Origin of the sequence: Cellulomonas hominis, from assembly GCF_014201095.1 — a bacterium.
Classification (GTDB): Bacteria; Actinomycetota; Actinomycetes; order Actinomycetales; family Cellulomonadaceae; genus Cellulomonas; species Cellulomonas hominis.
This window is the reverse complement of sequence record NZ_JACHDN010000001.1, coordinates 3,127,317-3,184,987: the sequence shown is the minus strand read 5'-3', so window position 1 is coordinate 3,184,987 and position 57,671 is coordinate 3,127,317. Positions and strand designations below refer to the sequence as shown.

The window sequence follows — 57,671 nt, the reverse complement described above, 5'->3', positions numbered from 1 at the left end:
GCGGGTCGGTGAAGACGCCGACGTGGCCGGAGGCGACCCACACCTGGCGCGGCAGGATCACCGCGGAGTCGAGGCCGACGACGTCGTCGCGGCCCTGCACGACGGTGCGCCACCACTGCTTCTTGATGTTCTCCTTGAGCTCGACGCCGAGCGGCCCGTAGTCCCACGCGGAGCGGGAACCGCCGTAGATCTCCCCGCTCTGGAAGACGAAGCCGCGCCGCTTGGCGAGGGAGACGACGGAGTCGAGACGGGAGGGTGCTGCCACGGTGAGTGCTCCTGGTGCGGGGGTGGGCACGCGCCTGGGTGGCGCGCGCGGAGACGGATCGCCGCCCAGGCTACCGGGCGTCGCGCGGCTCCGGCCCGCCGCCCGACCCCCGGTTTTGACTCTCGTTCTCAACAGGTCGAGAATGGCTCTCATGTCCCCCCGCCGTCGCGCCCTCGCGCTCCCCGCCGTCCCCGCGGTCCTCGTCGCCGCGCTCGCCCTGTCCGCCTGCTCCCCCGACGGGTCCGGCGGCTCCGGGGGGTCCGGCGACGGCGGCGGCGTGAGCGTGCTGGCCTCGTTCTACCCGCTGCAGTACGTGGCGGAGCAGGTCGGCGGCGACCTGGTCGACGTCGGGACGCTGACCCCGCCCGGGGCCGAGCCGCACGACCTCGAGCTCTCCCCCGCGCAGGTGGACGAGGTGGGCCGCGCCGACCTGGTGGTGTACCTGTCCGACTTCCAGCCGTCCGTGGACGACGCGGTCGACGCGAACCCGCCGGCGCACGTCGTGGACGCCGCGGACGCGACGACGCTGCACGAGGCGGCCCATGACGACGACGGGGAGGAGCACGCCGAGGAGGACGGGCACGGGCACGGCTCCCTCGACCCGCACTTCTGGCTCGACCCCACCCTGCTGCCCCCGGTCGCCGAGGAGGTGGCGGCGCAGCTGTCCGCCATCGACCCCGACCACGCCGACGACTACGCGGCCGGTGCCGCGGCGTTCGCCCAGCAGATGGCCGACCTGGACGAGGAGTACACGACCGGGCTCGCGACCTGCGGGTCGCGCACCATCGTCACGACGCACGAGGCGTTCTCCTACCTCGCCGAGCGCTACGACCTCGAGCAGGTCGGCATCTCCGGCATCGACCCCGAGGGCGAGCCCTCCCCCGCCCGGCTCGCCGAGGTCGGCCGGATCGTGCAGGACGAGGGCGTGGGCACCCTCTTCTTCGAGACGCTCGCCAGCCCGAAGGTCGCCGAGACCCTCGCGGACGAGCTGGGCGTCGACACCGCCGTCCTGGACCCGCTCGAGGGGCTCACCGACGACACGCAGGACTACGTCTCCGTCGCCCGGGCCAACCTGGAGACGCTGCGCACGGCCCTGGGGTGCGCATGAGCGACACCCGGCCCGCCGTGCTCGCCGCGGGCGTCGACGTGACGCTCGGCGGCCACCAGATCCTGTCCGGCGTCGACCTGCGGGTGGAGCGCGGCGAGGTCGTGGCCCTGCTCGGGGCGAACGGCTCCGGCAAGTCCACGCTGGTCCGGGCCCTGCTCGGCATCGTCCCGCGCACCGCCGGCGAGGTGCACCTGCTCGGCGGGGCGCTCGGCAACGGCGTGCCGTGGGAGCGCATCGGCTACGTGCCGCAGCGGCTCCCGGTCGGCGGCGGGGTCCCGGCGACCGCCCTCGAGGTGGTGGTGTCCGGCCTCGTGCACGGCCGCCGGATCCGCCCGCCGCGCGACGCCCGGCACCGCGCGCTGGCCGCGCTGGAGGAGGTCGGCATGGCGGCGCACGCCCGCCGGTCCGTGCTGCAGATGTCCGGCGGGCAGCAGCAGCGGGTGCTCATCGCCCGGGCGCTCGTCCGGGACCCCGACCTGCTCGTGCTGGACGAGCCGACCTCCGGCATCGACCTGCCGACGCAGGAGACGTTCGTCGCCACCGTCCGCCGGCTGCAGGAGGCCGGCGGGACCGTCCTGGTGATCCTGCACGAGCTCGGCTCGTTCGCGGGCCTGATCGACCGGGCCGTCGCCCTGCGGCACGGCCGCGTCGTGTACGACGGCCCGCCACCCTCCGCGCGCGGCGAGCACGCCGGCCCGGAGCACGAGCACACCCACCCGCACGCCGACCCGCCGCCGCCCGAGACGGGCTCCACCGGGCTGTCGATGGAGGTCCTCCCGTGACCTGGTTCGAGACCCTCGGGGCCATGCTGTCCTCGCCGCTGATGCAGCGCGCGCTGCTCGCCGCCGTCCTGGTCGGCGCGGCCGCGCCCGTCGTCGGCACGTTCCTCGTGCAGCGCCGGCTCGCGCTCATGGGCGACGGCATCGGGCACGTCGCCCTCACCGGCGTCGCGCTCGGCTGGCTCGTCGGCACCTGGGCCGGGCTGGTCCCGCAGGACACGCTGGCCGTCCCCGGCGCGGTCGTCGCCGCCGTCATCGGCTCCGTCGTCATCGAGTGGGTGCGGGCCCGCGGGCGCACGTCCGGCGACCTCGCGCTCGCGCTGATGTTCTACGGCGGCATCGCCGGCGGCGTGCTGCTCATCAAGCTCGCCGGCGGCACCAACGCCAACCTCGTGTCGTACCTGTTCGGCTCGATCTCAACGGTCTCCACCGGCGACCTGTGGTGGACCGTCGGCCTGGCCGTCGGCGTGCTCGCGGTCGGCATCGGGCTGCGGCACGTGCTGTTCGCGGTGAGCCACGACGAGGAGTTCGCCCGCGGGTCCGGCCTGCCGGTGACCGCGCTGAACATGGTCGTCGCCACGATGTCCGCCCTGACGGTGACCATCGCGATGCGCGTCGTCGGGCTGCTGCTCGTGTCGGCGCTGATGATCGTGCCCGTCGCGGTCGCCCAGCTGCTGGCCGGGTCGTTCGCCCGCACGATGGCGGTGGCCAGCGGGATCGGCGTCGGCGTCAGCGTCGTCGGGCTGTCCATCACCTACTGGGAGGACATCCCGCCGGGCGCGACGATCGTGCTGCTGGCGATCGCCCTGTACGCGCTGGCCGCGGTCACCCGTCCCCTGTTCGCCCACCGCCGCGCCGGCCAAGCCCCGCACGACCCGCACCCGGAGCTCCCGGACGACGTGGACCTGGCGGGCACCCGCGGGGCCTGACCCCGCCCCCGCCCCTGCGCGCGCGTCAGGCCGGGTCGTCGGCCTGCGCGTCCTGCACGATGCGCGCCACGTGCATCGCGAGGTACGACACCTCGTCCGGCGTCAGCTCCGCCTGCAGCCGGAGCGCGACCAGCCGGGCGAGCCGGTCGGCCGTCCCCGACGCCTCGGGGTAGGTCCGCCGGACCGCCTCGCCGACCGCGGAGTGCCGCTGGTCGTCGAGCTGCCGGCGCTGGGAGATCCGCACGAACAGGTAGCGCAGGTGGGTGATGAACCGCCCCACGCTGACGCTCCCGGGCTCGAGCACGACCCCGTGCGCCCCGGCGACCACGTCGAGGAACTGCTGGATCAGGCCCGTCATCGTGTAGCTGGCCGACAGGTCGCCGGTCGCGAACCCGGCGTTCACCAGGTGCAGCGCCAGGGCGACCGCCTCCTCGGGCGGCAGCGGCGCCGGGACGCGCGCGTTCACCGCCGCGAGCAGGGCCGTCGCCTGGGCGTACTCCTCGGCGTAGAGGTTCGTCACCTCTCCCAGCAGCGGGTACTCGACCGTCTGCCCCTCGGCGGCGCGCCGCAGGGCGAACCCGAGGTGGTCGGCCATCGCCACGACCAGCGCCGGCTTGGCGGCGAGCCGCTCGAGCCCGACCTCGGCCAGCGCGTCGCCGACCAGCTGCACGTGCTCCGGCGGGATCCCCGCGAGCAGTCCCGCAAGGTGGTCGGGGTCCCGGCCGTCGTCGGGCCGGAACACGCGCACGATCCGGTCCCGCGCCACCAGGTCGCCCGGCTTCGCCTGGAAGCCGAGCCCCCGGCCCGTGAGGATCACCTCGACGCCCGACTCGTCGCGCGCGAGGACCAGGTTGTTGTTGAACACGCGCAGGACGTCCACGGCGTCCCTCCTCCTCAGGCCCGGGCGGGTGCGGCCGGGCGGACGACGCGGCGGGACGCGCCCCGCAGGGCCCGCCTCGCCGCGTCGTCCGCCGGCGGCTGCGCCGCGACGGTCAGGGCTCGACGTCGATGACGGCGTCGCCCGGCACGACGGTACCCGCCGGACGCGGGGTGACCCCCGTCAGGGTCCGGGAGTTGAGCACGGTGACGACCGTCGTGGTGTCGAAGCCGGCCGCGCGCACGGCGTCGAGGTCCACGGTCCCGAGCCGGTCGCCCGCGGCGACGTGCTGGCCCTTCGCGACGGCGACGGTGAAGCCGTCCCCCGCCATGCGGACCGTGTCGATGCCGACGTGCACCAGCACCTCGACCCCGTCGGCCGTCCGGATGCCGAACGCGTGACCCGTGTCGGCCACCGTGACGAGCTCGCCCGCGACCGGGGCCACGACCTCGCCCGCGGACGGGACGACACCGACGCCCTCGCCGAGGGCCAGCGACGAGAACACCGGGTCCGCGACCTCGGCCAGGGGCACGAGCCGGCCGGCGACCGGGGCGGCGACGACCGAGGTCGGGGTGGCGGGAGCCGGGGCCGGGCCGGGCTCGGCCGGCTCCACCGGGGCGGCGGACGCCTCGAGCGCGAGGTCGGCCTCCGTCTGCGCGCGCTCGGCGAGCGCCTCGGCCCGCTGCTCCGGCGTGCGGTAGTCCGACACGATGACCAGCACCATCGACACGACGAACGCCGCCGCCACCGCGATCACGTACACGGGGATCGGGTCGAACACCGGGATGGTCAGCAGCGACGTGAAGGCGAACGCCTGCGTGTCGACGCCGCCGAGCAGCCCGATGATGAGCCCGCCCACGAGGCAGCCGACGAGCATCCGCGGGTAGATCCGCTTGAACCGCAGGTGGATGCCGTACAGCGACGGCTCGGAGATGCCGCCCAGCAGGCCCGCCGCGAGCGCGCCGGTCGCCGTCTGCCGCATCTGGTTGTCCTTGTCGCGCACCGCCAGCACGAGGACGCCCGCGGTCGCGCCGAAGCACGCGAAGTTCCACGCGCCCATCGGGCCCTGGATGAAGTCGTACCCGAGGGTGTTGAGGTTGACGAGCATCAGCGCGTTCAGCGGCCAGTGCAGGCCGAGCGGCACCAGGAACGGGTAGATGAGCGGGATGACGATCGCGAACACGATCGGGGCGTTGCCGTTCAGCCACGCCAGGCCGTCGCCCAGACCGGTGCCGAGCCAGATCCCCAGCGGGCCGAGCAGGAACGCGGTCACCGGGATCATGACGACCATCGACAGGAACGGCACGAAGACCATCTGGATGTTCTCCGGGAACACCCGCTTCAGCGCCCGGTACAGCGGCGCCAGCACCGCGACCATGATCAGCGGCACGAACACCTGGCCGCCGTAGTCGTTGAGCTGCATCGGGAGATTGAACACGTCCGCGACGCAGGCGGTGGTGCCGAGGGTGTCGTTCGTCGTGCACACCGTCGAGGCCGCCGACGTCAGGCTGAGGAAGTCCGGCGTCATGACCGCGGCCATCACCGTGGCGCCGAGCCAGGGGTCGACCTGCAGCTTCTTCGCCGCGTTGTACGCGACCATGATCGGCAGGAAGTAGAACACCGCCCGCCACATCGCGTCGACGAACACCCAGGTCGCCGGCTTGTCCGCCGCCCGGAAGTCCACGACCCCGAGCGCGTCGAGCACGGCGGCGAACGCGATGATCAGCGACGCGCCGAGCAGCACGCCGAGCAGCGGCCGGAACGAGTCCGACAGGTACTCGAACACCGCGTCCAGCCACGCGACCCGCCCGCGGCCCTTCGCGCGAGCCGCCGCCTTGACGTCCGCGTCGGACTGCCGGCCGGCGCCGACCGACGCCATCGCGGGAAGGTGCATGATCTGGGTGAACACGGTCTGCACCGCGCCCCCGATGACGACCTGGTAGCGGTCGCCGGACTGCGGCACCGCGCCCATCACGCCGGGGATCTGCTCCACGGCCTTCTGGTCGACCACGGAGGCGTCGCGCAGCTCGAAACGCAGCCGGGTGGCGCAGTGGGTGAGGCTGAGGACGTTCGACGGTCCTCCGACCGCCGCGATGATCTCCTCGGCCCTGTCGCGCGTCGTCGCGGACGTCATCCGGTACTCCCTCGTAGGAAACGGTCCACCGGCGTCCGGGCACAAAAAAAGACCCGAGTCGCATCTCTGCGGCTCAGGTCTTGCCCCGCGACGACGGCGGGTAACAACCCTGGTGAACAACTCAGGTTCGGCGAGGACACTAGCACGCGCTCCCCCGTGCCCCGACCGGGACCGAGGTCCCATCCGCGCGCCGGGGCGCCCGCCGGGCGGGCCGTAGACTCGTCCGATGACCGACGTGGCGGCGGCGTACGGCATGGCCGGGCGTCCGATGTGGTTCGTGTTCGCCGCGCTCTTCGTCATCGTCATGGCCCGGTCGCACCTGTTCTACTGGCTCGGCCGGGGCGTGCACCAGGGCGCCGCGCACCTCGCGGACCTCGGGCTGCCCCCCGGGGCGACGGAGCCGGCCGCCGCCGCGCCCCGGGCGCCCGACGACCCCGGGCGCGCCGCCGCCCTGCGCGCGCGGGCCCGGCGCCTGCTGCGCACCCCGGCCGCGCGCCGGGGTCTCGCGCTCGTGCACCGCTGGGGTCCGCTCGGCGTGACCTTCGCCTACGTGACCGTCGGCGTGCAGACCGCCGTGTTCGTCGGTGCCGGGCTGCTGCGGATGCCGTACCTGCGGTTCACCGCCGCGTCCGTCCCCGGCAGCGTGGCGTGGGCCGCGATCTGGGGCACCGTCGGGCTGGGCGTCGTGTGGGGCGCCGTCGGGCTGGCGGCCACGTCGCCCTGGGCGCTGGCGGGCGCGGTCGTGCTGCTCGCGGCGGTCGGGGTGGTCGTGCTGCGCCGCCGCCGTGCGCGCCCCGGTGCCGGCCCCGGTCCCGGCACCGCCGCCGGAGGCACCGCGCCGTCCGGGCGCGCGCCGGTGCTCACCGACCGCGCGCCCGGGGCCTGACGCCTGCTCAGGCGCCGTCCTGCTGCGCCACGCAGAACTGGTTCCCGTCCGGGTCGGCCAGCACCGTCCACGCGAACCCGTGCTCGGCGCGCTCGGCCACCAGCGTCGCCCCGTCCGCGACGAGCTCCGCCGCCGTGGCGTGCCGGTCCGGGACGTGCACGTCCAGGTGCACCCGGTTCTTGCCCGGCGTCGGGTCCGGCACCCGCTGGAACGCCAGCGTGGGCCCGGCCGGCTGCGTCACCATGACGAACCAGCCGCCCGAGTCGTCCCGCACCGTGCCGCCGGTGTGCCGGGCCCACCAGTCCGCCAGGCCGGCCGCGTCCGTCGTGTCGAAGGTGATCATGCCCACGGTCATCGCGCTCATGCCGCCAACCTAGGCCCGCGCACCGCCTCGGGTGCCCGGAATCCACCGGACATCTCGCGGAGGTCAGGACCGAGCGGGCTGGTCCACCGCACCGCCGTAGCGGCGGTCGCGACGGGCGTAGGTCTCGATCGCGCGCCACAGGTGCCGGCGGTCCACGTCGGGCCAGGGCTCGTCGAGGAACACCAGCTCGGCGTACGCCGCCTGCCAGATCATGAAGTTCGAGGTCCGCTGCTCCCCCGACGACCGCAGGAACAGGTCGACGTCCGGCAGGTCCGGCTCGTCCAGGTAGCGCTGGACGGTCTTCTCGGTGACCTTGTCGGCGCGGAGCCGGCCCGCCGCGACGTCCTGCGCGATCGCCCGCGCCGCGTCGGCGATCTCCGCCCGGCCGCCGTAGTTCACGCACATCGTCAGCGTGCAGGTGGTGTTGCCGCGCGTCTGCCGCTCGGCCTCCTCGAGCTCCGAGATCACCGACCGCCACAGCCGCGGCCGCCGCCCGGCCCAGCGCACCCGCACGCCCCAGGAGTCCATGAGGTCCCGCCGCCGGCGCAGCACGTCCCGGTTGAACCCCATGAGGAACCGCACCTCCTCGGGCGAGCGCGTCCAGTTCTCGGTCGAGAACGCGTACGCGGAGACGTGCTGGACGCCGACCTCGATCGCGCCGGCCACGACGTCGAGGAGCGACGCCTCACCCGCGGCGTGCCCGGCGGTCCGGGGCAGGCCCCGCGCGTTCGCCCAGCGGCCGTTGCCGTCCATGACGATCGCGACGTGCTTCGGGACGAGCTCCTTCGGCAGCACGGGCGGGCGGGCCCCGCTCGGGTGCGGGGGCGGCGGAACCGGCATCAGATCCTCTCGACCATCGGCAGCGAGCGCAGCGTGCGCTCGAGGTGGAACTGCGAGTACGCGGACACCAGCCCGTTGCCCTCCCGGCGGTGCCGCTCCGCGGAGGCGTCCGCGACGGCCCAGTCCCCCACGAGCAGCGCGGCCAGCAGGCCCAGCGTCTCGGGCGCGGGTGCGGTCGCGCCCGGCGGGCGGCAGGACAGGCACACCGCGCCGCCCTGCGCGACGGCGAACGAGTGGTGCGGCCCGGGGCGCCCGCAGCGGGCGCAGTCGGTGAACGACGGCGCCCAGCCCGCGATCGCGAGCGCGCGCAGCAGGTAGGAGTCGAGCACCAGCCCCGGCGCGTGCTCCCGGGTCGCCAGCGACCGGACGGCCCCGACCAGCAGCCAGTACTGCTGCAGCGCGGGCTCGTGCTCCGCCTCGACCAGCCGCTCGGCGGTCTCGAGCATGACGGTGCCCGCGGTGTACAGGGCGTAGTCCTCGCAGACCGGGCGGCCGTACGCGCCGAGCGTCTCGACCTGGGTCACGACGTCGAGGTTCCGGCCGGTGCTCAGCTGCAGGTCGATGTGCATGAACGGCTCGAGCCGGGACCCGAACCGGGACGTGGTGCGCCGGACGCCCTTCGCGACCGCGCGCACCTTGCCGTGGGTGCGGCTCAGCAGGGTGACGATCCGGTCCGCCTCCCCGAGCTTGTGGGTGCGCAGCACGATCGCCTCGTCGCGGTAGAGGCTCACGTCGCCCATTGTCCCCCGTCGCGCGCGGCGACGCCGCACCGTTCACCGTCAGCGAGCCGGGCCTCCCCTCCGCACGCACGGGAACGCCCGGCCCCGGCGCCGCGCCAGGGGTGTGCGCGGGCGCGCCGGGGCCGGTCGCGGGGGCCGGCGGGGGTGGTGCCGGCCCGGTCCGGGGGCGCGGGCGCTCCGGGCGCCCGCGCGGTGCGGTCAGCGCTCGGCGCGGTTCACCGCGGAGATGATCGCCTTGAGCGAGGCGGTCGTGATCGACGGGTCGATGCCGACGCCCCAGAGGGTCTGGTCGCCCACCGCGCACTCGACGTACGCGGCGGCCGTGGCGTCCCCGCCGGCGGACAGCGCGTGCTCGGCGTAGTCGAGGACCTGCACCCGGACGCCGACCTGGCCGAGCGCCGCGACGAACGCCGCGATCGGCCCGTTGCCCGCGGCCTCGACGGTGCGCTCGGTGCCGCCGTCGACGAGGTCCACCGTGAGGGTGTCCGGGCCGTCCTCGCCGCTGGTCGCCCGCGTGCCGCGCAGGGAGAACCGCCCCCACGGCGCGAGGTCCGACCCCGGCTCGACGGGCAGGTACTCGTCGGTGAAGATCCGCCACAGCTCGTCCGCGGTGACCTCGGCGCCGTTCGCGTCGGTGTACCGCTGCACGACCTGGGAGAACTCGATCTGCAGCCGGCGCGGCAGGTCCAGGTCGCGCTCGGACTTCATCAGGTAGCTGATGCCGCCCTTCCCGGACTGCGAGTTGACCCGGATGATCGCCTCGTACGAGCGGCCCAGGTCCTTCGGGTCGATCGGCAGGTACGGCACGGCCCAGACGATGTCGTCGACCCCGACGCCCTCGGCCTCGGCGTGCACGGCCATCGCGTCCAGGCCCTTCTTGATGGCGTCCTGGTGCGACCCGGAGAACGCCGTGAACACCAGGTCGCCGCCGTACGGGTGCCGCTCGGGGACCGGCATCTGGTTGCAGTGCTCGACGGTGCGCCGGATGTGGTCGATGTCGCTGAAGTCGATCTGCGGGTCGATGCCCTGGCTGAACAGGTTCATGCCCAGCGTCACCAGGCAGACGTTCCCGGTGCGCTCGCCGTTGCCGAACAGGCAGCCCTCGATGCGGTCCGCGCCGGCCAGGTAGCCGAGCTCGGCGGCGGCGACGGCGGTGCCGCGGTCGTTGTGCGGGTGCAGCGACAGCACGACGTGCTCGCGGAACCGCAGGTGACGGCCCATCCACTCGATGGAGTCGGCGTAGACGTTCGGGGTGGCCATCTCGACGGTCGCGGGCAGGTTGATGATCACGGGGCGGTCCGCGGTGGGCTCGAACACGTCCAGCACCGCGTTGCAGATCCGGACCGCGAACTCCAGCTCGGTCCCGGTGTACGACTCGGGGCTGTACTCGTAGAACACCTCGGTGTCGGGGACGCTCTCCTCGTACTTCTTGCACAGCCGGGCGCCGGAGACGGCGATGTCGACGATGCCGTCCTCGTCGGAGCGGAACACGACCTCGCGCTGCAGCACCGACGTCGAGTTGTACAGGTGCACGATGGCCTGCTTCGCGCCGGCGATGGCCTCGTACGTCCGCTCGATCAGGTGCTCGCGGGACTGCGTCAGGACCTGGATGACGACGTCGTCGGGGATGCGGTCCTCCTCGATCAGCATCCGGACGAAGTCGAAGTCGGTCTGCGAGGCGGACGGGAAGCCGACCTCGATCTCCTTGTAGCCCATCTGGACCAGCAGCTCGAACATCGCCAGCTTGCGGGCGGCGTTCATCGGCTCGATCAGGGCCTGGTTGCCGTCGCGCAGGTCGACCGCGCACCAGCGCGGGGCCGTCGTGATCTGCTTCGTCGGCCACGTGCGGTCGGGCAGGTCGACGCGGATCTGCTCGGCGAACGGGCGGTACTTGTGCACCGGCATGCCGGAGGGCTGCTGGGCGGTGCGGTCGTGGTAGCTCATCGGGGTCCTTCGCTCGCGGGTGGCTGTGTCAGTCGACCGGCACACCGAACTCCGCGACGAGGATCCGGCCTAGAAGGCCTCGTCGCGGCGGCGAAGAAGGACGTTCCGCTGCAGGAGCACCCGATCACTGTACTCCGCACCGTCCGGCGGACCGCAACCGCTCAGCATGCGGACGCCTCAGCCGTAGAGGATCAGCTCGTCCCGCGTCCGCAGCACCAGGTGCCCGCCGACCGAGGTCACCGACCGGACGCCGTCCGGCAGCGGCAGGGCCCACTCCAGCGCACCGTCCGACAGCCGCCGCGCCTCGACCGTCGGGGCGCCGTCGCCGGTCCGCCCCGCGCCGAGCACGACCGTGCCGTCCGTGAGCGGGGCCCACCACATCAGCACCCGCCCCGGGGTCTCCCACGCGAGCTCGCCGCTGCGCACGTCCACCACCTGGTAGCCGTCCACCCCCAGCAGCACCAGCCGTCCCCCGGCCTGCAGGCGTGCGGCCCGGTACGTCTCGACCCGCCACAGCTCGCCGCCGCCGGGCAGCAGCCGGCCGACCAGCTCCCCGCCCTCGTCCATCACGAGCACGTCGGACGGCTCGCGGTCGGTCGCCGTGAGCGCCGGGAACAGGGCGTCCGTCCGGAACAGCTCGCGGCCGTGGCGGTCTCGGACCGCCCCGCCCTCGCCGCTGGACCACGTCCCGAACAGCTCGTCCTGCAGCGCGCCGATGACGAACCAGGACGGCGGCGAGCCGGCGATCTCCGTGCCGTCGTCCGCATCGAGCACCGTCGCGGACCAGCCCTGCACCAGCACGAACGCGTCGTTCACCCGCAGCTCCGAGCCGGAGACGATGCCCTCGCGCAGCCGGATCCGGTCGCCGCCCCGGTGCCACCAGCGCAGGTGCCCGCCGTCCGCCGAGTACCGGGCGACGCGCGCGTGCCCGTCCGGGCCGACGGTCAGCACCACGACGTCGTCGCCGATCCGCTCGACCGCGGCGAGCCGCCCGACGAGCGTCCAGGTGCCGCGCTCCTCCCCCGTCGTCGCGTCGATCGCGGACACCCGGGCCCACCGCTCGTCCGGCGCGGGGAACGGCACCGTGCTCGGGTTCGCCGGGTCGGTCGGCACCACGGGCGGCTCCACCACGCACACGACCAGGTCCCCGACGCCGTCGTCGTCGTGCGGGCAGCCCGTCAGCGGGCGGGTCCCGGCGACCGGGCCGAGGTCGCGCTGCCACCGGCGCTCCCCGGTGTCGACGTCCCAGGCGGTGACCTGGAACCGGCCCTGCCGGACCGCCGAGGTCACCAGCACGCCGGTCGCGGCGAGCACGTCGTCGCCGCGCGGCACCTCGGCGCTCCAGCGCGACCAGGGCGGGCCGGCCAGGGGCGCGAGCATCCCGGCGGCGACCTGCGGCCGGGCGACGTCCCGCGACGCGGCACGGCCGACGGTCACGACGCCCGCGAGGACGAGCGCGACCGTGACGAGGACGATCGTCCAGCGGCGGCGGTGCGGGTGCGGTGCGGGGCGGTGCGACGCCGGCGGCGCGACGGCGGCGGGCGCGCTCGACCGGTCAGCGACGTCGACCAGCTCGACGTCCTGCATCGTCGCACGAGACCGCGAACGGCCCATGCGTCACTTTATGCGCGGACCCCCACGGACAGCGAGAGGTCGCCGAACGCGACGAGCGACCCGTCGGTCAGGCGCACCCGCCGGTCGGGCAGGCAGACGATGCGCTGGCCGTCCGCGAGCGTGACGAGCGTGCCGTTGGTGGACCCGCGGTCCACGACCCAGGCGCCGTGCTCGTCCACCCCGACCATGAGGTGCGTCTTGGACACCGACCGGCCCGGGTCGGCGACCGGCACGGGCCGCACGCCCGGCAGCGGGTCGGGGTTCCGGCCGACGAGCAGCGGGACGTCGAGGGGCAGCACGGACCCGTCGGGCAGCCGCACGGCCCACGACGGGTCCCCCGCCGGGAGGGGGTCGGGCGCCGGGAACATCGCCGGGGGCAGGGGCGGGAGGTCGTCGGGCGGGGACGGCACGGGCGGCGACGCGGCCGGAGGCGACCACACGGGCAGGGGCGCGGGTGCCGGGGCCGCCGGGGGCAGCGGCGGCTCCGGGCTCACCGCGTGCCGGCCGCGGCCCGGCGCGCCGGGGGTCCCGCCGTCGAGGACGGGGGCGACGGGCCACACCTGCCCCGCGGGCGGCTGCGGCACGACGGGCCCCGGCACGGCGCCCGGCGGCGGGGCGGCCGAGGCCACCCGCGGCAGCTGCCGGGTGTCGAGATCCGGCCCGAGCCCGGGCGCGGCGAGCGGAGGCAGGACCAGGCCGGGGCCGTCCAGCTGCCGCTCCGCGGCGAGCGCGGTCCAGCGGGTCCGGTGCGGCTCGGCCGGGTCGGCCCGGTCGGCCCGGGCGGCCCGGGCGGCCTCGGCCGCGTCGGCCTCCGCCGGCGCGGGCGGCGCGGGGTGCGGCACAGCGGCGGCGAGCCGGTCCGGCGGGACGGGGACCGCGCCCGCGGCCGCGACCACCCGGCGCGCGGCGGGCCGGCCGCGGACGTCGACGACGATCGCCTCGGCGACCCGGTCGTGCCAGCCGCGACGCCGGCCGGTGCCGTCGAACAGCGGGGACAGCAGCACGAGGAGCTGCCCGACGCCGCAGGCCAGCGCGCCGGCCGCGACGACGAGCGCCCGCACCAGCGCCCGCCCGAGGCCGATCGGCCGGCCGGTGCGCACGTCGAGGGTGCGCAGGCCGAGCACCCGCCGCCCGACGGTCCAGCCGCGCGTGCCCTGGCACACCCACTGCACGCCGGCCCACGCCAGCAGCAGCACCGCCCCGGCCGCGAGCAGCACCGGCGACGGCGTCGCGGCGACCGCGCCCGGGTCGCGGAGCGCGGCGAGCCGGGCGGGGACGGTCGCCAGCAGCAGCGGCGCCGCGCACAGCCCCGTGAGCAGGCCGTCGAGCAGCCAGGCGCCGACGCGTCGTCCCACCGGTGCCGGGGGCGCCCCGTACGTGCCTCCGGTCGTGCTGCTCATCGCCGTGCTCCTCGTCGTGCTGCTCGTTCTCGTCGGGCCGCGCGCCGGGTGCGGCGCAGCGACCGGGTGGTGATCCGGCCCCGCCAGCGCTGCTTGCGGGGGGTGGCCGCGCGCATCCGGGCCAGCGCCCGGTCGACCTGCGCCCAGTAGTCGCGGGCCTCGCTCGCCGTGGGCGCCGCGGGCCCGAACACGGCGGCGTCCGCCCGCTCGGCCAGCGCCACGACGGCGGCGCCGGCCTCGACCGCGGCCGGCGCCGGGCCGGACGCCCCCGCCGGGACCGCGCCGGCGAACGCGAGGTCGAGCGCGCGGGCACCCTCGCGCCGGGTCGCCACGGGGTCGACGTCGCGGCGCAGGTCGGTCGCGAGGTCGAGCACCTCCTGCCAGCCGCCCACCACGCGGCGCAGCGGCTCCGGGTCGCGGCGGCGGCGCCGGCGCCGGCGGGCCTTGAGCGCCGCGATCACCAGGAACGGGGCGAGCAGGACCAGCAGGATGCCGGACCCGGCCGCGGCGCCCAGGGCGACCGTCAGCCACAGCGGACGGGCCGCCTCGTCGGCGGAGTCCTGCGTCTGCGGCTGCTCGGTGTCGTCCTCCGGCGGGTCCACCGGGTCGGCGGGCGGCGGCGGGGGCTGGGCCACCTGCGGCTCGGGGTCGGCCGTGCTGGTCTCGGTCTCGTCCTGCGGGGTCTGGCTCTCCGGCGGCGTCGGGTCGAACGGGACCCAGCCGTAGCCGGTGAACGCGATCTCCACCCAGGCCCGCACGTCGGCGCCCGTGACCGTCCGGGGCGCGGCGGGGTCGGCGGGGTCGTCGGCGTCGGCGGCGTCGCCCGCGCCCTCGGCGTCCTCGTCGTCGTCCGGCACGAACCCCAGGACCACCCGCGCGGGCAGCCCCAGGTCGCGGGCCATCAGCGCCATCGCGGAGGCGTACTGCTCGTCGTCGCCCACCATGAGCTCCCCGCCGAGCAGCGCCGCGACCCGGTCCGCGCCGTGCCCGGAGAGCGACGGGTAGTCCCCCTGCTCGGTCAGGCCGTGCGAGAAGAACCCCTGCTCGGCCAGCACCTGCTCCAGCGCCCGGGCGACCTGCACGGGGGTCTCGGCGTCGCGGACCGCGTCGGCGGCGACCGACGCGACGGCGTCCGGCACGGCCTGCGGCTCGGGCAGGTCGAGGGAGCTCGCCGCGGCCCCGCCGATGGTGGTGTCGTCGGGCTCGGCCGGGAGCACCGCGTCGAGCGTGTACGTCAGCCCGGGCGCGAGGCCCCCGGTGAGCACCGCGGCGCCGGTCGCGTCGTTGAACCGCAGCCGCGCCTGGTCGGCCGCGTCCGCGAACCGGACGGCGACCGCGTCGCCGACCGTCGGCAGCCAGACGCCGGACAGGTCCTCGACCCGGACCTCGACCTCGACGGGGGTGCCGTCGCCGGCCGGGTCCGTCGGGGTGCCGATGGTCTCGCCGACCCGGCGGAACTCCCCGGACGCCCGGGACGACCCGTCGCCCGCCACGTTCCACACGACGCCGTCGAACCGGTCGAAGGTCGCGAGCCGGACCCGGGCGCCCTCGGGCAGGCCGGCGACGGTGAACAGCTCGACCGTGTCGTCGTCCTTCACGTACGCGCGGAACGCGGACAGCGGGCTGGCGTAGTCGCGCGGGTCGAACGGCGGCACCAGCGCGTCGCGCAGCACGTACCGGTCGCGGTGGTCCGCCACGACGGCCCCGGCGCCCACGCCGGCCGCGCCCGCGACCCCGACGAGCGCCACCAGGGCCACCGTCCGGCGCGCGCGCAGCCGCCCGGCGCGCCACGAGGCCCAGACGAGCAGCACGACCGCCAGGGCGGTGCCGACCGCGACGGGTGCGACGGTCTCGTGCGTGCCGAGCAGCACCGCGGCGGTCAGGCAGACCGGCGGCACCAGCGCGGCCGCGGGCGCCGCCCGGCCGGAGCCGAGCGCGAGCCGCACGGCGACCGCCGTGCCGACGAGGGCCAGCAGGTACGGCGGCACGAGCAGCCACCCGGAGCCGCCGAGCGGCGGCTGCAGGGTCAGGGCGTCCTTCCAGCCGAGCACCGACCCACGCAGCACGGCGAGCACCGACGCGGGCGTGGGCAGCGCGCCGGAGGCGTCGGGCGTCGCCAGCGGTCCGCCGGCGACCAGCCCGACGACCACCAGCACCGCCGTGACGACGAGCGGCGACCACCGGGCGCCGAGCACCCCGACGGCCGCGCCCAGCACCACGCCCCCCAGCACCGGCGCGAGCAGCACGCCGCCGCCGTACACCGGCAGCAGCGGGGTCAGGGCGGCGGCGACGGCGGCCGCGAGCACCAGCACGTCCACCACCGCGCGGCCGCCGCGGGGCAGCCCGCGCGGCGCGCTGCGGGCGGGGGCCGGGCGGCCGGAGCCGCCGGTCCGGCGCGCGCGGCGGCCGGGTGGCGGCGGGCCCGGGGGCGCCGGGGCGTCCGGGGGCGCGGGGACGGTCGTCGTGGTCATCCGGCGGCCGCCAGACGCAGGGCGCGGGGCAGGTCGTCGAGCGCGCCCACGACGGCCAGGGTGAGCGTGCGCTGCGTGCGGACCTGCACCTCCGCGCCGGGGCGGCAGGACAGGACGACGGTGCGGGTGCCCTCGGGCACGTGCCGGGCCGCGGCGCGCAGGTCCGCGTCGGCGACCACCGAGCCGGTGACCAGGAAGGCGAGCGTCACGTCCGGGGCCTCGCGGGCGACGCGGCGGCCGAGCAGCACGGAGGCGGTGCCGTCCGGGCCGACGGCGATGCCGGAGCAGTCGTCGAGGAACGGGCGGCGCGCGGTGGTCCGCACCCGCCCGGCCCCGGCGAGCACGACGAGCGGGTGCTCCTCGGCCAGCACCCGCACGCCGACCGACGCCACGACGCTCACCGCGAGCTCGAGCTCCGCGTCGTCGTGGCCGCGCACGTAGTCGCGCGGGTCGGTGGCCAGGGCGATCGCCGTCTGGGTGCGCCGGGTGTCCTCGTACTGCTTGACGGTGAGCTGGCCGCGGCGCGCGGTCGTCCGCCAGTGGATCGAGCGGCGGTCGTCGCCCACGACGTAGTCGCGCAGCGCGTGGAACGCCAGGTCCATGTCCGACAGGTCGCGGGTCGAGCCGCCCTCCAGGTCGCGCAGCAGCCCGGCGTCCGCGCCGGACAGCACGACGACCCGCGGGTGCACGTAGAGGTCCTCGGCGCCGGTGGTGACGGCGTGCCGCACCGCGAGCCCGAGCGGGTCGCCCCGCACCGCGCGCACCGGGCCGACCGTGACGACGGCGCGCCGCTCGGTCGGGACCGCGAACAGCTCCTCGTGCTCATCGCCCGGCGCGAGCGCCGGCACGTCCAGCTCGGCCCGGCCCTCGCCGACCTGGAGCTCGAGGCGCACCGCCCGGGTGCGCCGGCCCTCGGGCGCGGTGACGACCACGCCGCCGAACGCGCGCTCCCCCACCCGCACCCGCCGGTCCGCGAGGTCGAGCCGCACGGCGTGCGGCAGCCGGCCCCACGTCATCGCGACGGCGACCAGCAGCGCCACGACCCCCGCGGCGCCGGCCGCGGCGAGCTCGAGCCAGCCGAGCACCGCCCCCGCGGCGAGCCCGGCCGCGCCCAGCAGCCCCGTGCCCCAGCCCACGCCGGACAGCCGGGTGCGGGACCGTCGGACGGTCCGCCCCGGCTGCCGCGCCGTGGTGCTGGTCACGCGCGCGCCACCGGCGGCGGGGTCGCGGACAGGACGCGCTCGACCACCTGGGTGGTCGTGGCGCCGAGGAAGTCGGCCTCGGGGTCCAGCACGAGGCGGTGCGCGAGGACGGGGACGGCGAGGTCCTTCACGTCGTCCGGGATGACGTACGCGCGCCCCGCCGCGGCGGCCTGCACGCGGGCGCACCGCACCAGCGCGAGCCCGCCGCGGACGCTCGCGCCGAGCGCGGTCTGCGGGTCCTCGCGGGTGCCCTCGACGAGCCGCGCGACGTAGTCGAGCACCGACCCGTCGACGTGCACCGTCTGCGCGAGCTCGGCCATCTCGACCATGCCCGCGGTGGTGACGACCGCGCCGAGCTCCCGGGTGCGGTCGCGCGCCCCCGACAGGATCTCCACCGTGGACGTGCGGTCCGGGTAGCCGAGGGAGGTCCGGACCAGGAACCGGTCGAGCTGCGCCTCCGGCAGCCGGTACGTGCCGGCCTGCTCGATCGGGTTCTGCGTCGCGATCACCACGAACGGCCGCCCCACCGGGTGCGTGACCCGGTCGACCGTGACGTGGCCCTCCTCCATGACCTCGAGCAGCGCGGACTGCGTCTTCGGCGAGGCGCGGTTGATCTCGTCCGCCAGCAGCACCGACGTGAAGACCGGGCCGGGGTGGAACTGGAACGTGCGCGCGCCCTGGTCCCAGATCGTCACGCCCGTGACGTCGCTGGGCAGCAGGTCCGGGGTGAACTGGATCCGCTGGTGGGTGCCCTGCACCGACGCCGCGATGGCCTTCGCCAGCGACGTCTTGCCGGTGCCCGGGGCGTCCTCGAGCAGCACGTGGCCCTCGGCGACCATCGCGGTCAGCACCAGCCGCACGGGGCGGTCGGCGCCGAGCACGGCGCGGGAGACGTTCGCGACCAGGGCGGTGAACGTCTCGGAGAACCAGGCGGACTGCTCGGGGGTCATCGGGGGGTGTCTCCTGTCGGTACGGCGGACATCTGTCGGATCGGCAGCGCGGGCGTCATCCGGAGGAGCCGGGGTCGGTGCCCGTGCCCGGGTCCTGCGGATCGGGCTGCTGCGGCTCGGTCCAGATCACCTGGACCTGCACCGACGCCCACGGGCTCCATCCGGTCCCGTTGCGCGCCCGGACCTGCAGGGTGACCCACTCGCGGTTGTCGCCCTCGTACGCCTGCGCCACCGAGGCGTTGGTCGCGGCCATCGAGCCGCCCGGCGACGGGCGGGACCAGCCGGACAGGTCGTACTGGTACTCCTCGACGGGGGTCCCGCCGCCGTCCCCCGGCGCGGTCCACGACAGGGTGGCCTTCGCGGGCCGCCCGGTCGCGTCCGGCTCGGTGGGCTGGACCTGGAGGCCGGTCGGCGCGGCGGGTGCGGTGCGGACGTGCTGCGCGTCGGTGGTCGTGCCGGGACCGAACGCGCCGCAGCCGCGCAGGTTGCAGGCGCGCACCGCCACGGTCACCCGGGCCCCCGCCTGCAGGCCCGAGATCCGCGCGGACGTCCCGTTCACGCTGACCGACCCCGCCGACGTGCTCACCTCGTAGTTCACGACCGGCGAGCCGTTGCCCCCGGCGCGCGACCACTCGATGTCGAACCAGCCCTGCCCGGCCGCCGCGTCCGTGGACCCGCGCACGACCCGCGGCGCCTCGGGGGTGTCGGGGACGCCGAACGCGATCGCCTTGCCCTCCCCCTCCGGGCCCCAGCCGGCCTTGTTGCGCGCGCTGACCCGGAACACGTACTCGGCCCCGTTCTGCGCGCCCGTGAGCGAGTACCGCGTCTGGGACGCGTCCATCTCGAAGGTCCCCGCGCCGGGGCCGCCCGTGACGACCAGGCGGTACCGGTTCACCGGGTCGCCGTTGTCGGCCGTCGGCGTCCACGTCACGTCGATCTGCCGACCCTCGTCCGAGGCGACCGGCTGGGCGACGACGTCCGGCGCCGACGGGGCGGCCGCGGGCACCGACGTCGCCGACGTCGGGCTCCACCCGCTCGGGTCGGGCGCACGGTTGTGCGCCCGCACCTGCAGCGCGTACGCGGTCCCGTTGGCCAGGCCGCGGAACGTGTACGAGGTGCCCGAGGTCGTCACCGTCGCGGGCCCGCCCGGCGGCGCGGGCGAGATCATCAGCGTGTACGACGTCACCGGCGACCCCTTGCTCGCCGGGGCGTCCCACGCCGCGGTGAGCGTGCCGTCGCCGAACGCCGTCCAGCGGGGCGCCGCCGGGGCGTCCGGCACCGCGTCCGGCCGGGCCGGCGCGGAGGACGGGCTGGGGTCGGACCAGTCGACCGCGTTCCGCGCGGCGACGGTGAACGTGTACTCGGTGTCGTTGGTCAGCCCGGCGATCGTGCACGTGGTGCTCGCGCAGCGCGTGACGGTCCCGCCGGGGGTCGCGGTGACCCGGTACTCGGTGATGGGCTCGCCGCGGTGGTCGGGCGCGTCCCAGGAGAGCACCACCGTGCTGTCGCGGACCTCGCCCACCCGCGGGGCGTTCGGGGTCGCGGGCTTGCCGCGCACCCGCAGCGAGATGCCCGCGGACACCTCCCGCGCGGGGTCGTCGGTGGCGTCCCGGACGCGCACCCGGACCACCATCTGCCCCACGAGGTCGTCCGCGGGCCGCAGCACGACGTTCCCGCCGGAGACCGACGCCGTCCCGGTGCCGGGGGTCTCCACGGTGACGCCGACGATCCGCAGCGCCTCCTCGGGGAACGGGTTGTAGGCGCCGGCCAGGACGTCCACGACGCGGTCGCGCCCCTGCACGCCGTCGCCGAGCTCCAGGCTCGACACCTGGGCCACGCGCCGGGTGCTGGCGATCGCGCGGACCTCCACCTGCACGTCCATCGTCGACGACCGCCCGTAGCCGAGCGTGATCCGCAGCGTGCCGCGGGTGCCCTTGGGCGTGCCGACCGCGGAGGACACGCTGAGCCGCGTCCCGGACAGCGTGGCCGTGAACCCGGCGGGCTGGTCGGACGCGAGCTGGTAGGTGTACGTGTCGGCGCCGGACGCGCCTTCGACGCCGCGGGTGAACGCGAGCAGGTCGACGGTGACGGGCGCCTCGCCCGGGCCGACCTCGAGCACGGACGGGTCGAAGGTCGGCGGGTAGTCGTCGAGCGTGTAGACCGTGATCGGCAGGGTGATCGTCGACGTGCGCGCGGTCGCGTCGCCGGGGCCGGTGGCGTCGGTGACCGGCACGGTGATCGACGCCGGTCCGACGTAGCCGGCGGCCGGGGCGAACCGCACCGTCGTGCTGTTGACGAACAGCGACGAGCCGTCCGACCGGGTGGCGGTGAGCTGCGTGGCGTCGGCGACCTGCGCGGTGCGGCCCGGCGCGACCTGGATCTGCTCGCCGAGCGGGATGGTCAGCTCCTCGCCGCTCGCCACCCGGAGCTCCGGCGCGCGGGGCCGGGCCGTCGGCGGGAAGAACCCGAGCGCCGGCACGGAGATGAACGCGTAGGAGCGCACGCCCTCGGCGGTCGTGTTGGTGAGCACGTACGGGATGGTCTGGGCCGTCTCCCCGAGCGTCACGGTGACCGTGCCGTCCGCGCGGACGGACGCCACGTCGGCGGCGGACCGCGGCACGGAGACCTCGAGGTCGCCCAGCGGCCCGCTCGGGTTCTGCGCGACGGCCAGCACGTCGACGTCCACGCTCGTGCGCCCGACCGTGTCGACGGGCGGCACGACGACGTCGCGGGCGACCGGCGGGAGCACGGGGGCGTCCGGGTCGACGGTCACGCTGAGCACCGCACCGGCCCGCGCGCCGCGGGCGTTCTCCGCGGTGTACCCGATCGGCAGCACGCCGGCCTGGTCGCCCTGCACGACGATCCGGTTCCCCTGCACGGACGCCGTGATGCCCGCCGGGACGTCGAGGTCGTCGGCCAGCCGCAGCGTCCCGCCGGACACGTCGGTGTCGTTGTCGAGCACCCGCACCTCGACCCGCTGCCCGGGCCGGATGGTGACGGCGTCGTCGCGGGCCACCACGCGGTTCGAGTCGGTCGGCCGCGCGGCGATGCCCACCCGCACGGTGGCCACGGCGCGCTGGCCCGTCCAGTCCTCGACGGCGTAGGTGAACTCGTCGGTGCCGGCCTCGCCCGGGAGCGCCTCGTACTCGAGGTAGTCGGCACCGACCTCGTTCACCCGCCCCTTGGTGCCGGCGGCGGCGACGCCGAGCAGCGTGATGCCGTCGCCGTCCGGGTCGATGCCGACCAGCGGCACGGGGATCCGCACGGTGTCGCCCGCGAACACCCGCGCGACGAGCGCCTGCGGGCGCGGCGGCGCCTTGGTCTCCGCGTCGGACTCGTGCACCCGGACCGTCAGCGTCGCGGCGGTCTCGTACCCGGTGCCGTCCCGCACGACGAACGTCGCGCGCACCGTCATCGGGGTGCTCGGCGCCTGGTACCGCAGCACGTCGCCCGCCACGAACAGCAGGCCCTGCCCGTCGCCGAGCGGCTCGGCGAACTCGGTCGCGAGGGTCAGCTCGTCGCCGTCCGGGTCGTAGGCCTTCTCCAGCACCGGCACCGTGACCACGCCCCCGGTGCGGACGTCCGCGACCGCGTTCGGCACGACGGGTGGCTGCGTGGTGGAGGACGCGGGCACGGGGGTGACGACGATCTGGCCCGTGGCCGTCGCGGTGCCGTTCGAGACGACGTACTGCAGCGTCACCGGCTCGGTCAGGACGCCGACGGCCGAGATCTGCACGAGCTCGCGCTGCCGGACCGCCACGCGGAGCCCGTCGGGGGCGTCGACCGACAGGAGCAGGAGCACGTTGCCGGCGGGGTCGCTGTCGTTGGCGAGCGGGGCGACGGTGGTCTGCCCGCCCTGCGGGAGCGACGCCGTGTCGAGCACCGCGACCGGCGGCTCCGGCTGCTCGGGCCGCGCGCGGACGTCGATCCGGGCGACGCCGACGGCCTGCTGCGGCGCGGCGGTCACCGTGAACGACACGTAGTAGGTGCCCGCGCCGGCGGCCCGGAAGGTGAACGAGCCCGCGTCCAGGTCGGGGGTGATCGTCGTGCCGGTCTGCTGCTCGACGCCGGCCAGGCGGGGCGGCTCGGCACCGTGGCTGCGCACGGCCGCCAGCGGCTCCAGCACGACGTCCTGGTCCGTGTAGGTCACGGCGTGCACGGGGTCGATGAGCAGCGGGCTCGAGCCGGGCGCGCGGACGTCCACGTCCACGGTGCCCTCGGTCATGGCGGTGCCGTCCGACACGACGACGTGCACGACCGTGCGGCCGAGCTCGCCGCCGTCCGCGACGTACGTCAGCGTGCCGTCCGGGCGGAACCGGGCGGTGCCGCGCTCGGCGGTCGCGCCGACCAGGGTCAGCGGGTCGCCGTCGGGGTCGCGGAAGTCCGACAGCACCGGGTAGGTCGCGGTCGCGCCCTGCTCGACCAGGATCTCGCCGGTGCGCACCTGGGTGGGCGGCTCGTCGATCGAGGGGTCCCGGACGGTCAGGGTGACGCGCGCGGTCGACGGGGCCGTCGCGCCGCGGCCGTCGCTCACCGTGTACGCGAACGACGCGGAGCCGGTCGCGCCGGCGGGCACGGCGAGCTGGAGCGCCCGGCCGCCGTACACGGGCTGGAGGGTGCCGAACTCCGCGGGCAGCGGGTCGACGTCGCTGATGACGAGGATGCCGCAGTCCGAGGACGTGTCGTTGTCGATCACGGGCAGGATCACGGTGCGGCCCGGCCGGACGCCGAACTCGTCGTCGACGGCGTTCGGCGCGGCGGACGACGGCGAGCACTCCGGGACGAGCTGCTGCGTCGTGCGGTCGCCCTCGCTCTGGTCGGTCTGGTCCTCCGGCTCGTCCTCCGGGACGACGTCGGACCAGTCCGGCTCGCGGAGCTCGGTGTCCTCCAGCGGGAGCCACAGCCGGCCGTCGACGGTCTCGTTCAGGGCGACGACCTGCCGGTTCACCCGGAACACCAGGGTGTCGGTGCTGGTCACCCCGGACAGGCTCAGCAGCTCCTGGGCGCCGTCGTCGCACAGGCGCAGGTAGTTGCGCTCGACGGTGGGCCAGGCGGCGTGCGCGCACGTCCCGACCCGCACCGGGGCGGCGGGCACGCCGGACCCGCCGGCCTCGTGCTCCGCGGCCACGGCGCCGGACGACAGGTCGACCTCGAGCAGCGCCGTGCTGCCGGCCACCAGGGCCGTGCGGGCCGCCGGACCCGGCTGCTGCAGCACCGGCCGCGCGACGCCGAGGTCGGCGGACCCGCCCGGCGTGCGCACCGTCTCGCCGTCCAGACCCACCGGGACGTCGCCGACCGCGGTCAGCGCGTCCACGGGCCCGTCGAGGCCCGCGATCTCCTCCGCCGTCGCCGGGCCGCCGCCGTCGGCCGGGGTCAGCCGCGTGACCGCGCCCGTCTGGGCCTCGACGGCGAGCGCGTCGCCGGTGACCGTCGCGACGGCCAGCCCGCCGGAGCCCACGTCGGCGTCGGGCGGGTCGGCGGCGGTCTGCAGCAGCGGCAGGTCCGCGAACGTCCGGACCCACACCTGGCCGTCGGGGTCCACCACCGCGACCGTGCCGCCCGCCATCGAGACCTGGGCCCCGGCCGGCAGCGTGACCTGCGACGCCGCCGTCACCCCCGCGGGGTCGACCACCGACACCGCGCCCGGCTCGACCAGCAGGACGTCGCCGGCGTCCTGCAGCACGTCGAAGTCGGTGCTCGACGCGACGAGCCCGGCGTTCAGCTCCTCGACCTGGGCGTTGTACCGCCCGACCTGCAGCGTGCTCGTCGACGTCAGCCACACCGCGCCGTCGTTGAGGTCCACCTGCGCCAGCGGGAAGCCCGGGTTCACCAGCGCGAGCGTCGCGACCACGGCCGGCACGGTGACGACCGCGGCGGTCGAGGCGGTGCGGCGGCGGCTCCAGGGCCACCTCACGGCACGCACCCCTCGGCCGGGACCGCCGACGCGCGGCGGTCGGCGCGGACGATCGACACCTCCACGCAGACCTCGCCCGTGCCGTCGGCCGGCACCGTCACGGTGCGGTCCTCCACGATCTGCAGCTCCGGCTCGCCCGTCGCGGTGCGCCGGCCCCACAGGTAGGTGTCCCCGTCCTGCTCGTCGGGGTTGGTCCAGGTGAACACGACCGAGCCGTCCGCCTCGCGGGTGCCGACCAGGTTGGCCGGGCTCGGCACGGTCGCCGTGACCGAGCCGGCCGGGCCGGGGAACTCGCTCTCGGCCGCGGGGCCCGGGTCGGTGTCGGGGCGGTTGGTGAGCAGCACGACGGCGACCACGGCCGCCGCGATGGCCACCACCGAGCCGACGGCGGCGAGCACGCGGCCGCGGGACGACGCCGGGGCGGCCGGGGGGACGTCGCGGACGAGCGGGCCGGGGGCGTCCGGCGCGGGGCCGGGTGCCGGGGCCGGGCCGGGCGCCGGGGCGGACGTGGCGGGCACCGTGACGACCGGGCGCAGCCGCGTCGACTCCGCGCCGGCGCCCACGTCGACCGGGGTCCCGGCCGGGACGGACGTGCGCGGCACCGGCGCCACCTCGTGCACCGTCCGCACGCGGGTCGCGTCCGGCTCTGCCGACGGGCCGGCGCCGGAGCCCGCGGGCTCCCCCGGGACATCCGGCACGTCGAGCGGGGTCAGGGGCAGGCCGAGGTCGGCCTCCACCGCGCGCAGGTCGTGCGCGAGGTCCACGGCGCGGGGGTGCCGCTGCTGCGGGTCGCGGGCCATCGCCCGGGCCAGGACGGTCGTGAGGCGCTCGGGCAGGTCGCCGCGCGCGATCGCCACCGGGGTCCCGCGCTCGATCCGGCCGACCAGGTCGGCCGCCTCGTTGCTGCCGCCCGGCCGCTCGAACGGCGACCGGCCCGCCAGCGCCGAGAACAGCGTCGCGGCGAGCGAGTACACGTCGGAGCGGGCGTCGCCGTGGGGCTGCGCCGCGAGCAGCTCCGGCGCCGCCCACGGGATCGACATGCCGACGGCCGGGCCCCCGGCGTCCACGGTCGCCGCGATGCCGAAGTCCGACAGCACCGGGCGGCCGAAGTCGTTGGTGAGCACGTTGCCCGGCTTGATGTCCCGGTGCAGGATCCCCGCGCGGTGCGCCGTCTCCACGGCGGACGCCAGCCGCACGCCGAGCTGCAGCACCTCCGGCACGCCGAACCGCTCGGTCCGGTACCGCTGCCCGAGCCCCGGCCGCGAGCAGTACTCCATCACCAGGAAGGGTCGCCCGTCGCGCGCGACCCCCGCCTGGAACACCGTCACGATCGACGGGTGGTGCGACAGCCGGGCGGTGAGGTCCGCCTCCCGCTCGAACGCCTCCCGGCCGGCCGCGTCGACGCTCGCGAGCAGCACCTTGACCGCCACCGCACGGCGGGGCAGCTCCTGCTCGTACAGGAACACGTCCGCCGATCCCCCCGAGCCGAGCAGCCGCTGCACCGCGTACCCCGGCAGGTGCGGCGGCTGCGAGGCCTCACGCGCGCGCGTCACTCACCCGGCTCCACCGTGAACGTCACGCCGTCGCCGAGGTCGACGAGGTCGCCGTCCCCCACCGCGATCGGCTCGCCCGCGGCGATCCGGCGCGGGGGCAGCCCGCCCGCCGCGACCGTGACGCCGTTGGTCGAGTACAGGTCCGTCACGAGCACGCGCCCGTGCTCCAGGCGGACCTCGGCGTGGGTGCGGGAGATGTCCTGCTCGGGGCTCGGGACCGTGACGAGGCGCGCGTCGGAGCCCTCGGGCGCGCGCTCCGGCTGGGGGGCGCGCCCGATCAGCACGACGCCGTCGACCGGGACCAGGGCGCCCGTGGACAGGGCGATGCGCGGCACCGGTCCCGGGGTCGCGGCCGGGCCGGCGGGAGCCGCGTCGAAGCCCGGGGCGGGCGTGGGCACCACGGCGCCCGACGGCCAGTCGCCCGTCTGGGAGACCGCCCACGACGGGAGGTTCTGCCGGATCGACGCGAGCTCGCCGCTGAGGATCGTCAGGCCGTCGTGGTCGTCCGCCGAGGCGGGGCCGGGCAGGGCCGGGACCGGCTGGGGGGCGGGCGCGGCCGGCGGGGCGGGCGGGGCCGGCGGGAACGCCGCGGCGGGGCGGTCCGCGGGCGCGGGGGCCGGCGCGGGGGCCGGCGCGGGCGGCGGGGCGAGCGGCGCGTCCAGGGCGGCCCACGCGGGGACGGCCGGGGCGGACGGCGCCGCGGGGGTCGCCTCGTCCTCGTCCGGCTCGCCCGCGGCGGGCGCCTCGGCCTCGGCCTCGGCGCGCGCGGGCCCGGGCAGGGGCTCCTCGGCGGGCGCCGGCTCCTCGGCGGGCGCGACCACCTCGGCCGGGGCCGCCTCGTCGGCGCGCTCCGGCTCCGCGGGGGCCTCGGCGTGCTCGGCCGCCTCCGCCGCCGCGACGGCCACCGGGGCGGCGTCGGCCGCGGCCTCCGCCGGCAGCGGCGCGTCCGGCCCGGCCGGCGCCTCCGCGGGCACGGCGGGCGCCGAGACCGGCACGACCGCCACCGGCGTCGGCTGCGCCGCGTGCACGACGGGCTTGTCCTCGACGGCCGGCGCCGGGGTCTCGCCGCCGGTCAGCCGCACGCGCACCCGCGACGCCCGCACGACGCCCGCGACGATCGGCAGCGCCGGCCCGCGGCCCGCGCCGGCGACGCGCACGGTCACCTCGTCGGCCGCACCCAGGGCGCGCTCGGACCAGGACACGACGCGCGGCGCGGACAGCACCTCCGCGCGGGTGCCGCGGACGACCTCGACCTCGACGTCGCCGCGCAGCGCGGTCTGCACCGCACCGGACGCCAGGTCCACGGCGGCGAACGGGTGCAGCTCGCCGATGCCGTGGCGCACGAGCGCGTCGAGCTGCGCGCCGAGGCCGCCGCCCTGCTCGGGGGCGCTGGCCCAGACGTCGCGGACGACCTCCGGCGGCGTCGACGGGGCGAGCAGCAGCACGGCTCCGCCGGCGACGACGGCGTACCAGTCGCCCGGGGTGTACTCGGGAACGGTCACCGAGAGTCCTCCTGGTGGCTTCGGGGTCGCGGGATGGTGGCCCCGTCGACCGTCTCGTCCCATGTCGTATCGGCACCCTCGACCCCGAAAGCAAGCCATCCGGTGCCGTCGTCCGCGATCGGGTCCGCCTCGACGACGACCGCGGTGGCGTTGTCGCGGCCCCCGGCCTCGACCGCGCGGCGCACGAGCTCGGCCGCCGCCGCCCCCGCCCCGGGGGTCCCGGCGAGCACCGCGGCGACGTCCGCCGGGGTCAGCTCGCCGGACACGCCGTCGGAGCACACGAGCAGCCGGTCGCCGGGGCGCGCGGGGAGCATCCAGTAGTCGGGCTCGGGGTCCGCGCCGGTGCCGAGCGCCCGGGTGAGCACGTGCCGCTCCGGGTGCCGCTCGGCCGCCGCGAGCGTGAGCGTCCCGGAGTCCACGAGCTCCTGGACGACCGAGTGGTCGACGGTGAGCTGCGCGAGCTCGCCGTCGGCCCAGCGGTACACGCGGGAGTCGCCGACGTTGAACACCAGCCAGTGCGCGGTCCCGTCGTGCTCCCCGAGCGCGACGCCGGCCACGGTCGTGCCGCCCTCGCGGCGCTCGAAGGTGGCGCGGATCCGCTGCGCGGCGCGCCGGAAGCAGGCGTGCAGGTCGGCGGGGTCGACCGCGGTCAGCCCCGCGAGCCGCGCGAACTCCTCGACCGCGAGCCGGCTCGCGACGTCGCCCGCCTCGTGCCCGCCCATGCCGTCGGCGACCAGGAAGACCGGCGGGTGGGCCAGCAGCGCGTCCTCGTTGAGCGCGCGCACGCGCCCCCGGTCGGACGCGGATCCCCACGTCGTGCGCACCTGCACTCCCCTCGGTCGGTCGGACACCATCCTGCCGGTACTCGGTCGCGCCCCGGCACACCCAGCGCTAGATCCCCAGCTGGTACACGCCCCAGTACGCGAGCACGACCAGCAGCGCCGCGCAGGCGGCGCACGTGCCCCAGAGGACCACGTGCCCGACCGCGCCGCGCGCCATCGGCTCGCCGGACTGCCGCAGGCGGCGCAGCCGCACGACCACGGCCGCCGCGGCGAGCACCGCCGCGAGGCCCAGCAGCCGGACGCCGAGCCAGCCGCCCTGCACGATCCAGCCGTTGCGCTCGTACCCGAGGGCGAGCCGCGCCACGGCCACGAGGTACCAGACGAGCGCCACCACGGTCCCGACCGAGGCCGCGGACAGCAGCGCGAGCCGCCGGGCCAGCACCCGGTCCCGGCCCGGCGCCGGCGCCCGCCCGCGCAGGTGCTGCACGCCCACGGCCGCCCAGCGCGCCAGCGGCAGCAGCACCACCAGGCCCACCGCGCCGAGCACGAGGAACACCAGCACGTCCCCGTTGCCGAGCCAGCGCGGCTGCGGCACGGGCGCGGCCCAGTACAGCTGCTCGGGCTGGTCCCCCGCGATCCGCGGCCACACCGAGCCCGTCTCCGGGAGCCCCTGCACCCAGCCCGTCAGGTCGCGCAGGAACGCCGGGGCGACCGCGCCGGCCACCCGGATGCCGTGGTCGGCGCCGCGGTAGTACCGGACGGTGTAGTCCGTGTTCCCGGCGATCGCGACGTCCCGGATGATCTGCTCGGCGCCCTGCACGAGCGGCATGGACGCGTCGGCGGTGCCGTACGCGACCAGGACCGGCTGGGTCATCTGCCGCTGGTACGGCGCCACGTCGAAGTCCGCGTACTCGAAGCCGCCGCCGGGGATCGACATGCCGACCGCCCGCGGGATCGCCCGGAACACCTGCTGCGGCACCCCGGTGTTGCGCAGGTAGGAGTCGACGGCGAACGCCGCCTGCTGCCGCGCGGGCACGACGGGCGCGGACACCAGCACCACGAACGCGACGTCCGGCTCGTCGACCGCCATCACGGGCGCGATCCAGGCGCCCTCGCTCTCCGCGTACACCCCGACCCGGTCCGGGTCGACGCCCGGGAGGTCGCGCAGCAGGTCGAACGACCGCAGGTAGTCCTCGGCCATCAGCACGTAGTCGCGGTGGCGCACCGTGTAGGTGTCGAGGCGCTTGTTCGGCACGATCGTCGCGACGCCGGCCTCGGCCAGGGCCTCCGCCTGCTCGACGAACGCGTCCTCGAACGCCCCGGTGCCCGCGCCGTGCACGAACACCACGCCGGGGACGTCGCCCTCGACGCCGAGCGGCATCAGCACGCGCGCCTCGACCGTCGCGCCGTCCAGCGGCACCTCCACGACCTTCTCCGCCACGGGGTACGGGCCGGCGGCGGGTGCGCCGGGGATCGCGGTCGACTCGGCCTGCACGGTCAGCGGGTCGGTCATCGGCACCGGCGCCCACTGCGGGCCCATGAGCGCCCCGAGGACCGCGAGGACGATCGCCCCCACGACCGTTCCCGCCGCGACCCGGTAGCGCACCTCGCGATTATCCCCGACCGGACGGCGCTCCCCGGGGACCCGTTCCGCCTCGGTGTCGTCCGTGCCCGTCACCGTGCTCAGAAGCCCAGCCGCCCGAGCTGCTTGGGGTCGCGCTGCCAGTCCTTCGCCACCTTGACGTGCAGGTCCAGGTACACCCGCGAGCCCAGCAGCGCCTCGATGCCCCGGCGGGCCCGGGTGCCGACCTCGCGCAGCCGGGTGCCGCCCCGGCCGATGACGATGGCCTTCTGGCTGTCCCGCTCCACGAACAGGTGCACGCGCACGTCGAGCATCGGGCGCTCGCCCTCGGCCACCTCGCGCGGCACGATCTCGTCCACGACGACGGCCAGCGAGTGCGGCAGCTCGTCCCGCACGCCCTCGAGTGCGGCCTCCCGGACCAGCTCGGCGACCATCACGGCCTCCGGCTCGTCCGTCAGCTCGCCCTCCGGGTACAGCGCGGGCCCCTCGGGCAGGTGCCCGACGAGCACCTGCTCCACCACGTCGACCTGGTAGCCCGACTCCGCCGACACCGGGACGATGTCCGCCCAGTCGCCGAGCTCGGACACCGCGAGCAGGTGCTCCGCGAGCCGCTGCTTGCCGACCAGGTCCGCCTTCGTGGCGATCGCGACGACCGGGGTGCGGCGGCCGAGCTGCGCGAGCTGCTCCGCGATGAACCGGTCGCCCGGCCCGACCTTCTGATCCGACGGCAGGCAGAAGCCGACCACGTCGACCTCGGTGAGGGTGTCCCGGACCAGGTCGTTCAGCCGCTCGCCGAGCAGGGTGCGCGGGCGGTGCAGCCCGGGGGTGTCGACCAGCACGAGCTGGGCGTCCGGGCGGTGCACGATGCCGCGGATCGTGTGCCGGGTGGTCTGCGGCCGGCCGGAGGTGATCGCGACCTTCTGCCCGACGAGGGCGTTGGTGAGCGTCGACTTGCCGGCGTTGGGGCGGCCGACGAGGCACGCGAAGCCGGAGCGGTGGGTCACGGGGGTCTCCGTCACTGGTCCGTGGGGTGGGCCCGGCCGCGGTCGGCGGCGGGCTGGGGCTCGGGGTCGCGGTGCTGCTCGCGCGGCTCGGGGTCGGGGTCGGGCACGCGGGACACCAGGACGCGGGCGACCCGCTTGCGGCGGCCCTCCGTGCCCTGCGCCACCAGGCGCAGGCCGTGGATCTCCCCCGCCGACCCGGGGATGGGCACCTTGCCGAGCGCCTTGGCCAGCAGGCCGCCCGCGGTGTCCACGTCGTCGTCCTCGACGTCGAGGCCGAACAGCTCGCCGAGCTCGTCCTTCGCCAGCCGCGCCGGCACCAGGTACGCGCCGCCGCCGAGGTCCTCGACCTGCGGCGCCGACGGGTCGTGCTCGTCGGTCAGCTCGCCGACGATCTCCTCGAGCGCGTCCTCGATGGTCACGAGCCCGGCGATCCCGCCGTACTCGTCGACGACCATCGCGATGTGCGAGGCGCCGGCCTGCAGCTCCCGCAGCAGCTCGTCGACCGGCTTCGACTCCGGCACGAACACCGCGGGCCGCACGAGCGAGCCGGCCGGGGCCTCGGCGGCGTCCGGGTCGTCCTGCATCCGGCGCACCAGGTCCTTGAGGTAGAGCACGCCCTTGAGGTCGTCGACCTGCTCCCCGACGACCGGCACCCGCGAGTACCCGGAGCGCAGCAGCAGGGACAGCACCTTGCGCAGCGGGGTCGACTCGACCGTCGTCACCATGTCCGTGCGGGGCACCATCACCTCGCGGGTGAGGGTGTCGCCCAGGCCGAGCACCGAGCGGACCATGGCGCGCTCGTCCGCGTCGCCCTCCGGGTCGTCGCCGACGCGCTCGACGATCTCGCGCAGCCGCTCCTCGTCCAGGTCCGCGCCGGCGGCCGGGGCGACCCGCACCAGCGGCCCGGCGACCGCGCGCACCCCGAGCAGCAGCCGCGACGTCGCGACGAGCACCTGGCGCGGGTACCGGTGCCCCAGCGACCGGGGGCTCAGCCGGGCCAGCACCACGGTGAGGAAGGCGCACGCCGCGACGGCGATGACCAGCTCGAGCGACCACGCCAGGTCGGACGCGGCGATCGCCAGCGTGAGGCAGACGGCCGCGAGCATCTCGCACAGCAGCCGCACGACGGCGGCCGACCCGGCGACCGCCCCGCGGTCCTCCGCGAGGCGCCGCACGCGCTCGGCGGCGGGGTGCCGGGCGGTCAGCAGGTCCGCGACGGCGTTCCGGCCGATCCGCAGCACCGCCGCCTCGCCCGCGGACAGCAGGGCCGCCACGAGGACGGCGAGCACCGTGAGGGCCGCGAGCAGCCCCACCGTGCCCGGCGTGACCTCGCTCATCGCCCGGCGAGGAAGGTCAGCAGCAGCTGGCGCTGCAGGCCGAACATCTCCTTCTCCTCCTCCGGCTCCGCGTGGTCGTAGCCCAGCAGGTGCAGGATCCCGTGCGTGGTGAGCAGCAGCAGCTCCTCGACCGTCGAGTGGCCGGCCGTGCGCGCCTGCTCCACCGCGACCTCCGGGCACAGCACGACGTCGCCGAGCAGCCCCGCGGGCGTCGGGTCGTCCGCGCGGCCGGGCCGCAGCTCGTCCATCGGGAAGGACAGCACGTCGGTCGGGCCGGGCTCGTCCATCCACTTCACGTGCAGGTCCGTCATGACCTCCGTGTCGACGAACAGGATCGACAGGTCGGTCTGCGGGTGCACGTGCATCTGGTCCAGGACGAAGCGGGCGAGCGCGGCGAACTCCGCCTCGTCGACCTCGTGGCCGGACTCGTTGTTGACCTCGATACTCATCGTGCAGTGGTGTCCCAGCGTGCGTAGGCGTCGATGATGTCGCTCACCAGGCGGTGGCGGACGACGTCGGAGGAGCTCAGCCGGCAGAACGCGACGTCGTCCACGTCCGCCAGGATCGTCTCGACCACCCGCAGGCCGGAGGTCGTGCCCGACGGCAGGTCCACCTGGGTGACGTCGCCGGTGACCACGACCTTCGACCCGAAGCCGAGCCGGGTGAGGAACATCTTCATCTGCTCGGCCGAGGTGTTCTGCGCCTCGTCCAGGATGATGAAGGAGTCGTTGAGCGTGCGCCCGCGCATGTACGCCAGCGGCGCCACCTCGATCGTCCCGGCCTCCATCAGCCGCGGGATCGAGTCGGGGTCGACCATGTCGTGCAGCGCGTCGTACAGCGGCCGCAGGTAGGGGTCGATCTTCTCGCTGAGCGTGCCGGGCAGGAACCCGAGCCGCTCCCCCGCCTCGACCGCCGGCCGGGTCAGCACGATCCGGTTGACCTGCCGGGCCTGCAGCGCCTGCACGGCCTTCGCCATCGCGAGGTACGTCTTGCCGGTGCCCGCCGGGCCGATGCCGAACGTCACCGTGTTCCGGTCGATCGCGTCGACGTACTCCTTCTGCCCCGACGTCTTCGGGCGGATCGTGCGCCCCCGGGTCGAGAGGATGTTGAACGTCAGCACGTCCGCCGGGCGCGTGGCGGTGCCCGCCGTGAGCATCGCGACCGAGCGGGTCACGACGTCCGGGGTCAGCGGTGTGCCGCCGGCGGCCATCTCGACCAGCTCGTCGACGAGCCGGGCGACCAGCGCGACGTCGCCGGCCGGGCCGGCCAGGGTGATCTCGTTGCCGCGCGCGTGCACGTCCACGGTGCGGAAGCCCGACTCGACCGCGCGGAGCACCTGGTCGTCCATGCCGAGGAGCTCGACCATGGAGACGCTGGACGGGATGGTGATCCGGTGCTCGACCCGCGCGGCGGGGAGCGACCGGTCGGGGCGGTCGGGTGAGGTCTCAGCCATGTGCTCGGCTCGCGCCGTGGCTCCGTTCCGGGAAGGACGTGCGGACCGGGTCAGTCTACCGACCCCGGCCCGCGGACCGCCCGGCCGTTCCCGCGGGCGGGGGCCCATGGTCCCTGGGCAACGCGCGAGGGGCGGGAGCAGACTGCTGGAGGTGGGAGCAACGGCGCTCCCCCGATGTCGTACGCGGAGGTACACGTGGCCAGCTATGTCCAGGACTTCTCCGAGGGTGACAAGGACCAGAAGGATCTGCTCGGCGGCAAGGGCGCGAACCTCGCCGAGATGACCCGCCTGGGCCTGCCGGTGCCGCCCGGCTTCACCATCACGACCGACGCCTGCCGCGACTACATGCGCACGGGCCACCTGCCGCCCGAGCTGCGCGTCGAGGTCACGATGGCCGTCCGGCGGCTGGAGGACGCGCTCGGCCGCGGCCTCGGGGACTTCCACGACCCGCTGCTGGTGTCGGTGCGCAGCGGCGCGAAGTTCTCCATGCCCGGGATGATGGAGACGGTGCTCAACGTCGGCCTGAACGACGCGTCCGTGATCGGCCTGGCGGAGTTCTCCGGCGACGAGCGGTTCGCGTGGGACTCCTACCGCCGGCTGATCCAGATGTTCGGCAAGACCGTGCTCGACATCGACGGCGACCTGTTCGCCGAGACGCTCGACAAGGCGAAGGCCGCCAAGGGCGTGCACGACGACGTCGACCTGGACGCCGCGGACCTGCGGCAGCTCACCGAGCAGTTCAAGGAGATCGTCCGCGTCGAGTCCGGCCGCGAGTTCCCGCAGCACCCGCGCGAGCAGCTCGACCTGGCGATCGTCGCGGTGCTGAAGTCCTGGAACACCGAGCGGGCGCGCCTGTACCGCCGTCGCGAGCGCATCCCGGACGACCTGGGCACCGCGGTGAACGTGTGCTCGATGGTGTTCGGCAACCTCGGCCCGACCTCCGGCACCGGCGTGGCGTTCACGCGCGACCCCGCGACCGGGCGCACGGGCGACTACGGCGACTACCTGGTGAACGCCCAGGGCGAGGACGTCGTGGCCGGCATCCGGAACACCCTCAGCCTGGTGGAGATGGAGGAGGTCGACCCGCAGTCCTACGCCGACCTGCGCCAGGCGATGCGCCGGCTCGAGACCCACTACCGCGACCTGTGCGACGTCGAGTTCACCGTGGAGCGCGGGAAGCTCTGGATGCTGCAGACCCGGGTCGGCAAGCGCACCGCGCCCGCCGCGTTCCGGATCGCGACCCAGCTGGTCGACGAGCACCTCATCACGATGGACGAGGCCCTGGCCCGGGTCAGCGGCGCGCAGCTCTCGCAGCTGATGTTCCCGCAGTTCGACTCCACGGCCGAGCGCACGCTCCTCACCAAGGGCATGGCGGCCTCCCCGGGCGCGGCGGTGGGCCGGGCCGTGTTCGACTCGGCGACCGCGCAGGCCCGGGCCGCCGAGGGCGAGGACGTCGTGCTGGTCCGCCGGGAGACCAACCCGGACGACCTCGGCGGCATGATCGCGGCGGTCGGCGTGCTGACCGCGCGCGGCGGCAAGACGTCGCACGCGGCGGTCGTGGCACGCGGCATGGGCCGCACCTGCGTGGTCGGCGCGGACGAGCTGGACATCGACCCCGTCGCCCGCACGCTCAAGGTCAACGGCCACGCGGTGTCCGAGGGCGACGTCATCGCGATCGACGGCTCCACCGGCGAGGTGTACCTGGGCGCCGTCCCGGTCGTCCCGTCGCCGGTCAGCACCTACCTCGAGTCCGGCCTGGACGCGGCCCTCGACCAGGCCGGCGACGACGAGCAGACCGCCGACCTGGTGACGTCGGTGCACCGGATCCTCACGCACGCCGACGAGAAGCGGCGCCTGCGGGTGCACGCCAACGCCGACACCGCCGAGGACGCCCACCGGGCCCGGTCGCTGGGCGCCCAGGGCATCGGGCTGTGCCGGACCGAGCACATGTTCCTCGGCGAGCGCCGGGTGCTCGTCGAGCGGGTCGTGCTCGCGGAGGACGACGAGGAGCGGCAGTCCGCGCTCGACGCCCTGCTCCCGCTGCAGCGGGCCGACTTCGGCGCGCTGCTCACCGAGATGGACGGCCTGCCGACGACCATCCGGCTGATCGACCCGCCGCTGCACGAGTTCCTGCCGGACCTCACCGAGCTGTCGGTCAAGGTCGCGCTGGCCGAGGAGCGCGGCGAGGTCGACGCGGCGGACGTCAAGCTGCTCGCCGCGGTGCGACGGATGCACGAGGCGAACCCGATGCTCGGGCTGCGCGGCGTCCGGCTCGGGCTCGTGGTGCCCGGGCTGTTCTCCCTGCAGATCCGCGCGATCTGCGAGGCCACCGCCGACCGGCTCGAGGCCGGCGGCACCCCGCACGCGGAGATCATGGTCCCGCTCGTCGGGTCGGTCATGGAGCTGCACCTGGTCCGCGACGAGGCGCTGCGGATCATGGCCGAGGTCGGCGAGACCCGCGGGATCGCGCTGGACCTGCCGGTCGGCGCGATGATCGAGCTGCCGCGCGCGGCGCTCACGGCCGACCGGATCGCCGAGGTCGCGCAGTTCTTCTCGTTCGGCACCAACGACCTCACGCAGACCACGTGGGGCTTCTCCCGGGACGACGTCGAGGGCGCGTTCTTCCCGGAGTACCTCGAGAACGGGGTCCTCACGATCTCCCCGTTCGAGACCATCGACGCGAAGGGCGTCGGACGGCTCGTCCGCATCGCGGTGGAGGAGGGCCGGGCCACCCGGCCCGACCTCACCGTCGGAGTCTGCGGCGAGCACGGCGGTGACCCGGAGTCGATCCGGTTCTTCGACGCGGTGGGCCTGGACTACGTGTCCTGCTCGCCGTTCCGGGTTCCGGTCGCGCGGCTCGAGGCCGGCAGGGCCGCGATCCAGGGTCCCGACACCGACGTCCGCTGAGGGGGCGCACGCGCACCCGCCGCCCCGGTTGGGACACCGGGGCGGCGGGCCGCGGCGCCCGTGGCTCGCGCGTGCAGGGCGGGGCGGGCCGCCGGCGTGAGGTCGACGGTTCCGCCCGAGGTCGCCGGTTGCGCACCCGGTCCGGGAGGCGGAACCGACGACCTCGGCGTGCGGGGCCGGTGTGTGGGGTCAGTCGGCCGGGCCCGCGATCAGGGTGACTGTCGCCGACTGCGACGCGCCCGACGTCGTGGTCCAGGTCAGCGTGACCTGGTCGCCGGGGGCGTGCGCCGCGAGCGCCGCGCTCAGGGCGTCGGCGTCCGCGACCGGCGTGCCGTCGACCGCGGTGATCGTGTCGCCCGCCGTCAGGCCCGCCTCCGCAGCCGGGGTGCCGTCGACGACACCGGCGATCGTGGCGCCGGTCGCGGCCGCGCCCGAGGCGCCGGGCAGACCGGTGGCACCCGTCGTCGCCAGCTGCACGCCCAGGAACGCCGGGTAGCCGAGCGTGATCGAGTCGGTGTCCTGGCCGGACACGATCTGGGTCACGACGTCGAGCACGTCCCCGATCGGGATGGCGTACCCGGTGACGTCGGCGGAGCCCGAGGACGCGGCGGTCGTGATGCCGACGACCTCGCCCTCGTCGTCCAGCAGCGGGCCGCCGGAGTCGCCGGACACGACGTCGGCGTCCACCTCGATCAGCCCGGTCAGGGACTCGCCGGACGAGGCGCCCTCGGCCTGCGTGGTGATCGACTCGTCCAGGCCGGTGACGGTGCCGTCCGCGGCGAGCAGCACGCCGCCGCCCTCGGCGTTCCCGACCGCCGTGACCGCGTCGCCGACCGCGACCCCGTCCTCGTCGTCGTCCAGCGCGACGGTCGTGAGCCCCGAGGCGCCCTGCAGCTGGAGCACCGCGACGTCGGCGGTGGCGTCCGTGCCGACCACCTCGGCGGTGTAGGTCTCCCCCGTGGTGCCGATCGTCACGGTGATCTCGGTGGCGCCCTCGACCACGTGGTTGTTCGTGACGACCAGGCCGTCGGACGTGAGGACGACGCCCGTGCCCGCCGCCTCCGCCGACTGGTACCCGAGGACGGTCGACACCAGCACGACGCCGGCCTGCTGCGCGTCGCTCGCGGTGGTGGCGTCCAGGGTGCCGGTGCCGGTGGCCGTCCCGGTGCCGGGCAGCGTCGTCGAGGGCGCCGAGCCGCCACCCGACTGCGGGCCGCGGTAGCCGAACGCGCCCCCGCCGGCGGACGGCGCCGCCGCCAGGTCCGGCTCGGACGACCCGTCCGGCAGCCCGACCGCGTACGCGGTCCCGCCGAGCACAAGCCCGGCCGCGACCGCGCCGGAGGCGAACAGGGCGACGGCGGTGCGGCGGCGGCGCGAGCGGCGCGGCGGCGGGTACGCCTCCTCGGGCGCGGCGGGCGCGGCGGGCACCGCGGGCGCCGCGGGCGCCGCGTACGCGGCGGTCACGGGGTCGGCCGGCCGGGGCTCGGGCGTGGCGTTCTGGTCCATGGGGCACCTCCTGCGGGGGGCGCCGCGGTGGCGCCGACAGCCCTCAGTCCATGCCGCGGACCCGGACGGGCGCTGGATCCTCCCTGAGCATCCGCCATGCGTCGCGGGCGGGCGCCCGGGGGTCCGGAGACCGGGAGGTCAGCCCGCGAAGCGCTCGGCCCGCTCGACGACGCGGCCGCGCGACGCCTCGGCGTCCCAGGTGTAGACGGTCCGGCCCTCGATGAGCACGTGCTCGGCGCGGGCGTGCACGTCCAGCGGGTCGCCGGACCAGATGACGACGTCGCCGTCGCGACCGGGCTCGAGAGCCCCGACGCGGCCGTCGAGCCCGAGGAACGCGGCGGGGTTCACGGTCAGCGCCTCGAGCGCGGTCTGCCGGGGCAGGCCGTCCTTCACCGCCAGGGTCGCCTGGTGCACGAGGAAGTTGATCGGCACGACGGGGTGGTCGGTGGTGATGGCGACCCGCACGCCGGCGGCGGCCAGCGCCGCGAGGTTCGCGATGGCGCGGTCCCGGAGCTCGACCTTCGACCGGGACGTGAACATCGGGCCGAAGATCACCGGGATGTCCCGCTCGGCCAGCACGTCGGCGACCTTGTGGCCCTCGGTCCCGTGGTTGATCACCAGGCGGTAGCCGAACTCGTCGGCCAGCCGGATCGCGGTGGCGATGTCGTCGTGCCGGTGGGTGTGCTGGTCCCAGGCGAGCTCGCCGTCGAGCACCCGCGCCAGGGTGTCCAGCGCGAGGTCCGCCTTGAACGGCTCGCCCTTGGCCTCGGCGGTGGCGCGCGCGGCGCGGTAGTGCTGCGCGGCGGTGAACGCCTCGCGGATGATCAGCGCGGTGCCGAGGCGGGTCGAGGGGGTCTGCTTCTTCTCGCCGTAGACCCGCTTCGGGTTCTCGCCGAGCGCGGACTTCACGCTGACCGACTCGGCGATCACCTGCTCGTCGATCGTGCGCCCGCCCCAGGACTTGAGGGCGACGCTCTGGCCGCCGATCGGGTTGCCGGACCCCGGCTTCACGACCACCGAGGTGACGCCGCCGGACAGCGCGTCGCGGAAGCCCTCGTCGTCGATGTTCACGGCGTCGATCGCCCGGACGGCCGCCATGTTCGGGCCGGTCATCTCGTTGGTGTCGTTGCCGACCACACCCTCGCCCTCCTCGTGGATGCCCACGTGGCCGTGCGCCTCGACGAAGCCGGGGAGCACCCAGCGGCCGGTGGCGTCGATCACGGTGGCGTCGTCCGGCACGGCGACGCCGGCGCCCACGGCCTCGATCCGGCCGTCGCGGATGAGGACGGTTCCGCCCTCGACGGGCTCGGACGCGACGGGGACGACGTAGCCGCCGACGACGGCGACGAGAGTGGAGGAGGTCATGACCTCCACCGTACGTCGTCGCCCGGGGCACCCGTCCGCGGTGTGGCAGGGTGGCCGGGTGCGATACGTGATCATCGGTGCCGGGGCGGTCGGCGGGACCATCGGCGGGCTGCTCGCGGAGGCCGGGCGCGAGGTCGTGCTCGTGGCCCGCGGCGCCCACCTGGACGCGATGCGGGCCGACGGCCTGCACCTCACCACCCCCGCCGGCGCCCGCGTGGTGTACGCGCCCGTCGCCGCGGGGCCGGACGACGTGGAGCTGCGGCCGGGCGACGTGCTGGTGCTGGCGGTCAAGTCGCAGGACACCGCCGCGACGACCGAGCAGTGGGCGGGCCGGCCGGTCGCGGGTGGGCGGACGGCCGGCGAGGACCTGCTGCTCGTGTGCGCGCAGAACGGCGTCGACAACGAGCGCACGGCCCTGCGCCGGTTCGCGCGGGTGGCCGGCATGTGCGTGTGGCTGCCCGCGACGTTCCTCGAGCCCGGGCGCGTGTCCGCCGGCGGCAGCCCCGTGACCGGCGTGCTGACGCTCGGACCGGTCCCGGGGGGCGAGCCCGACCCGGACCTCGCGGTGGTCGCCGCCGACCTCGAGGCGGCGGGCTTCCGCGCCCCGGTGGTGCCGGACGTCCTCGCGTGGAAGTACGCCAAGCTGCTGAGCAACCTCGGCAACGCGGTCGAGGCGCTCTGCGGTCCGGTGCGCGGGCCGGCCAAGGACCTCGCGTCGGCCGCGACCGCCGAGGCCCGCGACGTGCTGGCCGCCGCCGGGATCGCGCCGGTGGACCCGGCCGTCGAGGCGGCGGCCCGGGACGGGTTCACGCTGGTGCCGCTGCCCGGGGTGGACCGGCGCGGCGGGTCGACCTGGCAGAGCCTGGTGCGCGGCGCCGGGTCCGTCGAGGCCGCGTACCTCAACGGGGAGATCGTGCTGCTCGGCCGCCTGCACGGCGTGCCGACGCCGGTGAACGCGACGCTGCTCCGCCTGGTCGAGCGGGCCGTCGCGCGCGGCGAGCAGCCCGGGACGCACGACGCGGCCGCCGTCCTCGACGCGGCGCGGGTTGCCGCCTGACGATGGCCGACGCCGCCGCACCCACGAGCACCCGGGTGGACCGCTGGGTGTGGGCGGTGCGCCTGACGAAGACCCGCGCGCTGGCGGCGGCCGCGTGCCGGGCGGGGCACGTCCGGGTCAACGGCGACCGGGCGAAGCCCGCCACCACAGTCAAGGCCGGGGACGAGGTGCGCGTCCGCGGCGAGGGGCCGGAGCGGATCGTCGAGGTCGCGCGGGTCATCGAGTGCCGGGTCGGGGCCGCGCCCGCGGCGGAGTGCTACGTCGACCGGACGCCTGCTCCCCCGCCGCCGGAGCAGGTCGCGGTGGCGGCGGTGCGGGAGCGCGGCGCGGGGCGGCCGACCAAGCGCGAGCGCCGGGAGATCGACCGGCTGCGCGGGCGCGAGCGCTGACGCGCCTGGGCGGAGCGGGGCGGGTCGGGGCGGGCCGGGACGGGGGCGGCGGGCGCGGTACCCGCCGTCGAGTGGAGGGTGCTGCCCGACACGCGCGGCGTGTCGCGTCCGAACCCTCCACTCGGCGCGGCGCCAGGCGCGGGGGGCGGGGCCGGGCGCCGGAGGCCCGCCGCGGGGTCAGTCCGGCTGCGGCGGGCCGACCCCGAGGCGGCGCGCCAGGGCCATCGCGTCGACCGGGGCGCGGACCTTGACGTCGTTGTCGAAGTACACGAACACGTCCCGCCCGTCGGGCGCCGGGGCCGCGGTCGGGCCGAGCCGCCGGGCGTCCGCCGGCTCCGTCCCGGACGCCCACGCCCGGACCCGCGCGGCCCACCGGTCCAGGGCCTCGTCGCCGTACCCGGAGACGTAGAGCTCGGCGTCGCCGTGCAGCCGGACGTACACGACGTCGGACGTGACGTCCTCGAGGTACGGCCACTTCCCGGCGGTGTCCGCGACCACGAGACCGATGCCGTGCTCCCGCAGCAGCGCGGGGAACGCGGGCGTCGCGAACGAGGCGTGCCGGACCTCCAGCACGTGCCGCAGCGGGCGGTCGGCCTCGGTGGTGGTCCACGCCCGGCCGTCGAGCCGCTCGTCGTGCCGCTCCGCCAGCGCGGCGGCCGCGGCCGTCGTCCGCGGGAGCAGGTCGAAGAACCGGGCGAGCCGGCCGGGGTCGTAGCCGAGCGTCGGCGGGAGCTGCCACAGCACCGGCCCGAGGGCCGGCCCGAGCGCGAGCACCCCCGAGGCGAAGAAGTTCGCGAGCGGCACCTCGACGTCGGCGAGCTTCTTCATGTGGGTGACGAACCGGCCGCCCTTGACCGAGAACACGAAGTCGTCCGGCACCTCGGCGCGCCAGGCGCGGTACGACTCCGGGCGCTGGAGGGCGTAGAACGAGCCGTTCACCTCGACGGAGCCGAGGTGCCGCGCGGCGTACTCGAGCTCGCGGCGCTGCGGCAGGCCCTTCGGGTAGAACACCCCGCGCCAGGGCGCGTACCGCCAGCCGGAGATGCCGATGCGGACGTCCGAGGCCATGGCCGGACCGTAAGCAGGGTCCGCCGGGGCGGCAACCGCTTCACCCGCGGCCGCCCCCGGCCGTTCAGCGGTTCGACACGCGCCGGACGCCCGGCGGGGGTATGCCTGGTCCGTGCACGCCGACGCCGTCCCGCCGCCCGTCCCCGCCGCCGCGCCGACGCCCGCGGCCCCGGTGCCCGCCACGCCCGCCGCGCGCGGCCGGATCGCCGCCTGGGCGCTGTGGGACTGGGGCTCCGCCGCGTTCAACGCCGTCATCACCACGTTCGTGTTCACCCGCTGGCTCACCAGCGAGGACTTCGTCGCGCCGGACGTCGTGGCCGCCGGCGGCGCCGCCCTGGACGCGGAGCTCGCGCGGCACTCCGCCTGGCTGGGCTGGGGCCTGACCGCGGCGGGCGTGCTGATCGCGCTGCTCGCGCCGCTCACCGGCACCCGCGCGGACGGCTCGGGCCGCCGGCGCCGCGGGCTCGCGGTGCAGACCGCGATCACGGTCGCCCTGTGCGCCACGATGGCGCTGGTCCGGCCCGACCCCGACGCCCTGACCGCGAACGTGCTGCTCGGCATCGCGCTGCTCGCGGTCGGGAACCTCACCTTCGAGCTCGCGTCGGTGCACTACAACGCGCTGCTGCCGCACGTGGCGACGCCCGCGACGCTCGGCCGGGTCAGCGGGCTCGGCTGGGGAGCGGGGTACCTCGGCGGGATCGTGCTGCTGCTGGTGCTGTTCGTCGGGTTCATCGACCCGGAGGTCGGCTGGTTCGGGGTGACGTCCGCGGACGGCGCGAACATCCGCGTCGCTGTGCTGGTGTCGGCGCTGTGGTTCGGCGTGTTCGCGGTGCCGGTGCTGCTGGCGGTCCCGGACGAGCCCGCCGACGCTCTCGCGGCCCGCCGCGAGAGCGTCGTCCAGGCGTACCGGCGGATCGTCGCCGACGTGCGGGATCTGTGGCGGACCTCCCGGAGCACCGTGCTGTTCCTGCTCGCGAGCGCCGTGTACCGCGACGGCCTGGCCGGGGTGTTCACGTTCGGCGCGGTGATCGCGTCGGGGACGTTCGGGTTCTCGGCGAGCGAGGTCGTCGTGTTCGCCATCGCCGCGAACGTGGTGGCCGGGGTGTCGACGCTGCTCGCGGGGCTGCTCGACGACCGGGTGGGGCCGCGCGCGCTCATCGTCGGCTCGCTGGTCGGGCTGGTCGTCGCGGGCGTCGCGACGTTCGTGCTCGCCGGCGCCGGGACGAGCGCCTTCTGGGTGTGCGGCCTGCTGCTGTGCGTGTTCGTCGGCCCGGCGCAGTCCGCCAGCCGGTCGCTGCTGACCCGGGTCACCCCGGCCGGGCGGGAGTCGCAGATGTTCGGGCTGTACGCGACGACCGGCCGTGCGGCGAGCTTCCTGGCACCGCTGGCGTTCGCGACGTTCGTGTCGGTGTCGGGCTCGCAGCGGTGGGGCATCCTGGGTCTCGTGCTAGTCCTCGCGCTCGGTCTCGCCGCCCTGCTGCCGCTGCGGCTGCCCGCGGCGGCGACCGGTGGCGCCCGGAGCCCGCGATGACCACGTGGGAGCCGGACCTGCTCGGGCCGGGCTGGGAACGGACGACCCTGGCGCTGTCCGCGACGGACCCCGACCTGGTCGCGACGGTCGTGCGCCGCTCCCCCGGGTCGCGGGAGCCCGGCGGGCCCGCCGTGCTGCACGTGCACGGGTTCAACGACTACTTCTTCCAGACCCACCTCGCCGCGGACTGGGAGCGCCGGGGCCACACGTTCTACGCCCTGGACCTGCGCCGCTGCGGGCGCTCGTGGCGCGAGGGCCAGGTGCCGCACTACGTCGACGACCTCGCCGAGTACCGCGCGGACCTCGGCCTGGCGGCGCGGCTGGTGCGGGACGTGCCCGGGCACGACCGGCTGACGGTGCACGCGCACTCCACCGGCGGGCTCACCGCCGCGCTCTGGGCCAACAGCCCCGGCGGGCGCACCGCCGTGGACGCCCTGGTGCTCAACAGCCCGTGGTTCGACCTCAACGCCCGGTGGTTCCAGCGCGTGGTGTCGACCTGGGTGCTCGACGGCCTGGCGCCGGTGGACCCGATGCGGGTGCTCGCGGACGGCCCGTCGGCGTACTCGTGGCACCTGCACGCGGCGAACGGCGGGCGGTGGGAGTACGACCGGGCGCTCAAGCCGGCCGAGGGGTTCCCGGTGCGGGCCGGCTGGATGCGGGCCGTCCGGCGCGGCCAGGCGCGGCTGGCGCGCGGCCTGCGGATCGAGGCCCCCGTGCTGGTGTGCACCGCCGCGGAGTCGGGGCCCAACTCGCGGACCAACCCCCTGCTGGACGCCCAGGACACGGTGCTCGACGTCGAGCAGATCTGGGCGCGCGCGCCGCGGCTCGGGGAGGACGTCACGCTCGTGACGATCCCGGGCGGCATCCACGACCTGGCGCTGTCGGCGCCCGAGCCGTACGCGGCGTACGTGGCGGCGGTGTTCGACTGGCTCGGGAGCGTGACCGGGAGCCGCGCGGCCTGAGGGTCGTCAGCCGGCGGCGACGCCCGCGGCGTCGATCAACGTGACCGCGGCCGCGCGCGCCTGGGCCGCGGCGTCCGGGGAGCCCGAGATCGCGGCCGTCGTCTGCGCGCCCTCCGCGAGGATCGCGAGCTGCGCCGCGAGGACGGGCGGTCCGCCGGCCACCTCGACCAGCTCGGCGACGTACGCCTGGAACCCGGCCTTGTGCTCGCGCGCCAGGTCCGCCACCTCCGACGAGCAGCCGCCGAGCTCGCCGAACGCGTTGATGAACATGCACCCGTGGAAGTCGCCCTGCGCGAACCACCCGGCGAGGTAGTCGTAGATCGCGAGCAGCCGGTCGCGCGGGGTGCCGGCGGCGATCACCGCGGCGGTCAGCCCCTCCTCCCACAGGGCGTGCCGGCGGCGGAGCACCTCCGCGACGATCGCGTCCTTCGAGGCGAACAGCCGGTAGAGCCGCTTGAGCGGCACGCCGGCGGCGGCGCGCAGCTCGTCCATGCCGACGGCCTGGATGCCGCGGCTGTAGTAGAGCCGGTCGGCCGCGTCGAGCACCTGCTCGCGGAGGGCGTCGTCGGACCCGGGCTGGACCGGGACCGCGGTCGCCGTCGCGTGTTCGACCATCGGACACCTCACGGGGGTTGCGGGGAAAACGCTCGTTCTCTAGTGTAGGCCACATCGCGGAGAACGACCGTTCTCCACCGAGGGGAGAAGGCAGACCATGCCGTTCATCACTGTGGGCACCGAGAACTCGACCTCGATCGACCTGTACTACGAGGACCACGGCTCCGGCCGCCCGGTCGTGCTCATCCACGGCTACCCGCTCGACGGGCACTCCTGGGAGAAGCAGTCCGCCGCCCTGCTGGACGCCGGCTACCGCGTCATCACCTACGACCGCCGCGGGTTCGGCCGGTCCGGCCAGCCGACGACCGGCTACGACTACGACACGTTCGCCGCGGACCTCAAGACCGTCCTCGACACCCTCGACCTGCGGGACGTCGTGCTCGTCGGCTTCTCGATGGGCACCGGCGAGGTCGGCCGCTACCTCGGCACGTACGGCTCGGACCGGGTCGGCAAGGCCGTGTTCCTCGCGTCGCTCGAGCCGTTCCTGCTCCGGACCGACGACAACCCGACCGGCGTCCCGCAGGAGGTGTTCGACGGCATCCTCGCCGCCGTGACCGCCGACCGGTACGCGTACTTCAGCGCGTTCTACGCCGACTTCTACAACACGGACGAGAACCTCGGCTCGCGCCTGTCCGAGGAGGCGCTGCGCCACTCGTGGGACGTCGCGTCGAACGCCTCGTGGTTCGCGTCCAGCGCCGCGGTCCCGACCTGGGTCACCGACTTCCGGGACGACCTGCCGAAGGTCGACGTCCCCGCCCTGATCGTGCACGGCACCGCCGACCGCATCCTGCCGATCGACGCCACCGGCCGGCCGTTCCACGCCGCGCTGCCGGACGCCGAGTACGTCGAGATCGAGGGCGCGCCGCACGGGCTGCTGTGGACGCACGCCGACGAGGTGAACCGCGTGCTGCTGGACTTCCTGGCGCGCTGACCGCCACCGCCGCGCCCGCGGCGCGGCCGTCCCGCCGCCCCGGCCCCCGGACCCCGCCGCACGCGACCGTGTCGGCGGGGTCCGGCATGCTGGAGGGCATGCCCCACCCGTCCCCCGCGCTCGACGCCGGGCGGTCCCTGTCCGCCGAGCACCGGCCCGACGGGCCGCTCGACGTGCGCCTCACGCTGCTCATGCTGCGCCGAGGCGCCGGGGACCCGACCCTGCGGGTGCAGCCCGACGGCACCGCCTGGCTCGCGCTGCGCACCGCGGACGGACCGGCGACGCTGCACCTGCGACCGGCCGGCGGCGTAGTCGCCGCCACCGCCTGGGGACCGGGCGCATCGCGGGCGCTCGCCGGCGTGCCGGACCTGCTGGGCGCGCGCGACGACCCGCGCGCGTTCGACCCCGCGGGCCACCTCGGCCTCGCCGCCGCACACCGGCGGCTGCGTGGGCTGCGGATCCCCCGGACGGGCGACGTGCTCGGCGCGCTGGTGCCGGCGGTCCTGGAGCAGCGGGTGCTGACGATCGACGCGCACGCCGCGTGGCGCCGGCTGCTGCTCAGGCACGGCAGCGTCCCGCCCGGCCCCGCGCCGGCCGGGATGCGGGTGCCGCCCGACGCGGTCGGCTGGCGGGAGGTCCCCGTGTGGGACTGGCGGCGGGCCGGGGTCGACGACCAGCGCGCGTCCACGATCCTGCGGGCCGCGGCGGTCGCCCGGCGGCTGGAGGAGGGTGCGGGACTCGACCCGGCCGAGCTGCGCCGCCGGCTCGGCACCGTGCCCGGGATCGGGGTGTGGACGGTGGCCGAGACGACCCGGCGGGTGCTCGGGGACGCCGACGCGGTCTCCGTCGGGGACCTGCACCTGCCCCGGCTCGTCGGCGCGGCGGTCGCCGGGCGGCGGGTGGAGCAGGACGAGCTGCTCGAGGTGCTCGCCCCGTGGGCGCCGCACCGCGGGCGGGTGGTCCGGCTGCTGGAGCTGACCGAGCGGGCGGCGGCGCCGCGCACCCGCCCGCGCCCGCGCCGGGCCGCGCGCTTCGCCTGACGCCCGGGCACCCCCGCGCGCCCGCGTCGCGCACCCCGCACCAGCCGCACTCCCGCGCCCCGCACCCCGCACCCCGCACCACCCGCGCTCGCCGCCGAGGTCGTCGGTTGCGCCCCCGGCGTCGGCGCGTCGCACCGGCGTGTCGGGCGCAACCGCCGACCTCGGACGGGCGCGCCGCGCAACCGCCGGCCTCGCCGGCCCGCGGCCAAACCCGGTGGGGTGCCGGCGCGGCGCCGGCGCCGGTGGTCAGTCCAGGAACAGCGCCCGCAGCCGGCGGGTCGTCGCGACCAGGCCGACCGCGATCATCGCCGCGAAGTACGCCACGTGCACCCACGTCCCCCCGCTGAGCTGCCCGGTGGTCAGCCCGCGGATCAGCTCCACCCCGTGCCACAGCGGCATGGCCTGGATGAGCCACTGCACCGGCTCCGGGTACACGGAGATCGGGAAGAAGGTCGCGGACAGCAGGAACATCGGGAGCATGACGATCGCGATCCAGTCCATCTGCTGGAACGTCGTCATGTACGACGTGATCGCCATCCCGAGGCTCGCGAACCCGAACGCGATGAGCAGCACCGCGGGCAGCGACAGCACGGCGGTCCACGCGAGGTTCAGCCCGAGCACCTGCATGACGGTGAGGAACCCGGCGGCGTACACCAGCCCGCGCAGCAGGGCGTAGCAGATCTCCCCCAGCGCCACGTCGAGCGGCCCGAGCGACGTGGAGAGCATCGCGTCGTAGAGCTTCCCGAAGTGCATCTTGAAGAAGACGTTCCACGTCGAGTCGTAAGACCGCCCCGTTCATCGCGGAGACCGCCAGCAGCGCCGGGGCGATGTACGCCGCGTACGGCACGGCCGTCCCGGTGCCGGGGTCGACGTCGCCGATGTAGCTGCCGAGGCCGACGCCCATCGCGAGCAGGAAGAACACGGGCTCGAAGAACCCGGAGACGACGACCACCCAGTTGGTGCTCTTGGTGGCCAGCAGCCCGCGGCGCACGACCACGCGCGCGTTCCCGGAGTACAGCGCGCGCACGGCGGGCAGCCGCCGCAGCCCGGTCGCCGGCCGCCGCACGAGCAGCAGGCCGGCCTCGCGCAGGTCCTCGGTCATCGCAGCCTCCGCTCGAACCGGCGCCGCGCCGCCCACCAGCCCCCGGCCGCCAGCGCGACCAGGAACACGACGTGCACGGCGGCCATGCCCGCCCCGATGGGCGCGCCGTAGGAGGCCGCCCGCCCGAGCTCGGTCCCGTGCCAGACCGGCGAGATCCAGCCGATCCAGTGCAGCCAGCCGGGCAGGGTGTCCAGCGGGTAGAACGTGCCGGAGAACAGGAACATGGGCGTGAACACGAACCGCCGCACGACGGCGAACTGGCCCTTGTCCTCGGTCAGCGACGCGGCGTAGGCGAGCAGCGGCAGGCCGAACGCCATGCCCGCGAGCAGCCCGATCAGCGGGAGCAGCGCCGCCCCGAGCGGGTCCCCGACCGCGCCGAACGCCACGATGATCAGGTAGTACGCCACCGACGTGACGAGCATCCGCGCGCCGACCGCGAGCGCCAGCCCGGCGGTGATCTGCGCGGGCTGCACGGGCGTCGCGTTCACGGCCCAGAACGTGCGCCGCCACTTGAAGCCCTCCATCACCGTGTAGGTGAACTCCTCGGTGGCGATGGAGACGGCCGCGGTGACCAGCAGCGCGGGCGCGACGAACACGAGGTAGTCGACGGGCGCCCCGTCCGGCCCGGTGCCCAGGTCGCCGACGAAGGTCTGCAGGCCGCGGCCGAGGCCGAGCAGGTAGAGCAGCGGCACGCCGATGCTCGACACGACGATGGTCCAGCCGTACGCCTTCGCGGAGCGCAGCCGGTACTCGGCGACGTACAGCGCACCGAGCCGCCGGGGCCGGCGGGCGGCGTCGCGCGCGAGGGCGGCCGGGTCCTGGACCTGGGCGGGGGCGGTCACTCGATCAGGCTCCGTCCGGTGAGCCGGAGGAACACGTCCTCCAGGCTGGACCGCCGCACGAGGCTGGTCGTGGGCCGCATGCCGACCCGCACCGCGTGGTCGAGGACGGCCTCGCCGTCGGACGCGTACACCAGCACCCGGTCGGGCAGGACCTCGATGCGGTCGCCGACGCCGGCGAGCTCGCGGGCCGCGGCCTCGTTCCGGTCGGAGCCGAACCGCAGCTCGGCGACCTCGCGGGAGGAGTAGGTGCGGATGAGCTCGGCGGGGCTGCCCTCGGCCATGATCCGGCCGTGGTCGACGACGACCAGCCGGTCGCAGAGCTGCTCGGCCTCGTCCATGTAGTGCGTGGTCAGCACGAGGGTGGTCCCACGCTCCTTGAGTCGGAACAGCCGGTCCCACAGCACGTGCCGGGCCTGCGGGTCCAGGCCGGTGGTCGGCTCGTCCAGCATGAGGACGGGCGGCTCGTTCACCAGCGCGCGGGCGATGGTCAGCCGGCGCTTCATGCCGCCGGACAGGTCGTCGACCTTGGCCCGCGCCTTGTCCTCGAGCTGCGCGAACGCCAGCAGCCGGTCCGCACGCTCGGCGCACACCGCGCGCGGCAGGCCGAAGTACCGGCCGTACACGATGAGGTTGTCCCGGGCGCGCAACTCGGTGTCGAGGTTGTCCTCCTGCGGGACGACGCCGAGCTGGGAGCGGATCTCGGGCCCGTGGGTGTCGGGGTCGAGGCCGAGGACGCGCAGGTCGCCGGCCGTCCGCGACGACACCGCGCCGATCATCCGCATCGTGGTCGACTTGCCGGCGCCGTTCGGGCCGAGCAGTCCGAAGGACTCCCCCGGCGGGACCTCGAGGTCGATGCCGTCGACGGCGGCGAGGTCGCCGAAGCGCTTGACGAGGCCGCGGGCGGCGATGACGGGTGCTGGCACGGCGACGACCCTAGCCGCGACCCCCGACACCGTCGTCCGGAATCCGCCCCGGAATACCCGCCGCCGCGCGTCCGCTGCACAATGGGCCGAGCAGCGCACCCACCCCACCACCCGAGCACGCCGAGCGAAGAGGACCGCAGTGAACCAGCCCCGCATGAACGTCGAGTCGTTCAACCTCGACCACCGGACCGTCGCCGCGCCGTACATCCGGCTGGCCGACACGAAGGTGCTCCCGGCGGGCGACGTCATCAGCAAGTTCGACATCCGGTTCGCCCAGCCGAACAAGGCGCACCTGGAGATGCCGGTCGTGCACTCCCTGGAGCACCTGTTCGCCGAGCACTCCCGCAACCACAGCGACCGGGTGATCGACTTCTCCCCGATGGGCTGCCAGACGGGGTTCTACCTGATCCTGCAGGGCGAGTGGGCGCAGGAGGACGTGCAGTCCCTCGTCGCGGCGACGCTCGAGGACATCACGGGCGCCACCGAGGTGCCGGCGGCCAACGAGGTGCAGTGCGGCTGGGGCGCGAACCACACGCTGGAGGGCGCCCAGGGTGCCGCGCGGGAGTTCCTCGCGCACCGTGCCGAGTGGAGCCAGGTGACCGCGTGACCGCCGTGAGCGCCCTCGCGGGGGTGGACGCCGTCGTCTCCGTCGCGATGCCGGACGAGGCCGCGCCGTTCCTGGAGCGGGCCGACGCCGTCGGCGACGCGGCGACGGTCGGCGGGGCGGAGCACCACGTGCTGACGCTCGGCGGCCGCGAGGTCCTGCTGGTCCGCAGCGGCATCGGGCTGGCGAACGCCGCCTCGGCCGCGTCGGCGGCGCTGGTGCTGGTCGCGGCGGCCCGGGGCGGGCGCGCGCCCGCGGCGCTGGTGAGCGCCGGCTCGGCGGGCGGCGTCCAGGCGGGCGTGCACGTGGGCGACGTCGTCGTCGGCACCGACCACGTCTACACGAACGCCGACGCCCGGGCCTTCGGCTACGCGCTGGGGCAGGTCCCGGGGATGCCGCCGGTCTACCGCGGCGACGGCGGCCTGCGCGGCGCGGCGCTCGGCGCGGACGCCGGCGACCTCACGGTCCGGGCCGGGCAGATGCTCTCCTCGGACGCGTTCGTCGACGCCCGGCTCGTCGGGCCGGTGCGGGAGCAGTTCCCGGGCGGCCTGTCCACCGACATGGAGACCACCGCCCTGGCCCAGGTCGCGCACGTGTACGGCGTGCCGTTCGTGGCCGTCCGCGGCATCTCGGACCTGTGCGGGCCCGCGGGGGCCGACGACTTCCTCACCCACGTGGACGACGCCGCCGAGCGTTCGGCCGCCGTGGTGCTGGGGATGCTGGCCCGGGTGGGCGCCGCGGCCTGAGTCAGCCGCGGGAGGCGCGGCGCCCGTCGGGCCGGTCGGGGTCGGGGTCGTCGCTGCCGTCCGGGCCGTCCGGCCCGTGCTTGGCCTGGTACATCGCCTGGTCGGCGTCGTGCAGCAGCAGCTCGGTGGTGTGCCACCGGTTCGCGACCGCGACGCCGACGCTGGCGCGCACCCGCGCGGTCTCCCCCGCGACGTCGACCGTGACCTCGCCGAGCGCGGCGGCGACCCCGGCCGCGGCCGCCGCGACGTCCCGCGGCCCGGCGACGAGCAGCGCGAACTCGTCGCCGCCGAGGCGCGCCACCGCGCTGCCCTCCGGCGCGAGCGCGCGCAGCCGGTCGGCGACCGCGACCAGCACCCGGTCCCCGACCGCGTGCCCGAAGCCGTCGTTGACGGCCTTGAAGTCGTCCAGGTCGACGTACATCACCGCGACCCCGCCCGCCTGGGCCGCGGCCTCGTCCGCCGGGGCCCGCGCCGCGAGCGCCGCGTCCACCAGCCGGTGGAAGTGCGCGCGGTTCACCAGCCCCGTCAGCGCGTCGTGGTCGACCATGTGCGCCAGCCGCTCCTCGAGCGACTTCTCCTGCGTGACGTCCACGAGCACCCCGTGCAGCCGCGGGTGGCCGTCGCTGTTGTGCCGCAGCACCGCGTCGTCCCGGACCCACACGTCGTAGCCCTCGCGGTGCCGCAGCCGGTAGGTCGTGGACGGGAACATGTCCCCCTCGGCGGCGGTCGGCACCAGGTCCTCGTGCCGGCGCACGGTCTCCCGGTCGTCCGGGTGCATCGCCTGCGACCACAGCGACGGGTCGTCCAGCCACTCCTGCGGCGTGTACCCGAGCATCCACTCCAGCCGCGGGCTGAGGTACTCGAACCGGCCCTGCGGCCCCGGCTCGGCGATGTACACGACGGCCGGGACGTGCTCGACGATCAGCCGGTAGTGCAGCTCGGCCGACCGCAGCTCGTCGGCCAGCCGCTTCCGGTCGGTGATGTCCTGCGTCATGCCGATGACGTACTCGGGGCGGCCCGCGACGTCCCGCAGCAGCGAGACCGTCAGGTCCACCCACAGGAGGGAGCCGTCCTTGCGGATGAACCGCTTCTCCATGGCGAACCGGTCGCGCAGGCCCGCGAGCGTCTCGCGGAACAGCCGGTCGTTCTCCGCGACGTCCTCGGGCGCGGTGTACGCCGCGAACGGCAGGGTGGCGAACTCCTCCTCCGAGTACCCGAGCATGCGCCGGAGGGTCGCGTTCGTCATCGGGGTGCGGCCGTCCGGGGTCACCAGGCCGATGCCGATGGGCGCCGCCTCGATCGCGGTCTCCAGCAGCACGATGCGCGACGCCTGCCGCACGATCGTGGCGGCCTGCTGGGACAGCCGGTCGACGTACCGGGCGACGTCCGCGCCCCCGGGCTGCGTGCCGTCCATGGCAACCGTCCCTGATCGTGCCCCGCCCGGCGGTCCTGCCGGGTACTTGCCCTAGTCATCGACCGTCGCAGGCAGGTTCTGAGCGTCCGCTGGGACCGACCTGGACCCCTGGGTGGCAGCACCTAGGGCGCGGACGGCCCCAGGTCCGGCCCGGCGACGAACGCGACCCGCGCACCCGCGGCGGCGTGCAGCTCGAGGAGCACGATCTCGTTCCCCTCGGCCCGCAGCAGCGGGCCCGGCACGTACAGCGTCCGGGTCGGGCCGGCGGACCAGTACCGCCCGAGCAGGAACCCGTTCACCCAGACCAGCCCCTTCGACCAGCCGTCCAGCCGCAGGAAGTGGTCCGCGCCGGCCGCGGTGGCGAACGTGCCCGCCACGAACGCGGGCCCGGCGACGGGCTCGTCGACCGGCGTCGCGGGCGCCGCCGCGAGCAGGTCCGCGAGCGCCCCGTCGACGGCGTCCAGCCGCAGCGCGACGGTCTCCCACGCGGTGACCTCCCGCACGGCCGTGCGGGCGCCGCCGACCAGGCCCTTGGGCTCGCCGATCCGCGGCCCGTAGTTGACCCGGCCCTGGTCCTCCAGCAGGACGGTGAGCTCCCCCGCCCGCGCCGGCAGGGCGAGCGTGCGGGTGCCCTCGGCCCGGCTGAGGACGCCCACCGGGTCGCCGTCGAGGGCGACGACCGCGCGGTCGCGGACCTCGCCGAACGTGATCACCCGGTCCTCGGCGGTCACGCGCGTCCGGTAGAGCGTGAAGCCGGACCAGTGCTCCAGCTCGTCCGTGGTGGGCAGGTGGTCCCAGCCCTTCGCCACGCCCAGCAGGTCGGCCGCCGCGGCGAACGGGACGCGGCGGTCGAGCCCGACGGCGGCCTCCGGCGCGGGCGGCGGGTCGGCGGGGACCTCGTCGGGCACCGGCGCGTACCGGGCGATCACCTCGCGCATCGCGTGGTACTTCGCGGTCGGGGCGCCGTGCTCGGCGAGCGGGGCGTCGTAGTCGTAGGAGGTCGTGATCGGCGCGTAGGTCCCCTTGTCGTTCGCGCCGTTGGTGAACCCGAAGTTGGTGCCGCCGTGGAACATGTAGACGTTCACGGACGCGCCCATCGCGAGCAGGTCGTCGAGGTCGCGGGCGTTGGTCTCCGCCGGGGCGACGTGGTGGTGCTGGCCCCAGGAGTCGAACCAGCCGTTCCAGAACTCCATGCACATGAGCGGGCCGCGCGGCTGGTGCCGGCGCAGCAGCTCGAGCCGCTCGGCGGCGCGGGCGCCGAAGGTGACCGTGCGGTGCAGCTCCGGCAGGCCGCCGCGCTCCTGCATCGCGTCGTCCGCCTGGTCGCAGGTGAGCAGCGGGACCTCGATCCCCCGGTCCCGCACCATCGCGACCAGGGCGCGCAGGTACTCCGGGTCGTCGCCGTAGGCGCCGTACTCGTTCTCCACCTGGACCGCGACCACGGTGCCGCCGCGGGTGATCTGCCGCTCCGCCACGAGCGGCAGCAGCTGGTCGTAGTACTGCTCGATCGCCGACAGGTACCGCGGCTCGTGCCGCCGCACGCCGACGTCCGGGTCCGCGAGCAGCCAGCCGGGCAGGCCACCGCCGTCCCACTCGGCGCAGATGTACGGCCCCGGCCGGACGATGGCGTGCAGCCCCTCGTCCGCCACCAGGTCGAGGAACCGGCCGAGGTCGCGCGGACCGTCGAGGTCGAACCGGCCGCGCTGCGGGGCGTGGACGTTCCAGGCCACGTACGTCTCGATGGTGTTGAGGCCCATGAGGCGCGCCTTGCGGATCCGGTCGGCCCACTGGTCGGGGTGCACCCGGAAGTAGTGCAGCGCGCCGGAGATCACCTGGTGGGGCCGGCCGTCGAGGAGGAAGTCGCGGTCACCGATCTCGAACGTCGGCATGGTGGAGGGCTCCTGGGGTTCGTGGGGGCGTGGGGCGAGGGCCCGGCGGCGGGACGCCCCGCCGCCGGGCGCGGTCGTCAGTCGACCGTGAATCCCTGGTCGCCGCCGTACGTGATCGACTGGTCCTGCCAGGCCTTCAGGCCGTCGGCGAGCGTGGTGTCCGAGACGTACGCCTGGCCCACCGTGTCGTTGAAGATGCTGTTCGCGTAGACCTGGTAGGGCAGGTACTGCCAGCCCTCGACGACGTCGGCCGCGGACTGCGAGAGCACCTCGTTGATCTTCTGGCCGCCGAAGTACTCCGACTCCTTGTTCAGGAACTCGTCGGACTCCAGGTCCGCGGTGGTCGCGGGGAAGCCGCCGGCGTCGATCCGGATCGTCGTGCCGTCACCGTTCGACAGGTAGGTGAGGAAGTCGTAGGCGAGCTCCTTGTTCGGGCTGGCCTCCGTGATCGACAGCGCCGAGCCGCCGTTCTCCGACGACGCGGACTGGCCGGCCTCCCACTGCGGCAGCGGGGCGACCCGCCACTGGCCCGCCGACTGGGTGACGCTGGCCTCCAGGTTGCCGGGCATCCAGGCGCCGATGGCGAGCGAGGCGATCGTGCCGTTGCCCAGGCCCTGGTACCACTCGTCGCTCCACGAGGAGGTCGGGGCGACCAGGTCCTCGTCGAGCAGCTGCTGCCACAGCTCGGCGAACGTCGTCGAGCCCTCGTCGGTGAAGTCGATCGTCACATCGGTGCCGTCCACCTGGTACGGGTGGCCGCCGGCCTGCCAGATCATCGACGTCGTGAAGCCCGCGTCGCCGGTGTCGTTGGTGATGTAGACGTCCGGGTCGGCCGCGTGCAGCGCCCGCGCGGCGGTCAGGTACTCGTCCCAGGTGGTGGGGACCGACACGCCGTACTTCTCGAACACGGTGGTGTTGTAGAACAGCGCCATCGGGCCGGAGTCCATCGGCAGGCCGTAGATGCCGTCGCCCTGGTGCACCGCGCTCCACGGCCCGGGGCTGTAGGTGCCCTCGAACTCGTCCGCGCCGAGGTCGGTCAGGTCCGCCAGCGCCTCGCCGATCGCGAACTGCGGCACCGCGTAGTACTCGATCTGCGCGAGGTCCGGCACGCCGGAGCCGGCCGCGACGGCATTCTGCAGCGCGGTGTACTCGTCGGTGTTGGTGCCGGCGTTCACGACGTCGATCGTCACGTCCGGGTGCTCGTCCATGTACGCCTGGGCGATGGGCTCGACCGTGTTGTCCCAGGCCCAGACCGTCAGCGAGCCGCCGTCGGCCGCGTCGGAGCCGGAGCCGCCGTCGGAGCCGCCGGAGGAGCAGGCGGTCAGGGCCAGGGCCAGGGCGCCGGTGACGGCTGCGCCGCGCCAGAGCCGGGAGGAGGTGGTGGTCATGCGAGGTCCTCTCACTTCGTTGTCAGAACGGGACGGGCGGGGCGGGGCGGGGCGCGGTCGGGGACCGGTCACTCCTTGACGGAGCCGGCCGACAGGCCGGACTGCCAGAACCGCTGCAGCAGCAGGAAGGCGGCGATGAGCGGGATGATCGTGAGCAGCGCGCCGGTGAGCACGAGGTTGAAGATGGCCTGGCCCCCGGCGGTGGCGGCCTGCGCGTTCCAGGCGTTGAGCCCGAGCGTCAGCGGGTACCAGTCGGGGTTCTTCAGCATGATCAGCGGCAGGAAGTAGTTGTTCCAGGTCGCGACCATCGTGAAGAGCAGCACCGTGACGATGCCGGGGCCGAGCAGCGGCAGGCAGATGCGGCCGAAGGTGCGCAGCTCGCCGGCGCCGTCGACGCGCGCGGCCTCGAGCAGCTCCGTCGGGATGGCTTCCGCGGCGAACGCCCACATGAGGTAGAGCCCGAACGGCGAGATCAGCGACGGGATGATGACCGACCACGGGGTGTTGGTCAGGCCCATCCGGCTGAACATGAGGAACGTCGGAACGGCGAGCGCGGTCCCCGGGACGGCGACCGCCCCGATCACGATCGCGAACACCCCGCGCTTGCCGGGGAACTGGAACTTGGCCAGGCCGTAGCCGCCGAGCACCGCGAGGGCCGTCGCGCCGCCGGCGCCCACGACCACGTACAGCAGCGTGTTGCCGAGCCAGCGCAGGAAGATGCCGTCGTCGTACGTCAGCGTGTCCGCGATGTTGGAGAACAGGGCGAAGTCGCCGCTGAACCACAGCCCGAACGAGTCGAACAGGTCCGACTGGGTCTTGCTCGCGTTGATCAGCAGCCAGGCGAGCGGGATCAGCGCGTAGATCCCGACGACCGCGGTGAGCACGGTCAGCAGCACGCTGCGGCGCGGCCTGTCCGCGCTGTACCGGCGGCGCGGCGTGCGCAGCCGGGGGCCCGCGGGGCGGCGGGAGGACGCGGCCGGAGCGGGGGCCGGGGCGGAGGTGGTCGTCATCGGGCTCACGCCTCCTTGCGCATGCCGCGCAGCTGGACGACGTAGGCGACGATCATCGTGAGGACGCCCATGATGATCGCGACCGTCGCCGAGTAGTTGTACTGCTGGCCGGAGAAGGACAGCGAGTAGGCGTACAGGTTCGGGGTGAAGGACGTCGTGATCGCGTTCGGCGCGAGGCTCTGCAGGATGCTCGGCTCGTTGAAGAGCTGGAAGCTGCCGATGATCGAGAAGATCGTCGCGATGACCAGGGCGCCGCGGATCGCGGGGATCTTGATGGACCGGACGACCTGCCACTGGCTGGCGCCGTCGAGCTCGGCGGCCTCGTACAGCGAGGCGGGCACGACCCGCAGCGCCGAGTAGAAGATGAGCATGTTGTAGCCGACGAAGCTCCAGGTCACGATGTTGCCGATCGACGCCAGGACCAGGTCGGGCGACAACGGGTTGGGCAGCTGCACCCCGAGCAGGTCGTTGATGTTGCCGACCAGGCCGAACCGGGTGCCGTACATGAAGCCCCACATCAGCGCGGCGACCACGGCGGGCACGGCGTACGGCAGGAAGATCGAGATCCGGAAGAAGCTCTTGCCGTAGAGCCGGCCGCTGTCGATCGCCAGCGCCACCAGCAGCGCGAGGCCGAGCATGATCGGCACCTGCACGACGAGGAACGCCCCGACGCGCCCGACGGCTGCCCAGAACTGCGGGTCGGTGAAGGCCCGCTCGTAGTTCTCCAGCCCGACGAAGGCGTTGCCGCCGAC

General features: G+C 75.5%; 45 protein-coding genes and 1 pseudogene (2 of these 46 cut by a window edge). 13 read left to right on the top strand and 33 right to left on the bottom strand.

Annotated elements, in window-relative coordinates; all coding sequences use genetic code 11:
• Window positions 1-265, bottom strand: the start of a protein-coding gene (locus tag HNR08_RS14930) for a glycine--tRNA ligase (RefSeq protein ID WP_146835101.1). 1,121 nt of this gene lie to the left of the window's left edge; only the first 265 of its 1,386 coding nucleotides appear in the window; the start codon lies at window positions 263-265; the stop codon falls past the left edge of the window.
• A gap of 142 nt (window positions 266-407) precedes the next feature.
• Between HNR08_RS14930 and HNR08_RS14925 the strand changes: the two genes are divergently transcribed.
• The 3 genes from HNR08_RS14925 to HNR08_RS14915 are packed head-to-tail and all read left to right on the top strand — an operon-like array spanning window position 408 to window position 3,081.
• Window positions 408-1,373 (top strand): metal ABC transporter substrate-binding protein, encoded by a 966-nt coding sequence (locus HNR08_RS14925; RefSeq protein ID WP_146835104.1) that lies wholly within the window; start codon window positions 408-410, stop codon window positions 1,371-1,373.
• Window positions 1,370-2,155 carry a metal ABC transporter ATP-binding protein gene (locus HNR08_RS14920; protein ID WP_146835107.1) on the top strand — a complete coding sequence of 262 codons (786 nt, stop codon included), beginning with the start codon at window positions 1,370-1,372 and terminating at the stop codon, window positions 2,153-2,155. Before HNR08_RS14925 ends, HNR08_RS14920 begins: the two co-directional genes overlap by 4 nt.
• Before the next feature lie 23 nt (window positions 2,156-2,178).
• Window positions 2,179-3,081, top strand: coding sequence for a metal ABC transporter permease (locus HNR08_RS14915; RefSeq protein WP_168431557.1), 903 nt, complete (start codon window positions 2,179-2,181; stop codon window positions 3,079-3,081).
• Between the two features lie 25 nt (window positions 3,082-3,106).
• On the opposite strand, the gene HNR08_RS14910 is transcribed toward HNR08_RS14915, so the two are convergent.
• On the bottom strand, window positions 3,107-3,961 hold the full coding sequence (locus HNR08_RS14910; protein ID WP_146835112.1) for a PRD domain-containing protein: 855 nt from the start codon (window positions 3,959-3,961) through the stop codon (window positions 3,107-3,109).
• Between the two features lie 112 nt (window positions 3,962-4,073).
• Complete coding sequence (locus HNR08_RS14905; protein WP_146835115.1) at window positions 4,074-6,092, bottom strand: glucose PTS transporter subunit IIA; 2,019 nt, start codon at window positions 6,090-6,092, stop codon at window positions 4,074-4,076.
• Window positions 6,093-6,318: 226 nt separating this feature from the next.
• Between HNR08_RS14905 and HNR08_RS14900 the strand changes: the two genes are divergently transcribed.
• Entirely contained in the window at window positions 6,319-6,978 is a 660-nt protein-coding gene (locus tag HNR08_RS14900) for an SNARE-associated domain-containing protein (RefSeq protein WP_146835118.1), read from the top strand.
• Between the two features lie 7 nt (window positions 6,979-6,985).
• Here HNR08_RS14900 and HNR08_RS14895 read toward each other — a convergent pair whose 3' ends face one another.
• From HNR08_RS14895 to HNR08_RS14810, 18 genes are all read right to left on the bottom strand, one after another.
• The gene (locus HNR08_RS14895; RefSeq protein WP_246802974.1) at window positions 6,986-7,342 is read right to left on the bottom strand and encodes a VOC family protein; all 357 of its coding nucleotides are present in this window, start codon (window positions 7,340-7,342) and stop codon (window positions 6,986-6,988) included.
• A gap of 63 nt (window positions 7,343-7,405) precedes the next feature.
• The gene (locus tag HNR08_RS14890; protein WP_146835121.1) at window positions 7,406-8,182 is read right to left on the bottom strand and encodes an isoprenyl transferase; all 777 of its coding nucleotides are present in this window, start codon (window positions 8,180-8,182) and stop codon (window positions 7,406-7,408) included.
• Window positions 8,182-8,913 (bottom strand): DNA repair protein RecO, encoded by a 732-nt coding sequence (gene recO / locus HNR08_RS14885; protein WP_146835124.1) that lies wholly within the window; start codon window positions 8,911-8,913, stop codon window positions 8,182-8,184. Before recO ends, HNR08_RS14890 begins: the two co-directional genes overlap by 1 nt.
• A gap of 207 nt (window positions 8,914-9,120) precedes the next feature.
• On the bottom strand, window positions 9,121-10,866 hold the full coding sequence (gene leuA, locus HNR08_RS14880; protein WP_146835127.1) for a 2-isopropylmalate synthase: 1,746 nt from the start codon (window positions 10,864-10,866) through the stop codon (window positions 9,121-9,123).
• Window positions 10,867-11,043: 177 nt separating this feature from the next.
• The gene (locus HNR08_RS14875; protein ID WP_146835130.1) at window positions 11,044-12,453 is read right to left on the bottom strand and encodes a hypothetical protein; all 1,410 of its coding nucleotides are present in this window, start codon (window positions 12,451-12,453) and stop codon (window positions 11,044-11,046) included.
• A 35-nt stretch (window positions 12,454-12,488) separates the two neighbouring features.
• A complete protein-coding gene (locus tag HNR08_RS14870) occupies window positions 12,489-13,880 on the bottom strand; it encodes an RDD family protein (RefSeq protein WP_146835133.1) in 1,392 nt (463 codons plus the stop codon).
• Complete coding sequence (locus tag HNR08_RS14865; protein WP_183835100.1) at window positions 13,877-16,351, bottom strand: transglutaminase TgpA family protein; 2,475 nt, start codon at window positions 16,349-16,351, stop codon at window positions 13,877-13,879. Before HNR08_RS14865 ends, HNR08_RS14870 begins: the two co-directional genes overlap by 4 nt.
• Window positions 16,348-17,553, bottom strand: coding sequence for a DUF58 domain-containing protein (locus tag HNR08_RS14860; RefSeq protein ID WP_146839277.1), 1,206 nt, complete (start codon window positions 17,551-17,553; stop codon window positions 16,348-16,350). The genes HNR08_RS14865 and HNR08_RS14860 overlap by 4 nt, the downstream gene beginning before the upstream one ends.
• Entirely contained in the window at window positions 17,550-18,503 is a 954-nt protein-coding gene (locus tag HNR08_RS14855; protein WP_146839279.1) for an AAA family ATPase, read from the bottom strand. Before HNR08_RS14855 ends, HNR08_RS14860 begins: the two co-directional genes overlap by 4 nt.
• A gap of 55 nt (window positions 18,504-18,558) precedes the next feature.
• Entirely contained in the window at window positions 18,559-24,417 is a 5,859-nt protein-coding gene (locus tag HNR08_RS14850; RefSeq protein WP_146839281.1) for an Ig-like domain-containing protein, read from the bottom strand.
• Window positions 24,414-25,970: a serine/threonine-protein kinase gene (locus tag HNR08_RS14845; protein WP_146839283.1), complete on the bottom strand. Its 1,557-nt coding sequence runs from the start codon at window positions 25,968-25,970 to the stop codon at window positions 24,414-24,416. The genes HNR08_RS14850 and HNR08_RS14845 overlap by 4 nt, the downstream gene beginning before the upstream one ends.
• Window positions 25,967-27,472: an FHA domain-containing protein gene (locus HNR08_RS14840; protein WP_146839285.1), complete on the bottom strand. Its 1,506-nt coding sequence runs from the start codon at window positions 27,470-27,472 to the stop codon at window positions 25,967-25,969. Before HNR08_RS14840 ends, HNR08_RS14845 begins: the two co-directional genes overlap by 4 nt.
• Complete coding sequence (locus HNR08_RS14835) at window positions 27,469-28,296, bottom strand: PP2C family protein-serine/threonine phosphatase (RefSeq protein ID WP_146839287.1); 828 nt, start codon at window positions 28,294-28,296, stop codon at window positions 27,469-27,471. The genes HNR08_RS14840 and HNR08_RS14835 overlap by 4 nt, the downstream gene beginning before the upstream one ends.
• 67 nt (window positions 28,297-28,363) lie before the next feature.
• Window positions 28,364-29,860 carry an alpha/beta hydrolase family protein gene (locus HNR08_RS14830; protein ID WP_338075804.1) on the bottom strand — a complete coding sequence of 499 codons (1,497 nt, stop codon included), beginning with the start codon at window positions 29,858-29,860 and terminating at the stop codon, window positions 28,364-28,366.
• A 77-nt stretch (window positions 29,861-29,937) separates the two neighbouring features.
• Complete coding sequence (era, locus tag HNR08_RS14825; protein ID WP_146839289.1) at window positions 29,938-30,840, bottom strand: GTPase Era; 903 nt, start codon at window positions 30,838-30,840, stop codon at window positions 29,938-29,940.
• A gap of 11 nt (window positions 30,841-30,851) precedes the next feature.
• Complete coding sequence (locus HNR08_RS14820; protein WP_146839291.1) at window positions 30,852-32,177, bottom strand: hemolysin family protein; 1,326 nt, start codon at window positions 32,175-32,177, stop codon at window positions 30,852-30,854.
• Window positions 32,174-32,626: an rRNA maturation RNase YbeY gene (ybeY, locus tag HNR08_RS14815; RefSeq protein ID WP_146839293.1), complete on the bottom strand. Its 453-nt coding sequence runs from the start codon at window positions 32,624-32,626 to the stop codon at window positions 32,174-32,176. Before ybeY ends, HNR08_RS14820 begins: the two co-directional genes overlap by 4 nt.
• Window positions 32,623-33,630, bottom strand: coding sequence for a PhoH family protein (locus HNR08_RS14810; RefSeq protein WP_146839295.1), 1,008 nt, complete (start codon window positions 33,628-33,630; stop codon window positions 32,623-32,625). The genes ybeY and HNR08_RS14810 overlap by 4 nt, the downstream gene beginning before the upstream one ends.
• A gap of 195 nt (window positions 33,631-33,825) precedes the next feature.
• Between HNR08_RS14810 and ppdK the strand changes: the two genes are divergently transcribed.
• Window positions 33,826-36,537, top strand: coding sequence for a pyruvate, phosphate dikinase (gene ppdK, locus HNR08_RS14805; RefSeq protein ID WP_146839297.1), 2,712 nt, complete (start codon window positions 33,826-33,828; stop codon window positions 36,535-36,537).
• A 189-nt stretch (window positions 36,538-36,726) separates the two neighbouring features.
• Here ppdK and HNR08_RS14800 read toward each other — a convergent pair whose 3' ends face one another.
• Both HNR08_RS14800 and HNR08_RS14795 read right to left on the bottom strand, forming a co-directional pair.
• Window positions 36,727-38,043 carry a S1C family serine protease gene (locus HNR08_RS14800; RefSeq protein WP_146839299.1) on the bottom strand — a complete coding sequence of 439 codons (1,317 nt, stop codon included), beginning with the start codon at window positions 38,041-38,043 and terminating at the stop codon, window positions 36,727-36,729.
• 138 nt (window positions 38,044-38,181) lie between these two features.
• Window positions 38,182-39,408 (bottom strand): amidohydrolase, encoded by a 1,227-nt coding sequence (locus HNR08_RS14795; protein ID WP_146839301.1) that lies wholly within the window; start codon window positions 39,406-39,408, stop codon window positions 38,182-38,184.
• A 58-nt stretch (window positions 39,409-39,466) separates the two neighbouring features.
• Here HNR08_RS14795 and HNR08_RS14790 point away from each other — a divergent pair, with 58 nt between their 5' ends.
• Both HNR08_RS14790 and HNR08_RS14785 read left to right on the top strand, forming a co-directional pair.
• Window positions 39,467-40,465, top strand: coding sequence for a 2-dehydropantoate 2-reductase N-terminal domain-containing protein (locus HNR08_RS14790; RefSeq protein ID WP_146839303.1), 999 nt, complete (start codon window positions 39,467-39,469; stop codon window positions 40,463-40,465).
• Window positions 40,466-40,467: 2 nt separating this feature from the next.
• Entirely contained in the window at window positions 40,468-40,854 is a 387-nt protein-coding gene (locus tag HNR08_RS14785) for an RNA-binding S4 domain-containing protein (protein WP_146839305.1), read from the top strand.
• A 177-nt stretch (window positions 40,855-41,031) separates the two neighbouring features.
• Here the strand turns inward: HNR08_RS14785 and HNR08_RS14780 are convergent, their stop codons facing one another.
• Entirely contained in the window at window positions 41,032-41,922 is an 891-nt protein-coding gene (locus HNR08_RS14780) for a DUF72 domain-containing protein (RefSeq protein WP_146839307.1), read from the bottom strand.
• 112 nt (window positions 41,923-42,034) lie between these two features.
• Here HNR08_RS14780 and HNR08_RS14775 point away from each other — a divergent pair, with 112 nt between their 5' ends.
• Both HNR08_RS14775 and HNR08_RS14770 read left to right on the top strand, forming a co-directional pair.
• Complete coding sequence (locus tag HNR08_RS14775; RefSeq protein WP_246803117.1) at window positions 42,035-43,453, top strand: MFS transporter; 1,419 nt, start codon at window positions 42,035-42,037, stop codon at window positions 43,451-43,453.
• Window positions 43,450-44,415, top strand: a complete 966-nt coding sequence (locus HNR08_RS14770) for an alpha/beta hydrolase (protein ID WP_183835098.1) — start codon at window positions 43,450-43,452, stop codon at window positions 44,413-44,415. Before HNR08_RS14775 ends, HNR08_RS14770 begins: the two co-directional genes overlap by 4 nt.
• Window positions 44,416-44,421: 6 nt before the next feature.
• On the opposite strand, the gene HNR08_RS14765 is transcribed toward HNR08_RS14770, so the two are convergent.
• A complete protein-coding gene (locus HNR08_RS14765) occupies window positions 44,422-45,030 on the bottom strand; it encodes a TetR/AcrR family transcriptional regulator (RefSeq protein ID WP_146838145.1) in 609 nt (202 codons plus the stop codon).
• A gap of 97 nt (window positions 45,031-45,127) precedes the next feature.
• Here HNR08_RS14765 and HNR08_RS14760 point away from each other — a divergent pair, with 97 nt between their 5' ends.
• Both HNR08_RS14760 and HNR08_RS14755 read left to right on the top strand, forming a co-directional pair.
• Window positions 45,128-45,961 carry an alpha/beta fold hydrolase gene (locus HNR08_RS14760; protein WP_146838147.1) on the top strand — a complete coding sequence of 278 codons (834 nt, stop codon included), beginning with the start codon at window positions 45,128-45,130 and terminating at the stop codon, window positions 45,959-45,961.
• A 98-nt stretch (window positions 45,962-46,059) separates the two neighbouring features.
• Window positions 46,060-47,001: a DNA-3-methyladenine glycosylase family protein gene (locus HNR08_RS14755; protein WP_146838149.1), complete on the top strand. Its 942-nt coding sequence runs from the start codon at window positions 46,060-46,062 to the stop codon at window positions 46,999-47,001.
• A gap of 246 nt (window positions 47,002-47,247) precedes the next feature.
• Here HNR08_RS14755 and HNR08_RS14750 read toward each other — a convergent pair.
• The 3 genes and pseudogenes from HNR08_RS14750 to HNR08_RS14740 all read right to left on the bottom strand — a co-directional run bounded on the left by HNR08_RS14750 (window position 47,248) and on the right by HNR08_RS14740 (window position 49,868).
• Window positions 47,248-48,103 (bottom strand): annotated as a pseudogene (locus tag HNR08_RS14750) (ABC transporter permease).
• Complete coding sequence (locus HNR08_RS14745) at window positions 48,100-48,945, bottom strand: ABC transporter permease (protein ID WP_146838151.1); 846 nt, start codon at window positions 48,943-48,945, stop codon at window positions 48,100-48,102. Before HNR08_RS14745 ends, HNR08_RS14750 begins: the two are co-directional and overlap by 4 nt.
• A complete protein-coding gene (locus HNR08_RS14740) occupies window positions 48,942-49,868 on the bottom strand; it encodes an ABC transporter ATP-binding protein (protein WP_146838153.1) in 927 nt (308 codons plus the stop codon). The genes HNR08_RS14745 and HNR08_RS14740 overlap by 4 nt, the downstream gene beginning before the upstream one ends.
• Before the next feature lie 154 nt (window positions 49,869-50,022).
• Between HNR08_RS14740 and HNR08_RS14735 the strand changes: the two genes are divergently transcribed.
• Window positions 50,023-50,475: an S-ribosylhomocysteine lyase gene (locus HNR08_RS14735; protein WP_146838204.1), complete on the top strand. Its 453-nt coding sequence runs from the start codon at window positions 50,023-50,025 to the stop codon at window positions 50,473-50,475.
• Window positions 50,472-51,218 carry a 5'-methylthioadenosine/S-adenosylhomocysteine nucleosidase gene (gene mtnN / locus HNR08_RS14730; protein ID WP_246803077.1) on the top strand — a complete coding sequence of 249 codons (747 nt, stop codon included), beginning with the start codon at window positions 50,472-50,474 and terminating at the stop codon, window positions 51,216-51,218. The genes HNR08_RS14735 and mtnN overlap by 4 nt, the downstream gene beginning before the upstream one ends.
• Window position 51,219: 1 nt before the next feature.
• Here mtnN and HNR08_RS14725 read toward each other — a convergent pair whose 3' ends face one another.
• From HNR08_RS14725 to HNR08_RS14705, 5 genes are all read right to left on the bottom strand, one after another.
• Window positions 51,220-52,632 (bottom strand): PAS domain S-box protein, encoded by a 1,413-nt coding sequence (locus HNR08_RS14725; protein WP_146838155.1) that lies wholly within the window; start codon window positions 52,630-52,632, stop codon window positions 51,220-51,222.
• A 122-nt stretch (window positions 52,633-52,754) separates the two neighbouring features.
• Window positions 52,755-54,521 carry a glycoside hydrolase family 35 protein gene (locus HNR08_RS14720; protein WP_146838157.1) on the bottom strand — a complete coding sequence of 589 codons (1,767 nt, stop codon included), beginning with the start codon at window positions 54,519-54,521 and terminating at the stop codon, window positions 52,755-52,757.
• Window positions 54,522-54,598: 77 nt separating this feature from the next.
• Window positions 54,599-55,909, bottom strand: a complete 1,311-nt coding sequence (locus tag HNR08_RS14715) for an ABC transporter substrate-binding protein (protein ID WP_146838159.1) — start codon at window positions 55,907-55,909, stop codon at window positions 54,599-54,601.
• Between the two features lie 68 nt (window positions 55,910-55,977).
• Window positions 55,978-56,919 (bottom strand): carbohydrate ABC transporter permease, encoded by a 942-nt coding sequence (locus HNR08_RS14710; protein ID WP_146838161.1) that lies wholly within the window; start codon window positions 56,917-56,919, stop codon window positions 55,978-55,980.
• Between the two features lie 5 nt (window positions 56,920-56,924).
• Window positions 56,925-57,671, bottom strand: partial view of a carbohydrate ABC transporter permease gene (locus HNR08_RS14705; RefSeq protein ID WP_183835096.1) — the 3' portion only. It continues 195 nt past the right edge of the window; 747 of the gene's 942 nt are visible here — the last part of the coding sequence; its start codon lies off the right edge, out of view; its stop codon occupies window positions 56,925-56,927.

Bases quoted from the DNA above. Each gene is read 5' to 3' on its own strand.
- HNR08_RS14925 (WP_146835104.1), top strand. From the start codon at position 408: ATGGCTCTCATGTCCCCCCGCCGTCGCGCCCTCGCGCTCCCCGCCGTC.
- HNR08_RS14920 (WP_146835107.1), top strand. From the start codon at position 1,370: ATGAGCGACACCCGGCCCGCCGTGCTCGCCGCGGGCGTCGACGTGACG.
- HNR08_RS14915 (WP_168431557.1), top strand. From the start codon at position 2,179: ATGCTGTCCTCGCCGCTGATGCAGCGCGCGCTGCTCGCCGCCGTCCTG.
- HNR08_RS14905 (WP_146835115.1), bottom strand. From the start codon at position 6,092: ATGACGTCCGCGACGACGCGCGACAGGGCCGAGGAGATCATCGCGGCG.
- HNR08_RS14900 (WP_146835118.1), top strand. From the start codon at position 6,319: ATGACCGACGTGGCGGCGGCGTACGGCATGGCCGGGCGTCCGATGTGG.
- HNR08_RS14895 (WP_246802974.1), bottom strand. From the start codon at position 7,342: ATGAGCGCGATGACCGTGGGCATGATCACCTTCGACACGACGGACGCG.
- HNR08_RS14890 (WP_146835121.1), bottom strand. From the start codon at position 8,182: ATGCCGGTTCCGCCGCCCCCGCACCCGAGCGGGGCCCGCCCGCCCGTG.
- leuA (WP_146835127.1), bottom strand. From the start codon at position 10,866: ATGAGCTACCACGACCGCACCGCCCAGCAGCCCTCCGGCATGCCGGTG.
- HNR08_RS14875 (WP_146835130.1), bottom strand. From the start codon at position 12,453: ATGCAGGACGTCGAGCTGGTCGACGTCGCTGACCGGTCGAGCGCGCCC.
- HNR08_RS14870 (WP_146835133.1), bottom strand. From the start codon at position 13,880: ATGAGCAGCACGACCGGAGGCACGTACGGGGCGCCCCCGGCACCGGTG.
- HNR08_RS14865 (WP_183835100.1), bottom strand. From the start codon at position 16,351: ATGACCACGACGACCGTCCCCGCGCCCCCGGACGCCCCGGCGCCCCCG.
- HNR08_RS14855 (WP_146839279.1), bottom strand. From the start codon at position 18,503: ATGACCCCCGAGCAGTCCGCCTGGTTCTCCGAGACGTTCACCGCCCTG.
- HNR08_RS14820 (WP_146839291.1), bottom strand. From the start codon at position 32,177: ATGAGCGAGGTCACGCCGGGCACGGTGGGGCTGCTCGCGGCCCTCACG.
- ybeY (WP_146839293.1), bottom strand. From the start codon at position 32,626: ATGAGTATCGAGGTCAACAACGAGTCCGGCCACGAGGTCGACGAGGCG.
- HNR08_RS14810 (WP_146839295.1), bottom strand. From the start codon at position 33,630: ATGGCTGAGACCTCACCCGACCGCCCCGACCGGTCGCTCCCCGCCGCG.
- HNR08_RS14800 (WP_146839299.1), bottom strand. From the start codon at position 38,043: ATGGACCAGAACGCCACGCCCGAGCCCCGGCCGGCCGACCCCGTGACC.
- HNR08_RS14795 (WP_146839301.1), bottom strand. From the start codon at position 39,408: ATGACCTCCTCCACTCTCGTCGCCGTCGTCGGCGGCTACGTCGTCCCC.
- HNR08_RS14785 (WP_146839305.1), top strand. From the start codon at position 40,468: ATGGCCGACGCCGCCGCACCCACGAGCACCCGGGTGGACCGCTGGGTG.
- HNR08_RS14780 (WP_146839307.1), bottom strand. From the start codon at position 41,922: ATGGCCTCGGACGTCCGCATCGGCATCTCCGGCTGGCGGTACGCGCCC.
- HNR08_RS14770 (WP_183835098.1), top strand. From the start codon at position 43,450: ATGACCACGTGGGAGCCGGACCTGCTCGGGCCGGGCTGGGAACGGACG.
- HNR08_RS14765 (WP_146838145.1), bottom strand. From the start codon at position 45,030: ATGGTCGAACACGCGACGGCGACCGCGGTCCCGGTCCAGCCCGGGTCC.
- HNR08_RS14760 (WP_146838147.1), top strand. From the start codon at position 45,128: ATGCCGTTCATCACTGTGGGCACCGAGAACTCGACCTCGATCGACCTG.
- HNR08_RS14755 (WP_146838149.1), top strand. From the start codon at position 46,060: ATGCCCCACCCGTCCCCCGCGCTCGACGCCGGGCGGTCCCTGTCCGCC.
- HNR08_RS14735 (WP_146838204.1), top strand. From the start codon at position 50,023: ATGAACGTCGAGTCGTTCAACCTCGACCACCGGACCGTCGCCGCGCCG.
- HNR08_RS14725 (WP_146838155.1), bottom strand. From the start codon at position 52,632: ATGGACGGCACGCAGCCCGGGGGCGCGGACGTCGCCCGGTACGTCGAC.
- HNR08_RS14720 (WP_146838157.1), bottom strand. From the start codon at position 54,521: ATGCCGACGTTCGAGATCGGTGACCGCGACTTCCTCCTCGACGGCCGG.
- HNR08_RS14715 (WP_146838159.1), bottom strand. From the start codon at position 55,909: ATGACCACCACCTCCTCCCGGCTCTGGCGCGGCGCAGCCGTCACCGGC.
- HNR08_RS14710 (WP_146838161.1), bottom strand. From the start codon at position 56,919: ATGACGACCACCTCCGCCCCGGCCCCCGCTCCGGCCGCGTCCTCCCGC.